This is a genomic window from Psychrobacter pulmonis, assembly GCF_904846465.1.
GTDB classification, from domain to species: Bacteria; Pseudomonadota; Gammaproteobacteria; order Pseudomonadales; family Moraxellaceae; genus Psychrobacter; species Psychrobacter faecalis.
In genome coordinates, this window is the sequence record NZ_CAJHAT010000005.1 from 1 (window position 1) to 57,671 (window position 57,671).

Annotated in this window: 45 protein-coding genes, 2 tRNA genes and 1 pseudogene (1 of these 48 running past the window's edge); 21 read left to right on the forward strand and 27 right to left on the reverse strand. The window is 43.4% G+C overall.

Going from position 1 to position 57,671, the window contains the following annotated elements:
- Positions 1-138 precede the first annotated feature (138 nt).
- Together JMX70_RS09265 and JMX70_RS09270 are read right to left on the reverse strand one after the other, a co-directional pair.
- The gene (locus JMX70_RS09265; protein ID WP_201591538.1) at positions 139-1,533 is read right to left on the reverse strand and encodes an outer membrane protein transport protein; all 1,395 of its coding nucleotides are present in this window, start codon (positions 1,531-1,533) and stop codon (positions 139-141) included.
- A gap of 234 nt (positions 1,534-1,767) precedes the next feature.
- Positions 1,768-2,049 (reverse strand): SlyX family protein, encoded by a 282-nt coding sequence (locus JMX70_RS09270; RefSeq protein WP_201591540.1) that lies wholly within the window; start codon positions 2,047-2,049, stop codon positions 1,768-1,770.
- A gap of 202 nt (positions 2,050-2,251) precedes the next feature.
- Between JMX70_RS09270 and JMX70_RS09275 the strand changes: the two genes are divergently transcribed.
- From JMX70_RS09275 to JMX70_RS09300, 6 genes are all read left to right on the forward strand, one after another.
- A complete protein-coding gene (locus tag JMX70_RS09275) occupies positions 2,252-4,201 on the forward strand; it encodes an ATP-binding cassette domain-containing protein (protein ID WP_201591543.1) in 1,950 nt (649 codons plus the stop codon).
- A gap of 448 nt (positions 4,202-4,649) precedes the next feature.
- The gene (gene petA / locus JMX70_RS09280; protein ID WP_068404407.1) at positions 4,650-5,234 is read left to right on the forward strand and encodes a ubiquinol-cytochrome c reductase iron-sulfur subunit; all 585 of its coding nucleotides are present in this window, start codon (positions 4,650-4,652) and stop codon (positions 5,232-5,234) included.
- A gap of 22 nt (positions 5,235-5,256) precedes the next feature.
- Positions 5,257-6,462 carry a cytochrome b gene (locus JMX70_RS09285; RefSeq protein ID WP_201591829.1) on the forward strand — a complete coding sequence of 402 codons (1,206 nt, stop codon included), beginning with the start codon at positions 5,257-5,259 and terminating at the stop codon, positions 6,460-6,462.
- A complete protein-coding gene (locus JMX70_RS09290; protein ID WP_183620851.1) occupies positions 6,462-7,178 on the forward strand; it encodes a cytochrome c1 in 717 nt (238 codons plus the stop codon). The genes JMX70_RS09285 and JMX70_RS09290 overlap by 1 nt, the downstream gene beginning before the upstream one ends.
- A gap of 193 nt (positions 7,179-7,371) precedes the next feature.
- Positions 7,372-7,986 carry a glutathione S-transferase N-terminal domain-containing protein gene (locus tag JMX70_RS09295; RefSeq protein ID WP_201591546.1) on the forward strand — a complete coding sequence of 205 codons (615 nt, stop codon included), beginning with the start codon at positions 7,372-7,374 and terminating at the stop codon, positions 7,984-7,986.
- A 133-nt stretch (positions 7,987-8,119) separates the two neighbouring features.
- The gene (locus tag JMX70_RS09300; protein WP_144296473.1) at positions 8,120-8,557 is read left to right on the forward strand and encodes a ClpXP protease specificity-enhancing factor; all 438 of its coding nucleotides are present in this window, start codon (positions 8,120-8,122) and stop codon (positions 8,555-8,557) included.
- 148 nt (positions 8,558-8,705) lie between these two features.
- On the opposite strand, the gene dcd is transcribed toward JMX70_RS09300, so the two are convergent.
- From dcd to JMX70_RS09335, 7 genes are all read right to left on the reverse strand, one after another.
- On the reverse strand, positions 8,706-9,281 hold the full coding sequence (dcd, locus tag JMX70_RS09305; protein ID WP_102076576.1) for a dCTP deaminase: 576 nt from the start codon (positions 9,279-9,281) through the stop codon (positions 8,706-8,708).
- A gap of 162 nt (positions 9,282-9,443) precedes the next feature.
- Complete coding sequence (locus JMX70_RS09310; protein WP_201591549.1) at positions 9,444-10,547, reverse strand: DUF2804 domain-containing protein; 1,104 nt, start codon at positions 10,545-10,547, stop codon at positions 9,444-9,446.
- A gap of 26 nt (positions 10,548-10,573) precedes the next feature.
- Positions 10,574-10,996: a hypothetical protein gene (locus JMX70_RS09315; protein ID WP_144296475.1), complete on the reverse strand. Its 423-nt coding sequence runs from the start codon at positions 10,994-10,996 to the stop codon at positions 10,574-10,576.
- Between the two features lie 91 nt (positions 10,997-11,087).
- On the reverse strand, positions 11,088-12,311 hold the full coding sequence (gene apbC, locus JMX70_RS09320) for an iron-sulfur cluster carrier protein ApbC (protein ID WP_201591552.1): 1,224 nt from the start codon (positions 12,309-12,311) through the stop codon (positions 11,088-11,090).
- Positions 12,312-12,571: 260 nt separating this feature from the next.
- A complete protein-coding gene (gene mgtE / locus JMX70_RS09325; RefSeq protein ID WP_201591555.1) occupies positions 12,572-13,924 on the reverse strand; it encodes a magnesium transporter in 1,353 nt (450 codons plus the stop codon).
- A 187-nt stretch (positions 13,925-14,111) separates the two neighbouring features.
- Positions 14,112-14,741 (reverse strand): CoA transferase subunit B, encoded by a 630-nt coding sequence (locus JMX70_RS09330; protein WP_144296478.1) that lies wholly within the window; start codon positions 14,739-14,741, stop codon positions 14,112-14,114.
- 68 nt (positions 14,742-14,809) lie between these two features.
- Positions 14,810-15,526: a CoA transferase subunit A gene (locus tag JMX70_RS09335; protein WP_191689599.1), complete on the reverse strand. Its 717-nt coding sequence runs from the start codon at positions 15,524-15,526 to the stop codon at positions 14,810-14,812.
- A gap of 406 nt (positions 15,527-15,932) precedes the next feature.
- Here JMX70_RS09335 and metG point away from each other — a divergent pair, with 406 nt between their 5' ends.
- From metG to JMX70_RS09360, 5 genes are all read left to right on the forward strand, one after another.
- Positions 15,933-18,050: a methionine--tRNA ligase gene (metG, locus tag JMX70_RS09340; RefSeq protein ID WP_201591558.1), complete on the forward strand. Its 2,118-nt coding sequence runs from the start codon at positions 15,933-15,935 to the stop codon at positions 18,048-18,050.
- Positions 18,051-18,357: 307 nt separating this feature from the next.
- Complete coding sequence (locus JMX70_RS09345; RefSeq protein ID WP_144296582.1) at positions 18,358-19,407, forward strand: ABC transporter substrate-binding protein; 1,050 nt, start codon at positions 18,358-18,360, stop codon at positions 19,405-19,407.
- A 166-nt stretch (positions 19,408-19,573) separates the two neighbouring features.
- Positions 19,574-20,602 carry an ABC transporter substrate-binding protein gene (locus JMX70_RS09350; protein WP_201591561.1) on the forward strand — a complete coding sequence of 343 codons (1,029 nt, stop codon included), beginning with the start codon at positions 19,574-19,576 and terminating at the stop codon, positions 20,600-20,602.
- Between the two features lie 339 nt (positions 20,603-20,941).
- Positions 20,942-21,841, forward strand: coding sequence for an ABC transporter permease (locus JMX70_RS09355; protein WP_144296482.1), 900 nt, complete (start codon positions 20,942-20,944; stop codon positions 21,839-21,841).
- A gap of 31 nt (positions 21,842-21,872) precedes the next feature.
- Complete coding sequence (locus tag JMX70_RS09360; protein ID WP_144296483.1) at positions 21,873-22,667, forward strand: ABC transporter ATP-binding protein; 795 nt, start codon at positions 21,873-21,875, stop codon at positions 22,665-22,667.
- Positions 22,668-22,740: 73 nt separating this feature from the next.
- Here JMX70_RS09360 and JMX70_RS09365 read toward each other — a convergent pair whose 3' ends face one another.
- Together JMX70_RS09365 and JMX70_RS09370 are read right to left on the reverse strand one after the other, a co-directional pair.
- Positions 22,741-23,397, reverse strand: coding sequence for a response regulator transcription factor (locus tag JMX70_RS09365; protein ID WP_191689603.1), 657 nt, complete (start codon positions 23,395-23,397; stop codon positions 22,741-22,743).
- A gap of 73 nt (positions 23,398-23,470) precedes the next feature.
- Complete coding sequence (locus JMX70_RS09370) at positions 23,471-25,597, reverse strand: sensor histidine kinase (protein WP_201591563.1); 2,127 nt, start codon at positions 25,595-25,597, stop codon at positions 23,471-23,473.
- Positions 25,598-25,863: 266 nt separating this feature from the next.
- Between JMX70_RS09370 and JMX70_RS09375 the strand changes: the two genes are divergently transcribed.
- The 9 genes from JMX70_RS09375 to JMX70_RS09410 all read left to right on the forward strand — a co-directional run bounded on the left by JMX70_RS09375 (position 25,864) and on the right by JMX70_RS09410 (position 35,933).
- Entirely contained in the window at positions 25,864-27,240 is a 1,377-nt protein-coding gene (locus JMX70_RS09375; RefSeq protein WP_227671231.1) for a cytochrome c, read from the forward strand.
- Positions 27,240-28,208 (forward strand): c-type cytochrome, encoded by a 969-nt coding sequence (locus tag JMX70_RS09380; RefSeq protein ID WP_265089134.1) that lies wholly within the window; start codon positions 27,240-27,242, stop codon positions 28,206-28,208. The genes JMX70_RS09375 and JMX70_RS09380 overlap by 1 nt, the downstream gene beginning before the upstream one ends.
- 200 nt (positions 28,209-28,408) lie before the next feature.
- Positions 28,409-30,805, forward strand: coding sequence for an FdhF/YdeP family oxidoreductase (locus JMX70_RS09385; protein ID WP_201591567.1), 2,397 nt, complete (start codon positions 28,409-28,411; stop codon positions 30,803-30,805).
- Positions 30,806-30,937: 132 nt separating this feature from the next.
- Positions 30,938-31,891, forward strand: a complete 954-nt coding sequence (gene fdhD, locus JMX70_RS09390; protein ID WP_201591834.1) for a formate dehydrogenase accessory sulfurtransferase FdhD — start codon at positions 30,938-30,940, stop codon at positions 31,889-31,891.
- A 902-nt stretch (positions 31,892-32,793) separates the two neighbouring features.
- Positions 32,794-34,440: a sodium:solute symporter family protein gene (locus JMX70_RS09395; protein ID WP_201591837.1), complete on the forward strand. Its 1,647-nt coding sequence runs from the start codon at positions 32,794-32,796 to the stop codon at positions 34,438-34,440.
- 102 nt (positions 34,441-34,542) lie between these two features.
- Positions 34,543-34,677, forward strand: a complete 135-nt coding sequence (locus tag JMX70_RS12510; protein WP_223808464.1) for a putative transporter small subunit — start codon at positions 34,543-34,545, stop codon at positions 34,675-34,677.
- Between the two features lie 218 nt (positions 34,678-34,895).
- Positions 34,896-34,969 (forward strand) — tRNA-Cys (locus JMX70_RS09400).
- A 122-nt stretch (positions 34,970-35,091) separates the two neighbouring features.
- Positions 35,092-35,178 (forward strand) — tRNA-Leu (locus JMX70_RS09405).
- A gap of 164 nt (positions 35,179-35,342) precedes the next feature.
- The gene (locus tag JMX70_RS09410; RefSeq protein ID WP_227671234.1) at positions 35,343-35,933 is read left to right on the forward strand and encodes an integrase arm-type DNA-binding domain-containing protein; all 591 of its coding nucleotides are present in this window, start codon (positions 35,343-35,345) and stop codon (positions 35,931-35,933) included.
- A gap of 90 nt (positions 35,934-36,023) precedes the next feature.
- Here the strand turns inward: JMX70_RS09410 and JMX70_RS09415 are convergent, their stop codons facing one another.
- The 16 genes and pseudogenes from JMX70_RS09415 to JMX70_RS09490 form a co-directional block, all read right to left on the reverse strand.
- Positions 36,024-36,866 (reverse strand): hypothetical protein, encoded by an 843-nt coding sequence (locus JMX70_RS09415; protein WP_201591569.1) that lies wholly within the window; start codon positions 36,864-36,866, stop codon positions 36,024-36,026.
- Positions 36,867-36,933: 67 nt separating this feature from the next.
- Entirely contained in the window at positions 36,934-37,668 is a 735-nt protein-coding gene (locus JMX70_RS09420; RefSeq protein WP_200662288.1) for a hypothetical protein, read from the reverse strand.
- Positions 37,669-37,690: 22 nt separating this feature from the next.
- Positions 37,691-38,676: pseudogene (locus JMX70_RS09425) on the reverse strand (IS3 family transposase); the annotation flags it as partial.
- A gap of 93 nt (positions 38,677-38,769) precedes the next feature.
- Complete coding sequence (locus tag JMX70_RS09430) at positions 38,770-39,519, reverse strand: hypothetical protein (RefSeq protein ID WP_201591571.1); 750 nt, start codon at positions 39,517-39,519, stop codon at positions 38,770-38,772.
- Positions 39,520-39,534: 15 nt separating this feature from the next.
- Complete coding sequence (locus JMX70_RS09435; RefSeq protein ID WP_201591573.1) at positions 39,535-41,331, reverse strand: hypothetical protein; 1,797 nt, start codon at positions 41,329-41,331, stop codon at positions 39,535-39,537.
- 2 nt (positions 41,332-41,333) lie between these two features.
- Positions 41,334-44,234, reverse strand: a complete 2,901-nt coding sequence (locus JMX70_RS09440; RefSeq protein WP_201591575.1) for a contractile injection system protein, VgrG/Pvc8 family — start codon at positions 44,232-44,234, stop codon at positions 41,334-41,336.
- Between the two features lie 112 nt (positions 44,235-44,346).
- Positions 44,347-45,501: a type VI secretion system protein TssA gene (gene tssA / locus JMX70_RS09445; RefSeq protein ID WP_201591577.1), complete on the reverse strand. Its 1,155-nt coding sequence runs from the start codon at positions 45,499-45,501 to the stop codon at positions 44,347-44,349.
- Positions 45,501-48,410 (reverse strand): type VI secretion system ATPase TssH, encoded by a 2,910-nt coding sequence (gene tssH / locus JMX70_RS09450; protein WP_201591579.1) that lies wholly within the window; start codon positions 48,408-48,410, stop codon positions 45,501-45,503. The genes tssA and tssH overlap by 1 nt, the downstream gene beginning before the upstream one ends.
- Before the next feature lie 107 nt (positions 48,411-48,517).
- A complete protein-coding gene (gene tssG / locus JMX70_RS09455) occupies positions 48,518-49,543 on the reverse strand; it encodes a type VI secretion system baseplate subunit TssG (RefSeq protein ID WP_201591581.1) in 1,026 nt (341 codons plus the stop codon).
- The gene (tssF, locus tag JMX70_RS09460) at positions 49,507-51,330 is read right to left on the reverse strand and encodes a type VI secretion system baseplate subunit TssF (protein WP_201591583.1); all 1,824 of its coding nucleotides are present in this window, start codon (positions 51,328-51,330) and stop codon (positions 49,507-49,509) included. Before tssF ends, tssG begins: the two co-directional genes overlap by 37 nt.
- Before the next feature lie 77 nt (positions 51,331-51,407).
- A complete protein-coding gene (gene tssE / locus JMX70_RS09465) occupies positions 51,408-51,899 on the reverse strand; it encodes a type VI secretion system baseplate subunit TssE (RefSeq protein ID WP_200662666.1) in 492 nt (163 codons plus the stop codon).
- A 103-nt stretch (positions 51,900-52,002) separates the two neighbouring features.
- Positions 52,003-52,506: an Hcp family type VI secretion system effector gene (locus tag JMX70_RS09470; protein ID WP_025651832.1), complete on the reverse strand. Its 504-nt coding sequence runs from the start codon at positions 52,504-52,506 to the stop codon at positions 52,003-52,005.
- A 53-nt stretch (positions 52,507-52,559) separates the two neighbouring features.
- Positions 52,560-54,041, reverse strand: coding sequence for a type VI secretion system contractile sheath large subunit (gene tssC / locus JMX70_RS09475; protein ID WP_200662665.1), 1,482 nt, complete (start codon positions 54,039-54,041; stop codon positions 52,560-52,562).
- Between the two features lie 3 nt (positions 54,042-54,044).
- Positions 54,045-54,554 (reverse strand): type VI secretion system contractile sheath small subunit, encoded by a 510-nt coding sequence (gene tssB / locus JMX70_RS09480; RefSeq protein WP_201591585.1) that lies wholly within the window; start codon positions 54,552-54,554, stop codon positions 54,045-54,047.
- A gap of 59 nt (positions 54,555-54,613) precedes the next feature.
- Positions 54,614-55,378, reverse strand: coding sequence for a tetratricopeptide repeat protein (locus JMX70_RS09485; RefSeq protein ID WP_201591588.1), 765 nt, complete (start codon positions 55,376-55,378; stop codon positions 54,614-54,616).
- 22 nt (positions 55,379-55,400) lie between these two features.
- Positions 55,401-55,871: a hypothetical protein gene (locus tag JMX70_RS09490; RefSeq protein ID WP_200662662.1), complete on the reverse strand. Its 471-nt coding sequence runs from the start codon at positions 55,869-55,871 to the stop codon at positions 55,401-55,403.
- A 223-nt stretch (positions 55,872-56,094) separates the two neighbouring features.
- Here JMX70_RS09490 and JMX70_RS09495 point away from each other — a divergent pair, with 223 nt between their 5' ends.
- Positions 56,095-57,671 carry the 5' portion of a contractile injection system protein, VgrG/Pvc8 family gene (locus JMX70_RS09495; RefSeq protein WP_201591591.1) on the forward strand. It continues 1,339 nt past the right edge of the window, so the window shows 1,577 of its 2,916 coding nt (coding positions 1-1,577); it begins with the start codon at positions 56,095-56,097; its stop codon lies beyond the right edge, outside the window.

Consider the following 57,671-nt stretch of genomic DNA (forward strand, 5'->3'; position numbering starts at 1 on the left):
TTATTTGAAAAATGGAAAAGTTACCTTTTATATTTCTATTTATTTTATTAAAAACATAAAAAAAAACGACCCATTAAGGATCGTTTTTTTTGTGCAAATTTATAGCCTACATTAATGATAGCAATCTTAGTTAAAATATTATTTAGCTTGATAAGATAGTTTTAAGCCAAGTGCAAAACCGTCATTATCTTCAAACTTACTGACTACTTGTTTGGTTGGAATTTGGCCATCTGCATCACCGAACCATAAATACTTACCGCCAGCAGATACTGCCCAGTTTTCAGTGATATCATATTTACCACCTAAACCAACGCTATAGTAGCCTTCGATTGGACCGAGTGAAGTAACAGGGTTGCCTGCGCCACTATCCCAACCAACAGTACCGCTTACCGCAAACTTCGGTGCTAGACGTTTTGCAAGGCCTAACTCTACTTGCCATTGATCCTTGTCGTAGCTTACCAATGCAAGACCTTTATCATCTTTTGTTGAAACCTTACTTACATCATTATATAACGAAGGTACGATAGCAAAATCGCTCCAAGGTACCCAGCGAACTTTGGCAGTTGCTAAAGTCGTTGGATTAATACCTGTTTGAAAGTCGAAGTTCACTGACTCTGGCGTATTGATTTCGATATCAGAATATCTGGTAGTCGATAGAGGTAAACCTACGGTAGCGCCTGCAGCGGTAGCTAAAGGAAAAGTCTCAAAAGCTTTTGCGTTATGCTTGATTTCTGAACGATAAGTCAAAGCAGCTTTTAAGGCGATTTCTGGCTTACTATAAGCCATGCCAGCAAGCCAGCCATAGTCTTGGTCTTTACTAATATGGGTAGTGTAGCCTTTCGCTGAGCTGTATGCATCGCCACGCAATTTCACGTCTGCTCTTACACGTTGAGCAACTGGACCGCCGTACACTTGAAATTCTTTATTAGTACCAAACTTAGCACCAAGAATACCGGTAATACTTTCTGTGCGTACTTCAACTTGTGTCGCTTCGCCTGCAACTGCTGCCAATCCTTTTGCAGCTTCTAAACCAATTAACTGACCTTGTGCAGCTTTGAGTTCTTCAGCTGACAAGCCACCTGGATTACCTGGAGCAAGAGCACCTTGCAATTGCGGTATTAAGACAGAATCTACATACGCTTCGGTCAGATTAGGATTTTTTGTAAAGTCTTGAATAATGGCATCTGCATCAGTGTTAGTGATGAAATCGTTTTTACCAGTATAGTCAGCTGCAGCACCAAATGGTTCATCATATAAGATACCAATACTAAAGGTGTCGTTGATATCCGTTTTTACACCATAACGGAAGAAGTCATAGTCTTCTGCGATGTCATCAATTTTATTACCTGAAGAGTCTTTACCACTAACATCAGCATCGATATAGGTATAAACGGTTTCGGCATAGGTACCATCTTGCAAAAACGCGGTGATATCTTGACCTGAACGATCAAGACCTGCCGCACTAGCGATACTAGCTGCAGAAAGAGCAGCCAAAGCTACCGTTAGAGTCTTTAGATTGAAATTTGCGCCCATTGTGTATCTCCAAACATCCACATTGTTTTACCGCTACACCGAACTTTGTTAGGTAGACAGTATCTAAGGTGAAGGATACTAATGTGTTTTTTACATGAAAACAACCGAAAAATACATTATTTCTGCAATATGACTGAATAGTCAGCGAACCGTATATTTATGCCAAAATTTGCATATAAATATTCAATAAATACTATGCCATTATTTATTGTCTATATTGAGAATATCTTATTGTTAATAATGTGGTGGTCTATCCGCCATAACATCAAAAGGCGCTACACCGCCATCCCCATCTTGGTTTTGTACTTGCTTATAGATAAACTGTAGTTGGCGCTGCAAGGTTTGGATATCTCTATCTTGGCGCGTAATAACCTCATCAAGCCTCTCGACGGTAACTTCAAGGTGAGAGAGGTTCATTTGCAATTCAATAACCTGTGCTTGTAAGTCTGCTTGGCTATCTGCCAGCTGAGCTTGTTGATTAGAAGCGTTTTTTTCTATCGAATTTGGTTGGTTCATATTTTTCTCAATAGTAGTTCTCAATAATAGATAGTATGGTTATTCTCTTTATTAAATCTCAGACCTAACCATTTAAAATAGACTTGATAAAATAGTGTTTATAAAGACATTTACGCATACTACAGTTAGGTGGCAGCATGTTATACTGCTAGGAATTTTGCAACAACCTCTACCTCACTATTATATAAGCTTAAGATATTCTATGGCATTGATACATTTAAAAGATATTCACTTAGCCTTTGGCGTGGCTCCTATTCTCGATGGCATCGATTTTTCAATCAATGCAGGCGAGCGCGTTTGTTTGATTGGCCGTAATGGCGAAGGCAAATCTACTTTATTTAAACTGATAAATGGCTCATTGCAGCCTGACAGCGGCGAGATTATCAAAAATAGCAGCATGCGTGTCGCGATGCTAGAACAAGACGTTCCTGAAACCAGCGGACGTATCTTGGACATCGTGATGGGCGGTAGCCGCCACACCGCTGATTTGCTCATTAACTATAATAAGCAAGTCGATATGTGTGCCAATGGCGATATGGACGCTTGCGAGCATATGGCGACCTTGCAACACGATATCGATGCGGTACATGGCTGGGATTTAGAGCGTGATGCAACCCGTCTGATTACAACCATGGGACTCGACCCTGAAGCCGACCTGTCTTCATTGTCTGGTGGTCGTAAACGCCGTGTGTTACTGGCGCGTGCACTAGTCACCAAGCCTGATGTGCTATTACTCGATGAGCCAACCAACCATTTGGACGTTGAAAGCATCGAATGGTTGGAGCGCTTTTTACTCGACTGGCAAGGTCTGACGTTATTGTTCGTGACGCACGATAGAGCATTTGTCAACAAGCTCGCCACCCGTATCGTTGAGCTTGATCGTGGTCAATTGACCAGCTATGACGTCACCCAAGGCGCTAAAGGTTATGCGCGTTATCAAGAATTAAAAGAGCAGCAGCTACTCGCTGAAGAAAAAAACAATGCTAATTTTGATAAAAAATTGGCACAAGAAGAAGTTTGGATTCGCCAAGGTATCAAAGCGCGTCGTACCCGTAACGAGGGCCGTGTCCGTGAGCTAAAAGCTCTGCGCGAAGAGCGTAAAGGCCGCCGCGAGCAAGTCGGTAACGTCAATATCACCATGGGTGAAGGCGAGAAAAGCGGCAAGCTGGTTTGTAAAGTTAAGAACCTGCATCTGGAATATGATGGCAACGTCTTGGTCGACAACTTTAGCACCATGATTATGCGCGGTGACAAAATCGGTATCGTAGGTCCCAACGGCGCGGGTAAAACCACGCTGATTAAAGCCCTACTCGATATGTCTGATGATGAAGTCACCAAAACAGGCACGGTCGAGCTTGGCACTAATTTACAAATTGCCTTTTTCGATCAGCTGCGTGACCAGTTAGATCTAGAAGCCAGCGTGGCGCAAAACGTCTCTGAAGGTTCTGACTTCGTCGAAGTTGGCGGGCGCAAAACGCACATCATGAGCTATCTGCAAGATTTCTTATTTGCTCCAGAGCGTGCGCGTACGCCTGTTAAAGCATTATCAGGTGGTGAGCGTAATCGCGTACTACTTGCCAAGCAATTATTAAAGCCTGCCAATATTTTGGTACTCGATGAGCCAACCAACGACTTGGATATGGCCACCCTTGAGCTATTAGAAGAGTCGGTTGCCAGCTTCAACGGTACTATCTTGCTGATTAGCCATGACCGCTCATTTATGGACAACGTCGTTACCTCTACTTGGGTATTTGACACGGATGAAGATGGTAATGGCATTGTCAAAGAATATGTCGGCGGCTATCAAGAATACTTGGTACAAAAAAACCGTGAAGAAGAAGCGAAAGCTAAGAATGCTAAATCGTCTAACGATAATGCTGCTAGTAGCAAAGCTAACAATAAAACTACGGTCGCAGCAAAGTCTAATACCGCTGCCAAAAAGCTTAACTATAATGAACAGCGTGAACTCGATAATTTGCCAAAAGAAATCGCTGCGTTAGAAGCTGAGCAAACGGAGCTGGAAGAAAAGCTGGCTGATGGTTCTTGGTTTACGAAAGATATGGACGCCGCTACGGCTGCCAGTGAGCGTTTATTGGCTATTGAAGATGAGATGATGACTAAGCTTGAGCGCTGGCATACACTTGAGAGTTGATATTGTCTAGCGCTATTTATCACCGCATAACCTTATATCGAAAATGGTTAAGGGTTATAAATAGCTTACGACCACTTACAACCGTGTAATGTGCGGAAAGTTAGTGAACATTGTCTTGATTTCAAGTATCATTCCCTATTGCTGAATACCCTTATTAATTATAAGGTCATTATTCATAATAGTCTTGTTGATAAAAAAGCGTACTTTAAGGTAGGTTAAATATTGATAATTAAGCAGTTTTAGACTAATTATCTTGTTTAACACTGAAGTACGCTTTCTCAAGGCTGCTTTATTTTTAACACAATAATTTATTTTATGACCGAAATAGCTTAGAATAGCAACAATTAGCAAAATTAGGCACAGCTAACGTGGCTTGATAATTGTCATTTTTCTAAGCCACAAACCCAGTGTGGGATAATCCCATTTCATTCACCTGGAGGAAGTATTAATGAGCCATGCCGAAGGCGTTAACGTACAACGTCGTAGAGTTCTTATTGCCTCGACTGCCGTCATTGGTGCAGCTGGGGTAGCTGCTGTGGCGACACCTTTTGTCCGTTCTTGGACTCCGAGCGCAAAAGCCGAGGCTGCAGGTGCTGCAGTGACCCAAGATATTGGTTCTATCGAAGCAGGACAGATGATTGTCGTCAAATATCGGGGCAAACCTATCTTTGTGGTCAAGCGCACTGAAGAGATGCTGACTACGTTAGAATCAGTGAAGCCATTACTGTCAGACCCTGATTCAGATGAGTCGCTACAACCAGAATATTGTAAAAACCCTGAGCGCTCTTTATCACCAGAAGTCTTGGTGGTAGAAGGCGTCTGTACACATTTAGGCTGTGCACCAAACTACCGTCCTGATGTGGGCGCAGCTGATTTAGGCGGTAATGACTGGTACGGTGGATTTTTCTGCCCATGTCATGGCTCTAAATACGATTTATCGGGTCGTGTTTATAGTGGTGTCCCTGCACCGCTTAACTTACCAATCCCAGAGTACAGCATGGATGGTACTATCTTGACGATTGGGGAGGCTTAATATGAGCATGGGTAAAAAGTTAATGCATTGGGTAGACGCGCGCTTTCCTGCGACTGAAACCTATGAATATCATATGTCAAAGTACTATGCACCAAAGAACTTTAACTTTTGGTACTTCTTTGGTGTGTTATCAATGGTGGTATTGGTTAACCAGCTAGTGACTGGTATTTGGCTAACGATGATGTACAACCCAAGTGCCGAAGGGGCATTTGCGTCTGTTGAATATATCATGCGTGATGTCAAAGGTGGTTGGCTCATCCGTTATATGCACTCGACGGGCGCATCTGCGTTCTTCGTCGTCGTATATTTGCATATGTTCCGCGCCTTGCTATACGGTTCATACCAAAAACCGCGTGAGCTTATTTGGCTTATCGGTATGGGTATTTACCTAGCATTAATGGCAGAAGGTTTCTTCGGTTACCTACTCCCTTGGGGCAACATGTCATTCTGGGGTGCTCAGGTTATTCTAAACTTACCTGCGGCTCTACCTGTCATTGGTGACGGTCTTGCTGAATGGGTACGTGGTGACTATATCATCTCAGGTATTACCTTAAACCGCTTCTTTGCTTTGCATGTGGTTGCTATTCCGCTTGTCCTTGTCGGCTTAGTGTTTATGCATTTAGTGGCGCTGCATCACGTTGGTTCAAACAACCCTGATGGCATCGACATTAAGAAGCTAAAAGATAAGAATGGCGTACCATTAGACGGTATTGAATTCCATCCATACTACACTGTGCATGATATGGTGGGTATTGTTGTCTTCTTTATCTTGTTCTTTGCAGTGGTGTTCTTCTTCCCAGAAGGCGGCGGTTTCTTCCTTGAGCCACCAAACTTTGAAGCAGCGAACTCGCTAAAAACACCAGAGCATATTGCGCCAGTATGGTACTACACACCTTTCTATGCCATCTTACGTGCAGTTCCTGATAAGCTTGGTGGTGTTATTGCGATGGGTGGTGCGATTGCCGTACTGTTCTTAATTCCATGGCTCGATAGATCTCCAGTACGCTCGATACGTTATAAAGGCATCTTGTCTAAGATTGCGCTTACTATCTTTGCGATTAGCTTTGTGGTACTAGGCTACTTGGGTGCAACACCTGCAACCCCAACGGCGACTATCATGTCACGTATATTCACAGTTCTATATTTCTTGTTCTTCTTATTGATGCCGTTTTACACTGCCATTGAGAAGTGTAAACAGCCACCAGAACGCGTTACCGGAGGTCACTAATGAGCACGCTAATTAAATCCCTAGCTGGTCTAGGCTTAGGCGCGGCATTAACCTTGACTGCTGGTAGCGCACTGGCAGCAGGCGGCGGTGGCTGCGGTACTTTCACCAATGCTGACGGTGTGGTAGAACACCTAGCTTGTAGCACAGCCCCTATTGATTTTACCAATAAAGGCTCGCTACAAAACGGCGCGAAAATATTTATGAACTACTGTGCCGGTTGTCACTCCGCACAGTATGTTCGCCACTCGCGCATTGCTAAAGATTTAGAGATACCACCTGAGCTGGTCGAGAAGTATTTGATGGTCACCACCGATCAAATCGGTGACCATATCAATGCTGAAATCGATCCTGAAGTCCAAGCATCATGGTTTGGTGCGGCACCTCCGGACTTGTCACTTGAAACAAGACTACGCGGTGATGACTGGGTTTATACGTATTTGCTATCATTCTATGAAGATCCAAGCCGTCCTTGGGGCGCTAATAACTTAGTGCTCGCCAACGCTGCGATGCCGCACGTCTTGCATAATATGCAAGAAGAGCTGAGTGCCGATGAGTTTGAATCTGAGGTTGGTGACTTGGTTAACTTCATGGCGTGGATGGCTGAACCTGTTCGTCATGACCGCCAAGTGATTGGTTTCTTTGTGATTTTATTCTTATTAGTACTGCTCATTCCAGTTTACTTATTGAACAAAGAGTTTTGGAAAGACGTAAAATAATAAAGCAATAAAGATCCAAAGTTAATCTAAAAAATAAGCACTACTTCGGTAGTGCTTTTTTATGTCTGCATAAATGGTTAATTATAAAATCTTCTGTTAAAAAATCCCTTATGAGCAATGTTTACGTACGCTACCTTGATAAACGCAGCGACATTGTTTACGATAATAGGCTTTACTAATACATTAGGCTTCCATGATTGATGCGAATGACATTCCAAGTAGTCAGCTGATTTTATACGCTGACGATGGCTACAACAGCCATGTGGCTCGCCTATTGCTTGAAGAAAAAAAGCTTGCCTATTATTTATCGCGGCTACATTCTGAGCGTCCGGAAGACTTGACCGAGCTCAATCCTTATCACACTTTGCCTGTTTTGCAACAGCGTGAGATTGCGCTATATGAGATTAACGTTATCTTCGAATACCTTGAGGAGCGTTATCATGCCAATAAACTACTGCCAGATACGCCGCAAGAGCGCGCCCAGTTTCGTCAATTGGCTTGGCGTATACAACATGATTGGTTGGTGCTCGGCAAACGATTGCTGTTGCATCCGGACAGTTTTAACAAAGCGCAAGCAGCCTTGGCGAAAAAGCAGCTAAGCGACTCCTTGATTACTTTGTCGCCTTTATTCGCTCATAAGCCTTACTTTATGGCCGACGAGTTTGGTTGGTGCGACGTGCTATTAGCCCCGCTGTTATGGCGATTGGAAGAGATGGGTATTGAGCTACCGTGTGCTATCAGCCGCCCTCTATTCGACTATCAAAAACGGGTCTTTGAACGTGACAGCTTTCAAAAAAGCGTGCGTTAATTAGACAACCGCTGATGACTCCCCTAAAATAGACTTTGATATAGAATAGCGATATAGTGAATGATTTTTCTATAACCACGACTTTATCGCAAACGAGATAGTATTTAATAATAATGCATAAGGAAACCGAAAAATGAGCGAAGAAACCACCTCTATTACCCCAACACGTCCCTATATGGTGCGCGCGCTATATCAATGGATAGAGGACAATGCGCTCACCCCATACCTGATGGTAGATGCTACTGCTGACAATGTACAAGTCCCTAAAGAGCATGTCCAAGACGGACGTATCGTGCTCAACATTGCTAGCCGCGCAACCGGTAATATGAGCATGGAAAATGATTATATTCATTTTAGTGCGCGCTTTGGTGGTGTCTCGCAAGAGATTTGGGTACCATTGACGGCGGTAATGGGGATTTATGCCAAAGAAAATTCGCAAGGGATGTTTTTTGACCCTAATGAATACGATGATTATGTCCCTGAAGAAGATGCAGCGACTACCTTTAAGAAAAGTGCCGCTGCCCCGAAACCTAAGCGCGATAATAAAGCCGGGTTAAAAGTTTTAAAATAATTGCGTTAAAAAATCGATTTTGAAATAGCCAAAAGAGTTAGCCATAAAAAAGCCAGTCATATTCAATATACTGGCTTTTTTTATGGTCAGTCCAAAATACTAACAGACTAAAAAACACTTAATCTCTTGGCGTTTAAGTGCTTGATGATTAGGTTCTTGGCAGCGTCACACCGCGCTGACCTTGGTATTTACCGCCACGGTCTTTATAACTGGTCTCACAAACGTCATCGGCATCACTTTGGAAAAACAGCATTTGTGCCACGCCCTCGCCCGCATAAATACGCGCAGGCAAGTTGGTGGTATTACTAAACTCTAACGTCACATGCCCTTCCCACTCAGGCTCAAGTGGTGTGACGTTGACGATAATACCGCAGCGTGCATAGGTCGATTTACCAAGACAAATTGTCAGCACATCACGCGGAATACGAAAATACTCCATTGTGCGCGCCAAAGCAAACGAATTTGGCGGAATGATGCATTCGTCACCGATGACATCAATAAAACTTTTTTCATCGAAGTTTTTTGGGTCTACAATCACTGAATGCACGTTGGTAAAAACTTTAAACTCAGGGGCACAGCGCACATCATAACCATAGCTTGAGGTGCCATAACTGACCAAACGCTCGCCTGCATCATTAAAGCGTACTTGACCTGGCTCATATGGTTCAATCATGCCATGTTCTTCGGCCATTTTACGAATCCAGCGGTCAGACTTGATAGACATTGTTGTTCCTTAAAAAATTTTCAATAGCCAATTTTTAATAGCCATTGCGATAATAGATTTTTGGTAGCGACGATTATACGGAATTGACGGCGCAATTTATAGAGCGGCAACGACTTTAAAATTAAACCTGCTATTTATAAATGCATAATAGGCGCTCATCAGTTACCATTTAGCAAAATGATCTTCCGCCAACCCCATTACCTTATCAAGCTCAATCACCTCATCTGCTAGCCGTATCTCACCACTATAAAAACCCAGCCATTGCTCAAAAATACTGGCAAGCACACCGAAGTTATCGGTCTTTTTATAAACAGTAATCGGCGTAAAGGTTAAATCAATATCAACCTTACTCCAGCCGAGGTTCTGATGATAAATACGCCAAGTATGCTGCGCGGCTGCATCCAAATCTTGACGTATAAACATCACAGGCGGCAAATACACTATCTGCCCATCAAGCCAGCAAGCATTTTCACTAGCGCCAGTTTCGTTGACGCCCATCGATAAGTTTAAGGTGAAATGACGGCCATCGGGCAAGTAGCTATTAATACAAGTCCAAAACCAATTGGTCTTGTGGCGCATATAGCCAAGCGTCCAATCTAGGTTGGCAATAGTGGTGTCAGTAAAGTCGATTTGCTTGGCTTTAGCATCAGGAACAGTAATATTAGATGTTGAATGAGATTTAATAAGTAGATGTCCAGATATTGCTGTCAGCGGCTCTTTTTGGGTAAAGGTCCAACCGCGTCTGCCCGTTGGTGTACAGATAGCTAGTGGCTGTGATTGTCTTGCTAAGGTTGCATTGAGTGCAAGGTTTTGACTATCTAGCACAACGTTAATCTGGGAAGGCGTAAAATCCAATGTTACGGTCAGCTTGTCATGAGTAAATGCCATTTGACCCTGATAACAATCGCCTTCTAATAAGGTCTGCCGCGTCAAAGGTTGCAAGGCTTCGCAAACTTCTAGCTCACTAGTTTCATCATTATAGAGATACACGAAGGCGCTGGTCGCAAGCTTAATCGTCGCCATTGCTAGGCAAACTCGATAAGGCGGCTCGATAATTTGGATAAAGCAAAATTGGTTGGCTTTAAGCGCTTTGCGCCAGTTTGGCAGCGCTTTTTGCGAGATAAGATGGCTATGATAGTCAAGATAGTTGATGCGCTTAACGTTAGCAAAAACGCCAAAGTTAGGTTGAGCGTTTTGAATAAGCTGGTCAATCTCAACTGCTTTCAAGTGATTAGTGATAGGTTGATGATTATTATTTTGCTTCATGGTTAAGGCATCCTAGCCAAAATTCATTACGAGACTACCTGTCCTTGGTAGTTGACTGTACTGCTAACTATTCTTCTTTTTGCTTGTCCTGAGGCAGCCCAAACGGCTTCACTAATAGCTTTAATCTCTATCATCGTCAAACCATCTATAAGCTCTTCTGTCACATTGACTACTGCAAAAGAACTTATTCCAAACGGATGCTTAGGAAATTTAAGCAATAAATCAGTAATTGCTTGTACTGCGGATAAAAAATCAGCAATCACCATGCGGCGATTGCTAAAAGCCGCATTAACCTGATGGCGTTTGCTACTGCCATCTTTATAGTAGCAAACAGCGCTTACTTGATTATTCGACAGCTCAATCACGTATATCGGCGGACGAAATAGCTTTAGGAGCCGATATTGCTTGGGGATATTGTCTAAATGACGTTGATAAGTCGATAAGCTCACAATACTTCCCTTTTGAAATTCAAAGTCACTTAGATTTTAATGTTTTATATGCTTAGGCTATTTTACTAACTTTAGAAGCCATTAAAAACTATTAGAAAATCCGCTTATCATCGACAGGTTTGGCAAATTTATTGATATTGGCTTCGATATTTTTCGCAATGCTTAGATAATACGGCGCAAATTCATCATCGGCCAACACGCTCGGCTCACCTTTATCCACTTGGGCGCGAATACCACTAGCAAGCGGCAACTGACCCAAGAGTGGCACATGGTATTGCTCAGCGATTTTTTCGCCGCCACCCGTACCAAAAATCGCTTCGGTGTGGTTACAGTTGCTACAGGTATGCAGCGCCATATTTTCAACCACGCCAAGTACTGGAATATTGGTTTTATTAAACATCTCGATGCCCTTTTGCGCATCAAGTAAGGCAATATGCTGCGGCGTCGTCACAATCACCGCGCCCGTTACCGGAATGCGCTGCGCCAATGTCAGCTGAATATCGCCAGTACCAGGCGGCATATCGATGACTAAGTAATCGAGCTGCGGCCAATTGGTTTGATTATAGAGCTGCATTAAGGCGCCAGTGGCTTTTGGTCCGCGCCACGCCACAGGTGTATTGTCGCTATCGAGCAAACTACCAATCGATAGCATTGCCAAACCATGCGCTTCAATAGGTACAAACTGCTCGTTTTCCAGCTCAGGTTTGACTTTGTCCACGCCCAGCATCGTCGGCATACTTGGTCCGTAAATATCAGCGTCTAGCACGCCAACCCGATTGCCTGACTTCTGTAATGCTAAGGCGATATTAACGGTAGTGGTTGATTTACCAACGCCGCCTTTACCCGAAGCGACGACGATAATATGGCGGATACGTGGATGCGCCGTTAAGGATGCTTGTGTCGGCGCTGCTTTCGTAATCGGCGGTTCGGACTGATTGCTACTATTTGTATTTGCAGAAGGTTTGGCCTGCTTTTCCATCGCGTTAGTGGTTTTTGGCATGGCTTTTGGTAGGCTTGACCCCGCGCCTTTTGCAGGTGCTGGCAGGCGCACATTCATATGAATCACTCTGATGCCATGCGGATGCAGTAGGTTGCCAAGCTCTTGCTGAATGGTCTCAGGATCGCTATCTTGCGGCAGACGCAAATCCAAAGTCAGCTCATCGCCATCGCGCTCTAGACCTGTGACCATAGTCGCAAGACTGCTATTACCTAAATGGTAATTGAGTAAAACCTGATCAACGGCGCTATCACGAGCCGCTTGTTGCTGCGGAGATTCGGATTTCGAAGATGCTCTTTTTTTTATAAAATTAAACATAGCTACCTCTACTACCTATATCGATGGTTAAATTTGGCAAAAACGATGAATCTTTTTAAACAATAGCTGTTTGAAATTGTTTAAAAGAACTCTTAGCTAAAACTTTAGCCCATAAAACTTTTGCCAAATGCTTTTATATAGATACAGTGTAGCTTAATGGGCGCTATAAAAAAACCACACTGTCAGTAGGTATGAGGGTCAAAATTGGTGTTATTTTTTTATTTAAGCGGTCTTATGTATATGACCGTTTATTAAACAAACTAACCAATCGGTAAAAATTTAGAAGCGATGAATAAATAAATCAGCACGCCCGACGCATCACTGATTGAAGTAATCAAAGGCGCACTGGCGGTTGCAGGGTCAAAACCGAGTTTATTGAGTATAAAAGGCAGACTCATACCAATGACACTACCAATCATAACGACGCACAGCATACTTAGCGCCAGAACCAAAGAGACGGTCGCGTCACCACGCACATAGCCAATAAGGGCAATGGCAACGGCCATCGTCGCCCCGAGCAGCAGGGCAACTAAGGCTTCGCGGCCAAGTAGCGAAAACCAATCACGCATCACCACATCACCCGTTGCTAAAGCACGTACCATTAAAGTCGCTGATTGCGAGCCGGCATTACCGCCACTATCAACCAGTAAAGGCAAGAAAAATACCAATACTAAGTTTGCCGCAATGACGTCTTCGAAGTTAGCGATACTTAGCCCCGACAGCAAGTTGCCAAATACTAAAAACACCAGCCAAAAAACCCGCTTACGATAGAGAACGGTAATACTGACGTCTTTTAAGCGCCCGACCATGGTTGAGACACCGCCTGACTTATGAAAGTCATCGGTGGCTTCATCGCTTGCCACGTCCATCGCATCATCATGGGTGACGATACCAACCAACGCCCCACTGGCATCGGTAATGGGTAGGGAAATTAAGTCATAACGGGCAACAGTTTTCGCAACGTCCTCTTGATCATCGTTGACATCAGAAGAGATGACCGAGCTGACCATGATGTCTTTAATCAGCTGCTCAGGCGATGATAAAATAAGCACCCTTAATGACACCACGCCCAAGAGCTTACGCGCGTCATCAATCACATAAGCGTGATAAATAGTTTCGGCATCAGGCGCTTCTAAACGTAGCGCATCCAAGGCTTCGGCGACAGTCATCTCAGCCCCTAACGTCGCATAATCGGAGCTCATCAAGGCACCAGCCGTGCCTTCTTCATAAGCGGATAGACGGCGAATATCCTCACGCTTTGCCTGCGCTAAGGCAGGTAATAGCACGTCGCGTTGGTCTTGACTCAGGCGCTTATACAAATCAGTTCGTTCATCAGATGGCATCTCGCCGACTATCTTGGCTAAAATAGCGCGCGGAAAGACATAAGCGAGTGCCACTTGACTATCAGGATCCAAATAAGCAAATATCGTCGAGCGATTGGGTAAATGCGCAAGGAGCTGCCAAGCGAGTTTGGGTTCAATTAATGCCAATAAATCGGCTATATCGATAGGACGCAGATCTTGAATCTCTTCAATCGCTTGCTCATACTGCTGCTGCTCAATAGCACGGCTTATTTTTTCGGCATAGGTCAACGCCAAGTCTTTATTATTCATCGCTTTTACTCCGTGCAGCGCAAAATGGGGCAACAGACGCTCATAAAAAAGAGCCAATATTATTGGCTCAAATTAACATAAAATCAAATGCTAAAGGATTGGTGTTTTATTAGCAAGCGAATGATGCTTAAACCAAGCAAACACTTCACAAAGTCGGATATTCATTTACTAATCGCTTTTGACGCACTCATTGCATAATGCTCACCGGCGTTTTTTCTTGTAACTCCTCAAAACTCACTCCTTCTGCCAGCTCAACCAATTTTAGACCGTTGTCAGTGACGTCTAATACGGCAAGCTCGGTGATAATACGATCGACCACCCCTTTACCCGTTAGTGGCAGCTCACAGTCGGCAAGGATTTTTGGCTCGCCATGTTTATTGACCTGTTCCATCAGCACAATCACTCGCTGCACGCCAGCCACCAAATCCATCGCGCCGCCCATGCCTTTGACCATTTTTTTCGGAATCATCCAGTTAGCCAAATCGCCGTTTTCTGACACTTCCATCGCGCCCAATATCGCCAGATTGACATGACCGCCACGAATCATCGCAAACGACTCTGAGCTACTAAAATAGCTGGCACCCGGTTCGGTGGTGACGGTTTGCTTGCCCGCATTAATCAAATCCGCATCGACATTTTCTGCCGTTGGAAACTCACCGATACCGAGTAAACCGTTTTCAGACTGAAGCCAAACATCGACGCCTTCAGGGATATAGTTGGCTACTAAGGTCGGCAATCCGATTCCTAAATTAACATAATAGCCATCTTTTAACTCTTGCGCGGCGCGCTGTGCCATCTGCTCTCTTGTCCATGCCATGATAATTTCCTTATTGTTTACAAAGCCTATTGTTATTTTTTCATTAAAACCATTAAATAATCTTTCATTTAAGCGCTTGTAGTGGCTGCTTTGGTAGTAGTTTTTTCAATACGTTTTTCGGGATTATCATTTAAGACAATACGCTGGACAAAAATACCCGGTAGATGAATCTCATCGGGGTTTAGCTGCCCTATCTCTACGATTTCTTCGACTTCCACAACTGTAACTTTACCCGCCATCGCGCAATCTGGATTAAAATTACGCGCCGTTTTATTAAAGATTAAGTTGCCGGCTCTGTCAGCCTTTTGTGCTTTAATTAGTGCCACATCTGCCCGCAAAGTATGCTCAAGTACATAGGTGCGACCATCAAACTCGCGCGTTTCCTTGCCTTCAGCTACTTGTGTGCCAACGCCAGTTGCGGTATAAAACGCTGGAATACCAGCGCCGCCTGAACGCAGTTTTTCCGCTAACGTTCCCTGCGGCGTTAGCTCAACCTCTAGCTCGCCTGACAGATATTGGCGCTCAAACTCTTTATTTTCACCGACATACGATGAAATCATTTTTTTGATTTGGCGCGTTTGTAATAGTAAGCCTAAACCAAAATCATCGACACCGGCGTTATTACTGATACAGGTTAAATCCTTGACCCCACTATCACGTAATGCTTCAATCAGCGCTTCAGGAATACCGCACAGTCCAAACCCTCCAATAGCGAGAGTTTGCCCGTCACTGACGATACCTTTTAACGCTTCTGCAGCGCTGCTGTATACTTTTGATTGACTCATGCTCATCTCCTTGCAAGTCACATTATTTTTTATATAGGTAATGTCTCATCGTTTATATAAGACAATACATTATGTATCGATATAACTAAATTACACTCTCTTTGCTAACTTAGCATATTATTATCCTAGCGACCAGATAACAATCTTAAAATACTTATATGCTAAATCCTTGAGTAACTGCGTAGCTGCCTGCGTGATTAAGCATCGATTTAATTACCAAGGTAATATCACAAAATCGGCCGAATTACGGTATCATAGGCGCACTTTTTTAATTCTTCTCTTTTTTAGAGTTATTGGACGTTTTAAGTGTTAATAATTTAGCATTGATAATACGGTGCTGACTCCTCATAAAGTGCTCGAGACGTTTGAAAATCAACCCGTTTATATAAAAATATAGGTGACAAAAGTGCGTGAGATTCTAGTAACCAGTGCTCTTCCTTATGCCAATGGCTATATCCATTTGGGGCATCTTGTAGAATATATTCAGACCGACATTTGGGTACGTGCGATGAAAGCACAAGGCCATCAGGTCACCTATGTCTGCGCTGATGATGCACACGGTACGGCGATTATGCTCAAAGCAGAAGCCAATGGCGTCACCCCAGAAGAGCAAATCGCCTCGGTAAAAGCCTCACATGAAGCCGATTTTGCCAAATTTTTGATTGACTTTGATAATTATCACAGCACCCATTCAGAAGAAAACAAGCATTTCTCTGAGCTGATTTATCGTCGCCTTAATAGCGCCGGACATATCAGTACAAAGGACGTCAAACAGCTTTTTGACCCTGAAAAGCAGCTGTTTTTAGCCGATCGTTTTGTCAAAGGAGAGTGTCCTGAATGCGGTGCGCTTGACCAATATGGCGATAACTGTGAAGCGTGCGGTACCACTTATGATGCGACCGACCTTATCAATCCGCATTCAACGCTATCTAATGCGACGCCCGTGCTTAAAACTTCTAAGCATTATTTCTTTGATTTGCCTGAGTTTGAGCAATTCTTAAAAGATTGGACGCGCAGCGAAAATCGCTTGCAAGTCTCCGTCGCCAATAAACTGCAAGAATGGTTTGACGCGGGTCTGACCAGCTGGGATATCTCGCGTGATGCGCCGTATTTTGGTTTTCAAATTCCAGATACCCCAAGCGATGAGCCAGAAAAATACTTTTATGTCTGGCTAGATGCGCCAGTCGGATATATGGCAAGCTTTAAAAACCTATGTGATAAGCGCGAAGGAAGCGATCAAGCGCTTGATTTTGACCGTTATTGGATGCAAGAAAACGAGCATAAAACCGAGGTGTATCATTTTATCGGTAAAGACATCGTCTATTTCCATGCGCTATTTTGGCCAGCGATGCTAGCCGGTAGTGAGTTCCGTACGCCGACTGGTGTCTTTGCCCACGGTTTCTTGATGGTCAATGGCGAAAAAATGAGTAAGTCACGCGGCACCTTTATCAAGGCCGAAACTTACGCGGAACACTTACATCCTGAATACTTACGTTATTATTTCGCCAGCAAACTGTCTGACAAAGTTGAGGATATCAACCTTGATTTAGAAGACTTTATGCAAAAGGTCAACTCTGACTTGGTGGGTAAAGTGGTTAATATCGCCAGTCGCAGTGCCGGTTTTATCGTGAAGAAATACGACGGTATGCTGTCGGACGTTTGCGTAGAATCAGAATTATTAGAAGATATTACCAAAACCGGTGATGAGATTGCGGCCGCTTATGAAAACCGTGAATTCTCGCGTGCGATGCGCTTAATCATGCAGTGTGCCGATAAGGCCAATGAATATATCGACGAGAAAAAACCTTGGTCGCTTGCCAAGCAAGAAGGGTCTGAGCAAGAAGTGCAAGACGTCTGCTCGGTGGCGATTAATATCTTCCGCCAATTGATGGTTTATTTGGCGCCAGTATTACCTGAGCTGACTGCCAATGCCAAAGAATTCTTAAATATTGACGATTTAAGCTTTGCTAGCCGAAATCAATGGCTACTTGGTCATAAAATCAATAAATTTAAACCTTTAATGCAGCGTATCGAAGAAAAAGACGTTGCGGCAATGGTTGAAGACTCAAAGGCCTCATTGGCGCAAGCAGAAGCCCCTACTACTAGCAGCAATAATAATTTAGATAATAAAACAGCAGTATTAAACACCCAGCCAGTACCAGCAGCTAATACTGACAGTGAAGCTGGGCAAGCGGACTATATTGGTATTGAAGACTTTGCCAAAGTTGAGATGAAAGTGGCGCACGTCTTAGCCTGTAATTATGTCGAAGGTGCGGATAAGCTTTTACAATTTACCTTGGACGTTGGCGAAGACAAACCGCGTAATGTCTTTAGCGGTATCCGTAAGTTTTATGAACCTGAGCAATTACTCGATAAAAAGGTGATTTGCGTCACCAATCTTGCGCCGCGTAAGATGAAATTTGGCATCTCAGAAGGTATGGTATTATCGACTGGCAACCCGAAAACACAGCTAACGGTGGTTACTTTACCGGACAACTGCGTGATTGGTGATGTGTTGGCTTAACTGCGGTTGTACTTATATAATAAAAAAGATGCTTTCGTGGCATCTTTTTTTGCCCAAAATTCATTGGTGACAAAATAAAAAGAGCATGGGCAAAAAATAAAAATATAGACAAAAATCCATCTTTACTAACCTTTATAAAATGAATGACAAATGCGTTTTATTTTCTTATTGCCATAAGTTACATTACTGTCATAATATGGACGTAATCATCAAGGGATTGATTACCTTTATGTTCGCCCGTTATCTCATCATGCACATAATATTGACTCGGGTAACCTGCACTCTTTAACCTATGAGCCAAAATAAAATGACCTTTGCCACTACTTTACGCCTTAGCCTGTGCGGCGCTGCTATTAGCGCGGCGCTTGGTTTAACCGCTTGCTCTAATAATGCGACCGACCCTGCCGTCAACGCTGATGATAGCGCGAATAACGACAAGCCTGCCAAAACCTTGGCCATCACGCAAATTGTCGAGCATCCTTCTTTAGATGAGATGCGCCGCGGTATTATTGATGAGCTGGCGGACAACGGCTACGCAGAAGGGCAAAACCTAACCGTTAATTTTCAAAGTGCGCAAGGGAATACCGCAACGGCTGGGCAAATTGCCAAACAGTTCGCCGGTGACAATCCAGATGCTATCGTTGCTATCTCAACACCTTCTGCGCAATCTGTAGTTGCTTCGACAAAAACTGTTCCCGTTATTTATACCGCCATTTCAGACCCTGTGGCAGCCAAGCTAATTGACGAAAATGACGTGCCTATCCAAACCAATGTGACTGGTTTGTCGAGCGAATTACCTATTGAACCGCAGTTAGACAATATTCAAAAAATTGTCCCTAATGTGAAAACCATTGGTTATGTTTATAGCCCAGGCGAAGCCAATTCAGTAGTGGTTCTTAAACAACTGGAAAAAGCAGCACCAGCACGCGGACTTAAGATATTGGGCGTTACTGCCAATCGCCCTACCGACGTTGCAATGGCGACTCGTAGTCTGGCAGGCAAGGTAGAGGTTATTTATACCTCATTGGATAACAATGTGGTTTCGGCTTTTGAAGCAATGGCAAATGCGGCTAATGAACTTGATATCCCAGTTATTGCCTCAGATGAGTTTAGCGTCAGACGCGGTGCGACGGCGGCACTTGGTGTCAATGATTATGACTTTGGCCGTACTACAGGCAAAATGGTGTACCGGGTATTAAACGGTGAAGCGACCAAAGATATCGCACCGCAAGTGATGAATACCTTAACGCTATACGTCAGCCCAAAACACGCCGCGGAACAAGGTACTAGCCTATCGGCAGACTTACTTAAAAACGCCATCAATGTCGACAAAGAAGCACAAAAGGCCAGTAAATAGTCACTAATAAATAGTTGCGTCTCAATAGTAAAGAATAAATGGATGGTAATTAATAATCAGCTATACAACGGATTACACAATCAGCTAGGATAATGGCTGGCAGCGCTACCCTTTTTTATCTTTTATATAATGTACGGACACATTATTATTTTCAGGAGTCAGACCCATGTTGTATCAAAATCGTTTTGCCAAGGCTTTATTATGGGGCGGTGTTTGCACCGCTATCTTGACCGGCTGTAACCAGCCAGCACAAGATGCCAACACCACTGACGGCGCTACAACGGGCGGCGATGCCAAAGCTGCCATGAAAACGGTCGCTATTACCGCCATCGTTGAACATCCAGCACTCGATGATGTGCGTAAAGGCGTTATCGACGAGTTAAGTGACGCCGGCTTTAAAGAAGGCGAAAATTTAACCATCAACTTCCAAAGTGCCCAAGGTAATACCGCCACTGCCGGTCAGATTGCCAAGCAATTCGTCGCTGATGCACCAGATGTCATCGTAGCGATTGCCACGCCATCGGCTCAGTCTGTAGCCGCTTCTACCAGCAGCATTCCTATGGTGTTCTCAGCGGTCACCGACCCTGTTGCAGCAAAACTGGTACCGAAACTTGATGGCTCTGGCACCAACGTTACTGGCGCCTCTGATGCCCTTCCTTATGCCCCGCAAATCGATTTGATGCGTCAAATTATTCCAAGTCTAAAAAACGTCGGTTATGTCTATAGCCCAGGTGAGGTGAACTCAACCATCGTTTTAAAAGCGCTAAAAGAGAATCTGACCCCGCTTGGTATTAACGTTCACGAAGCGCCTGCGCAGCGTAGTAACGATATTGCGATGGCCGCTCGTAGCCTTGAAGGTAAAGTCGATATGATTTATACCTCAACGGATAATAACGTGGTTTCAGCATACGAATCACTGTACCAAATCGCTAAAGAAAGTAAGATTCCACTAATTGCCTCTGATACCAGTTCGGTTGAGCGCGGTGCCGTTGCAGCCTTAGGGGTAAACTATTACGATTTGGGCCGCGAGACTGGTAAAATCGTTACGCGTATCTTAAACGGTGAAAAAGCAGGCGAAATCCCTGTTTATACGCCGCAATCGCTTGATTTACATGTCAGTCCAAAGAATGCGCAAGCCGAAGGCATCACGCTACCACAAGCCGTTATCGATAAAGCAAAAGTAGTGTTAGAATAACTGCCGCTTTTAACTCTAATTTAAACGGTAGTTTTTATCAATTATCGTCTAGGTTAATTGGATATGGCTATTTTGATATGGCTATATAGGTAGCGCAGACAAACCCAGCTCTCAGTCAGTAGGCTGGGCTTGTTTTTTCAAGGCTTTAAATAAGCAAGACTTAGGGTTATTAATAGTAATTATAAGTTTTGCTTGACCCTAACTGCAGATACCCCTATCTGTTAAATTCACCGCTTAGTCGTTTAAGCAAAGTTGGCTGATTGATAGCGCGATATGTCGCCTATCTCAATTATCTCGCCATCATTTATTAAACGCTGGGTTATGACTTACTGATCTCTTATGTCTTTAATTGCTTTTTTTGGTGCGCTTGAAAGTGGTCTGATTTATGGCCTAGTGGCGCTCGGCGTCCTTATCTCATTTCGTACCCTCGACTTTCCGGATTTGACCGCTGACGGTAGTTTTCCGTTGGGCGGCGCTGTCGCGGGTATTTCTATCATCGCTGGTGTGAATCCTTGGCTGGCTTGTGCCTTTGGTATGCTAGCGGGGTCAGTTGCGGGTATCGTCACCGCATGGCTACACGTTAAACTGGGCATTTTACAGCTGCTTGCCAGTATCCTTGTGATGGTTGCTTTATACTCTGTCAACCTACGGATTATGGGTGCGCCAAACTTACCATTATTAGGTGAAACGACAGTATTTAGCACCTTGGTCAGTGATGGCAATGGTTACTGGATGCGCTGCCTTATTATTGGTGTCGTTGTGCTACTGGCCATGTTGTTTTTAAACTGGTTTTATAGTACCGAAACGGGCTTATCGATGCGGGCGACTGGCTCAAACCTACGTATGGCACAAGCGCAAGGTATCAACACCTCATGGATGACCATCATTGGTATGGCAATCTCCAACGGTTTAATTGCGTTAGCGGGCGCATTATTTGTGCAGACGCAAGGTGGCGCTGATATCTCGATCGGTATCGGGACGATTGTTATTGGTTTGGCAGCGGTTATCATCGGCGAGACCATTATTCCAGCTAAGCGTATTTGGCTGATTACCTTTGCGGTGGTCGTTGGTGCGGTGCTTTATAAGCTCTTTATTCAAGTGGCTCTATCAAGCAATACGCTACGTAGTATCGGATTTGGTCCACAAGATTTAAACTTGATTACCGCGCTACTCGTGGTCTTGGCCTTAGTATTACCAAAAGCTAAAAATAAATTTTTAAGTCGTAAAGTTCGGGCTTAATGTCAATGTGCAACCATAAGGAATTATAATTATGATGCAAGCTACAGATTTGCGGTTGACCTTTAATCCTGGAACGCCCATTGAAAACCCTGCCCTACGCGGTATCAATCTGAATATCGCCGATGGTGAATTTGTCACCGTCATCGGTACCAATGGCGCAGGCAAATCGACCTTTTTAAATGCGGTCAGTGGCACCACGCGCGTCGATAGCGGTTCAATCTTGTTAAATGGTATCGATGTCACCAAAAAAACCGCGCACCAACGCGCTCATTGGGTCGCTCGCGTATTCCAAGACCCGATGGCGGGAACTTGTGAGGCGCTAACTATCGAAGAAAACATGGCGCTTGCCTATAAGCGCGGCGGCAAACGTGGTTTGAACTTTGCGCTTAATCAAAATAACCGTGACTTATTTCGTGAGAAATTATCAGTATTAAAGTTGGGTCTAGAAAATCGTCTGACCGACCGTATGGGACTGTTATCTGGTGGTCAACGTCAAGCGGTTAGTCTGCTGATGGCCTCATTGCAGCCGTCTAAGATTCTACTACTTGATGAGCATACGGCGGCCCTTGACCCTAAAACGGCGGCGTTTGTTTTAGAGTTGACTGATAAAATCGTTACCGACAATCAGCTGACAACGATGATGGTCACGCACTCAATGCAGCAGGCTCTAGCTCATGGTACGCGTACTGTGATGCTTCATCAAGGTCAGGTGGTATTAGACGTATCTGGCGATATCCGTAAAGGCATGAACGTGCATGATTTACTGGATATGTTTGAGCAGACACGCGGTGAAAAGGTCGAAGATGACAGTTTGATATTAAGCTAACTCATTTCGCAAAATATTTTGAATTTAAAAATAAAACGCCTTCTCATTAGGCGTTTTTTTATGGCTGTTTTATTTATTGAGAATCAAGCATGACCAACTTTTGAATCAGCTCACTAACATGCTGTGCTTGCATTTTCTTCATCACCTGTGAGCGATGTACCTCTACTGTTCGTACCGAGATATCTAAATGGTCGGCGATATTTTTATTCAGATTGCCTTGCATCAACTCATGAGCGACCTGTTTTTCTTTCTCGGTTAGCTGCGCATAGAGTTTTTTGATCCCATAAAGCTGAGCACGCTTGAGTGTTAATACTTGCGCACGCTCAAGCGCTTCTTGGAGACGGTGACTATTAATCGGTTTCTCTAAATAATCGGCGGCGCCTAGTTTGAGCATGTTAACCGCATCAGCAATCTCACCTTGACCAGTTAATGCAATAAGCGCAATGGGGCTTTCATGTTGATTAAGCTGCGCTTGTAGTGCTTGACCGCTCATTGCTGGCATCATTAAATCACTGACGATCACCGCGGGATAATAGATATCAACTTGCTGCAAAAAAGTCAGGGCACTTGACCACACTTGGGTCGGCAATCCTAAGCTGCTAATTAAAAAATTACAGGAATTACGCACGCTTTCTTCATCGTCGATGATATGAACCAGTAGAAGTTCATTATTGCTATTAATTGGCGTTTGCCATTCTGAGTGCTTAACTGAATTATGCTGAGCATTCATACGCAACCTTATGATTAAGTTTATTTGCAGATTTTATAAATACTTGGATTTACATAGCTCTGTTTTTATTATCTTATCTCTCAACATCATCTGCCAAATGCAGCGGCAGATAAAAAGACACTTGCGCACCTACCCTGTTTGCTAATGGATGAGTGTTTTCCGTTTTTATCAAGCGCACTTTACCATTTAACGACCGCTTTAAGCGTTGCTGATAACCGCCTAACGCTTGAATAGTATTAAGCTCCTGCTGCACTTCGATATTGCCAAGCTGCATCATACCGCCAAGCGGCTTGCATAGACGCTGACATATCATCAGCCCCAAGCCTAAACCATTTTCTTTGGTCGATTTGGTGGCGTATTTATTAGTCAGACGCTGTTGTGATTGACCCTCAACTAACTGCTGATTACCCTCTAACGGTTTATGGTCAAGCAACTGCGCCTCATCAAAACCGCCTGCATCATCGGTTATATGCAATACGATATAAGATTTACCATTATAATCTTTTGCCTGACAACGTAACATTATCTGTGTCGCCCCCTGCTGCTGAGCATTGAGCATACTATTCATCAATAACTGGTCAAGAACTAGGCTTGGCAATTGCAAAGACTGGTAGTCACTCGCTAACCAAAAGCCAATACTTGAGGCTTTTTCACCAAGTAGCAATATACACTGCTCATAGGTGGTGGCGATATCCAATTGAACGTTTTTCGGCTGAGAGCGCCCTGCCCAGTGCCGAATATTACTGATAACAGCCGCGACCCGCTCGGTTTCATTGACAATTTGCTGCAGCGCAGTTTCTGTCGCTTGTTTGTCAGTCAGAGACTTTTCTACCGCATGCAGACTATTTACAGAGTTGTTATCCAACCCTGTCCATTCTTGACTGTTTTGACTGCGAATCAGTAATCCTTGGGCATAATTTTGAATGGTCGCCAGCGGCTGATTGATTTCATGGGCGATTGAACCACTCATCTCACCGATGACAGCGAAGCGTTCTGATTGATGTAGCTGCTGGTCATAATCACGAATCAATCGATTTTGCAGGGTTATTTTTTGCCGCCGTCGCCATGCCAGCCAACTCATCCACGCATAATTTACTGTTGATATCAAAATAATTAAAACAATAACTGCCATCCACAATCGATGCGCCTTTACCCATTCAACCATATGCGCGCCCAGCTGCTTTTGGGCGGGATGACGGTTCATATCATAGAGGATACGCTCAGCATTACTACTCGATTCGGGTGGTAGCCAGCCCTGATTTATTCCTAACAACGCTTGCTCTGATTGACTTGTACCAAATAGATTTTGATTAATCTGTCGCACCAAAGCATTTGGCGCTTGCTCGGTCGCCGCCAATGTCCAATTTGGATATATAGGCGTTGAAGATTGACAGCTAGAAGCGGTCGCCACAGGGTGAATAAGGCGGTATTGTTTTTCGCTAACTTTCCCTTGCCGCGCCATCTCTTCCATCAAGCAAAGTGGCGCTATTGCTGCGTCTACACTGCCACTGGCCAATGCATGTAAGGTGCGCTCAATAGGATAGCCGACAAACTGGGTCTGATAACGGTTGGACGGCACGCCGTTTTGTTGTAATAAATGCGCGACCAATAGATAGCCACCAAAAGCCTCGGCATCGACGGCAGCAATTTTACGCTGCTGCAAATCTTGCAGCTGATAAATGCCGCTGTCTGCCTTTACCCAAAGTGCACTGGCCACTTCTTCCATGGCGCTAGGTTCTTTTAACGGACTACCCTGACTGAGCTTATTAAATTCATTGGCTAGATTAACCGTTGCGGAAAACTGCTTATCAGCGGTTTTACTGAAACCTTTTTCATTAAAGTTTTTACCATTGATATCAGCAGGCGCAGTTAATTTAGCTGGCGCCGTATCGGCTTGCAAGGTCGCAAGCCAGCGCCAATGGGTGGTATTCATTTTAATCAGCTGTACTTGTGGACCAAGCACCAAGGCAAACTGCTGCGCCTCAATTTCCTGCTGCCAATTCTCTAACGCCAGCGGCACCAAGACCACTGTGTCCTCTTGTAGCTGCTCGTTAAGCTGATTAAGCCAAGGTTGCCAGCGTTCTTGCGCAACCGTTTCGCCTTGCGGCGCCAGCACGCCTAAATAGTAAGTTTGCGCATTGGCACTGGCTAGCGTTAACCAAGTAAAGGACGCTACCACGACAAGAAAATAAGCGTTCAAGCTAGCTCAGACTTTAGACCTTTTAACCATAAACCTAGCCTTACAGTTGAGCTATCAAACCTTCATTTTAAATGAAAACCATAATTATAATGTGGTTTTCCACAATACCGCAATGTTACACGCTCCTTTATACTGAATGACAATCGTGTAACTTTTCATTCACTAAGCTTAAATCCTAAATGCTTCATAGGGATATCTAACAATCCTCATAGAATGTATATGACGAATGAGAAGCTTAGTAAAGATATCTTATGGAGGGCGGGCTTATGAAAAAATGGCCATTAATCATTATTATGGCAGCCATTGTCGGGCTGATTTTGGCGTTTATCATTGGGCAAATACTACCTAAGATGCGCACAACTAGTAGTGACATCGAGGTCAATATCACTGGCCCTGCGCTTATTAAACAAGGGCAATACGTCGCGCGTACTGCTGATTGTGTCGCCTGCCATACGATGCTTGAAGGTGAAACTTATGCTGGCGGCCTGCCTATGCTGACGCCGCTAGGTGCCATTTATTCAACCAATATTACCCCTGATAAAGAAACTGGTATTGGTCAATATACGTTTAGCGACTTTAAAAATGCCGTCAAGCATGGCGTGCGCCGTGATAATAAAGCGCTATATCCTGCGATGCCCTATCCGTCTTATCAGCTCATGCTAGAGGAAAATTTGGCCGCGATGTATGCCTTTTTTATGTCAGACGTCAAACACGTTAAGCAAGCCAACTTAAAAAGCGAGCTACCACCGGTGACCAATTGGCGCTGGCCGCTGGCTTATTGGCAAGCACTGTTTGACCCAAAACGTGATTTTGTGCCAGAAACTGATGATGCGCTATTGACCCTTGGACAGTATTTAATTGAAGGTCCTGGGCACTGCGGCTCTTGTCATACTGGACGCGGTATCGGTTTCCAAGAAATCGCCTTAAATAATGCCGACTCAGAAGGATATTTGAGCGGTACGGTTATCGATGGCTGGCGCGCCAAAAGTATTCGCGGTGAACATCGCGGTTTGGCTACGTGGACGGTCGCAGAATTGAATGACTTCTTTAAAACCGGTCGTACTGACAGCACAGCGGCCTTTGGCGCCATGGCCGAAGTGGTCGAGCACAGCACGCAATATATGACAGACTATGATATCAACGCCATGTCATCTTATTTAAAGACTTTAACGCCAGCGCCAAACAAAGAAACAACCTTGCCAGCGAAAAAAGACATTACCACGCAAAAACTGCTTGATGGCAACTATGATTCGCGCGGCTCAATCTTGTACGCCGAGTATTGCCAAGTTTGTCACCGTGCCGACGGTAAAGGCGTGGCGCGTATCTTCCCAGCCCCTGATGGCAATAGTGCGGTATATGCGAAAAATGCCGACTCAGTACTCCAAATTACCTTGAGTGGTGGCCACATGCCAGAAACTCCGCACGACCGCATGGCCTTTACCATGCCTGAATTTATCAACCTAAGTGATGCGGATGTGGCAGAAGTGGTCAACTATGTCCGTAATAGCTGGACCAACCAAGCACCTGAAATCGATGTCGATGATGTGGTAAAAATGCGCGCTTTTCTTGCCAAAAAACCAAAAACCAGTACCGATATCGCCCCAGACTTAAGTATTGATGCGCAAACAAAAGGAGCAAAATAATGAAAAAATCTCCACACAACCTGCCTGCTGTTGTTAGCGTTATCTCTGACAAAATAAAAATGGGCAAACTAACCACCGCTGCCCTGACTGCTTCAGCGCTTAGTATCGTCGCTATCAGTAGTGGCTGCTCACAGCCCGAGCCTGTAGAACAAAACGCGCCTAAATACGGCTTGGTCACCGCGGATGATGCCAACGAAGACATCGGTACTTATGTGCTGCCGCAAGATACGTCTATCTTGGATGAGCCAAACGCTGATGAGATATTTTATGGTAAGCGCTTATTAAACGAAACCAAGCGCTTATTGCCCGAGCACGTCGGCGCGCAAATGAACTGTAATAGCTGTCATATCTCGCAAGGTAAAATCCCGCTTGGCGACCCCTATATCAACAGTTATAACTTCTACCCGCGCGTGATGCCTCGTGCTGGTAAAGAAATTGATTTAACCAAGCGTATTAATGGCTGTTTTCAGCGTTCGATGAATGGCAAACCTTTAAAACCTGAATCACCTGAAATGCTAGCGATGTTGGCCTATATGAAATGGCTGTCACAAAATACGCCGAAAGAACAAAAGGTCGATATCCAAAACGCTGGTAAAGTGGATGAATCTTTGGTTGGCAATCCTGTACGCGGTGAAAAAATCTACCAAGTACAATGCGCGACCTGTCATGGTGATAACGGCGAAGGCATGAAAGACAGTCGCGGCGATATTGTCTTCCCGCCATTATGGGGCGATGAATCCTTTAACATTGGCGCTGGGTTGGCGCGTACTTATAAAGCCGCGGCTTTTGTTAAGTACAATATGCCAATGGGCATTCAGACCAAAGGCTTATGGGGTCATGGTAACGTGCTGAGTGACCAAGATGCTATCGATGTCGCTGAATTTTTCACCCATCAACCACGTCCCGACTTTGCTGGTAAAGTAAATGACTGGCCAAACGGTAACAAACCTAAAGATGCCCGTTATTAAATGCGCTAGCCTGACAACATATCAGTCATGCTGATTTATAAAATAGAAAAACCTCAAACGCATTCATTGCTTTGAGGTTTTTTGTTATCTATAGGTAATGAAAGTCAATATTTCTTATCAGCCATTATATAGTAGTGCTTAAGGCAATGACTTTTATTACAGTCATACTTACTTATCGCCATTCGCTTATGAGGTCTATCATGCGCAAAATCCCTGTTTATACCCATCCTGCTGCTGGTTGGCCAGCGCTGATCTCATCGACTCGTAAGCTGATGGATTACAAGGCGTTTATGCGGGGTAGTGTCAGCGTCTTACATAGCAACCAGCCCAACGGCGGCTTTGACTGTCCGGGCTGTGCATGGCCAGATCATAAGACCCATAAAAGCCTTGATGTCTGTGAAACGGGTATTAAAGTCATTGCTAGTGAAACGATGAGTAGGCGCGCCGATGCCGCATTTTTTGCCAAACATAGCGTCAAAGAACTACAAGGCTGGTCAGGCTACGAGCTTGAGCACAGCGGCCGCTTATCAGAGCCGTTGTCTTATGATGCAGGGCAAGACCGCTATGTGGCGATTTCTTGGCAGGCAGCGTATGAGCGTATTGCTGATACGTTAAAAAATCTTGCTTCGCCAGATGAAGCGTTATTTTACACCTCAGGACGCGTCACTAACGAGCCTGCTTTTATGTATCAATTGTTCGTACGCTGTTTTGGCACCAATAATTTGCCAGATTGCTCAAATATGTGTCACGAGCCAACCTCAGTGATGCTCGGTAAACAGTTAGGCGTCGGTAAAGCCACGGTGGTTTTGGAAGATTTTGAGCAAGCAAAGCTGATTATGCTGTTTGGGCAAAATCCTGCTACCAACCACCCGCGTATGCTTGAGATGCTGGCACACGCTCATAAGCAAGGCTGCAAAATTATCTCTATCAATCCGATGCGTGAGCAAGGTTTAAGCAAGTTTAGAAATCCGCAAAAACCAACCCATATGGCCGCAGGGCAAAGCGATGAAATGGTTGATGAAGTCATTCAAATTCAAATCGGTGGTGATACCGCTTTATTGACGGGCTTGGCCAAATGGCTGACCAAAAACGGCAAAATTGATAATGATTTTATTGAGCAGCACACATCAGGCTATGAAGCACTCGATACTTGGTTACGCCAGCAGTCTTGGGCAGACGTAGAGCTTGGCTGCGGTATTAGTAAAGCAGACATTATCAAACTTGCCAAACTTGTTGCTGATAGCCCAGCAACCATTTGCACCTGGGGCATGGGTATTACCCAACATGTCCAAGGCGAAGATAACGTCGCCATGATTACCAATTTGCTGCTACTCATGGGTATGATTGGGGTCGATGGCGCAGGCGCTTCACCGGTGCGCGGTCACTCCAATGTACAGGGCGATCGCACCATGGGTATCCATGAGCGCCCTAAACAGAGCTTACTTGATAGCCTTGAGCGCGTTTTTAAGCGCCCTATGCCGCAAGAAGATGGGCTTGATGTCATCGCTGGGGCAAAAGCATTGATGCAAGGTAAGCTCAAAGCCTTTATCAGCATGGGTGGGAATTATGCCGTTGCCGCACCCGATAAAAGTGCGATTCAAACGGCCTTAACCACTACCGAGCTTAATGTTTTTATTGGCACCAAACTTAATGAAACCATGCTCTATCCAGGTAAAAACAACCTTATCTTACCTTGTATCAGTCGTACCGAACGCTTAGTAACGGCGAAAGGCGAGCAGTTCGCGACGATTGAAGACTCTATGTGCCAAATTGTTCCTACGCGCGGTCGCATTGAGCCGATTAGTGATAATTTAAAATCTGAAGCGCAAATTGTGGCCGATATGGCAACCCACGTGCTTGACGCTGATTCGTCTATTCCATGGCAAACAATGAGCAGCGACTTTGATATCATCCGTAATTATATCGCTCAAGCTATTGAAGGCTTTGAGAATTTTAACGATCGTATTCGTGAAAACGAGCGCGGTTTTCATTTATACCACCCTGCCCGTCATCGCGTTTGGAATACCGATAGTGGCAAAGCGCAGTTTGAAGTCCCACAATATCCCATTACTTATGTCGCAGCACAGATGGCAGAAACCACATCGAGCTATCATAGCCATGCTAAAAATAACAATGCTAAAAGTGACCATAGCAAAAATAATGAACCCGCGATTCATCCAAGCAATAGCGATCACAATCCAACCCAAAGCGCTGAGCAAAAAGTATGGCAGCTAACCAGTGTCCGCAGTCATGATCAATTTAACACCATGATTTTTGGTCATCAAGACCGCTATCGCCAGACCAACCGCCGCGACGTGTTATTTATGCATCCCGATGAAATCAAGCGTTTAGGTTGGCAAAAAGGCGATAGTGTTATGGTATCGCGTCAAGACAGTCAAGATGAACAGCGCACCTTAGGTCCATTAATACTGACTGAGATGGATATCGCTGCCAATGCGGTGGCGACTTATTATCCTGAATGTAACGACCTTATCGACTTAGACACTCACGCGCCAGACTCAAGGACGCCTTCTTATAAATCCGTTACCGTTGTTTTGCAGCGCGTTACTGAAAACACACTAGCTGCCAGCGCTTAACAAAGATAGTTTGATAAAGGAAATGGTTAAAATATGATGGTCAGTAAACATAACGTAGTTGCAGTAGAACCTTGGTTAAATGGCTCAGCGGCCGATTTAGAAACCAATGCTGTTCATGCTGCTGCGCCAATAATGGATATGCAGACCGTGCCTTTATCGCGCCTACATTTAACACAAAAACATGCTTATTTATCTACAGCAAATGTCTCTTCTAAAAATGCAGAAATAGAGGTTGATAACAAATCAGCGCTGCTGGCAGTAGAGGCAGCGGTTGCGATTGTCATTAATGGTATCCACTATGCGATATTAATGGCAAGCCCCTATCAGCTTGAGTACCTTGCCATTGGCTTTTTATATAGCGAAGGATTGATTCATCATAGTCATGAATTATTAGATTGGGAGGTAACGCAACTGACCGATATTGCCAGTTATAGAAGGTTCACCAGTAATTTAACGGATGACTTGTTTGACGAAAAGACGGCATTTGAGCAATTTTCAGCGCAGTTGCAAGACTATGATGTATATGTAGTAGAGCTGGTACTAAATCAGCGCTGTCATCAGCGTATTCAAGCGCAGAGGCGACAGCTAGCAGGACGTACAGGCTGCGGTATGTGCGGTATCACCGGGCTTTCGCAAGCGCTTCCTGATTTAAGTCATTATTTATCATCCGGCTTGCAACAAAAACAGTCAGAATCCTCCGTGCCCAGCCTTAATTATTTACTACACATGCATCAGCAAATTGGCGCTGCGCAGCATACCCATCAACTCACTGGTGCGGTACATGCTGCCGCTACCATGCAAGGCAATGATTTGTATTTATTTGAAGACGTCGGGCGTCATAACGCACTTGATAAACTCATCGGTTGGCAATTGCGCAACAAGACCGAGCTGACCTGCGTGGTGATGACCTCGCGGTTGTCTATTGAGCTGGTACAAAAATCCATTCGTAGCCGCATTCCTTGGCTCGTTGGTATGTCGGCACCAACCAGTACTGCGGTACGCGTCGCTGAACGCTATGGTTTGGGACTGGCGGGGTTTTTACGCGATGACCGCGTCACTTACTATACAAATTATAAAGACGCTTAAAACAACAAGTTAGGGGCGACTCTTTTATTATATCCATTTAACTCTATCACTAAACCGCTAAGCAATAACTATTTTCTACTTATTTTTACTTCAACTTAACTCTCCCTGTAAGTTCGTAAAAGAGCCCCTAGCCTTTATCGTTACCTTTCCTTAATACAAGAAAATTTGTTTAAACTTCATAGTTTCTCCTAACCTCTTCTGCTTATTAGGATCATTTTAATGACGACCTATTAGTTTATCTTAATGCTGGCTGACTAAAAAGTCTGCGGTAAAATTTGAGATAGCAGACAGAATAGGTTACTCTTACCGCACAAACATGTTACGAGAATTTAACATCGCTGTAGTTTTATTTATCAATGAGAAGTAAATACTGGCAATAACTGCCGTAAAAATTTACTTATTATCACGACAGCGGATGTTCGCTCACAAGCAATAAAGGGATGAAAATCCATCCTAACTGTTGCTTAACGCAGCTACTATAAACAGCTCTATTTAGCACCGCTCAAGCAGTTTAGGCTCAGTGCTTATCCGTATTTTTGCTAGAGATGCTTAGTCAATAAGCGTCTTTTAGCGTCTCGTTACTATCGAGTAGGCATCACTTGACAGCGTAATGGTCAATCCATTAACAGACGCCTATTGAGAGTTGCCGCCGTTATTTCTAAGACAAATTTTTAGTCTATATTTTTTGTCAAATATTTGTCTAACAGGCTGTGCTAAATGAAAAAGCGGCATCACATTTAACGTGAGCGTTTGGCTTGCCTCATTGCGTGCTTGTGCGCTGTATACAAGCAGCGAATAGAACCAATGCGTCCTATTACATTCCTAACAGTTTGTGGCATGACTTTTATTGCAAACCTTTATTCTTCAAACAATTGCGAGGTATGAATTTGAAAACTGAGTCATTGTTCCAATTTTCATCAATCACCATTCTTTTACTTTTATTAGGATTTTATGGCGGTACTTACCTGCTGTCTTTATTGATTAAAAAAGATAAGGAAACCACTTCTGGATTTATGGTCGCCGGTCATGGTGTCGGTTTTGGCATGGGCGCGGCGAGTATGACTGCAACTTGGATTTGGGCAGCCTCGTTTTATGCGGCTGCAACCTCCGGTTATAAATACGGCGTTTCAGGACCGCTACATTATGGTTTTTGGGGCGCCTTGATGATTTTATTCATCTACCCTTTTGGCATGCGCTTTCGCGAACTTGCTCCTAATGGACACACCTTAGGTGAACTTATCCACGCGCGCCACGGTTCATCAAGCCAATTAATTTTAGCAATATCTAATCTTATGGGCAGCTTAATTAGCTTGATGGTCAACTTCACCGCTGCTGGTGCTTTGGTATCAGTATTATCGCCGTTATCTTTTCAGACCGGCGTCATTATCGCAGGTGTCGGAGTGCTCAGCTATACGTTAACCTCTGGATTTCGAGCGTCCGTATTTACCGATTTTGCTCAATTGGTGGCTTTGATGGCGATTGGAGTCATCATCATCCCTGCCGTGCTATTTGCCATGGGCGGGCCTTCGGTCATGGTCAGTGGCTTATCAAACTTAACCTTAGAGCAGCAAAACCTGTTTTCTTCTGAAGCCTTTTTTCAGCAAGGGGCGCCTTATTTTGTCGCGGTATTGGCTTATGCCATCGGCAACCAAACCATTACCCAGCGATTATTTGCCATTGATAAAACCAAAATCAAAGCCACTTTTGTCACTGCAACGGTCGGCTACGCGGGCATCGTCATTGGTCTTGGTATGATTGGTTTGATGGCTTTGACGATTGGTATTGAACCGCTCGATGGCAATATGAATAACTTAATCCCGCAAATGGTTAGTACTTATTTGCATCCGGTATTTATTGCCTTGTTCTTTATTTTGGTCATTGGCTCATTATCCTCAACCGCTGACTCAGATTTATCGGCGCTATCAACGATTATGATGGCGGACGTTTATGGCAAAAATATCGCTAAAGGGCGTGTAAAACCAAAAACCATGATGCTGGTTGGACGCTCAACCATGATTATTGCCACCGCTGCTGGATTGATTTTCGCTAGCTTTAAGCTTGATATATTGGTCATGCTGGTCTTCGTTGGTGCATTATGGGGCACCATTGTATTCCCTGTGATTGCCAGTGTGTTCTGGAATCGCGTGACCAATGTGGCCTTTACCTCAGCCGTCATCGTCGGGTTGTTATTATTTTGCGTCGCACGCTTTGAGCTGATTCCCATTGAAGGCTTCACCGCACTATTCTTTGAGATTTTGGCCAGTGTTGGCGCTGCTGTCGTGATTGGACTCATGGTCTTTGGCTTTTTAGGACGCAAAATCGGTATGGTCGCCGCCGCTATTACGCTAGTACTGATGCTCATTTTTGCCACCGGCTTTTTACGCCAATATATGGTCTTGTTGGCCTCCTTGACCGCTTACGGTGCCAGTACCATCGTCTGCGTGATTGTCAGCCTTATGGGTGACGAGCATTTTGATTTTGACCTCATTAAACAGCGGGTGGGCAACTACGATAAACAGCCGCAAGCAAAAACGTTACCAAAAACTTAAGCAAAATCTTATTAGGCATTGATGGTTAACCAATGCTTGGTTAGCCATTCTTACTGAAGTCTAGTAAGCAAAAAATTTGTATAAACACTATAAGGAGACATCATGGACAACGTCTTTATCTATGGATTTTATATCCTCGTCTGGCCGGCGATTACCCTTGGGGTGCTGACATTAATCTGTACCGCAACTTATCGCGATTTCAAAAAAGCAAAACGTAATAATCAAGATATTGTCTAGCAAGCGTTAAACTAGAATAGTTATATTTAACAAGTCATCACTGAATTTAGGTTTGGCGATGACTTCATTTGCACCAATTTTGCTATCCTTTTACCTTATTAAGGCTCAAATAATGCCTCATTTATGGTTAAATAGCGGCAACTTAGCAAATAAGCGCTGTTTCGTTAAAAAATGACTTGTAATTTAAATTATTTTTGCTAATATAGGCATCCTTGATTGGCTGGGTGGCAGAGTGGTCATGCAGCGGACTGCAACTCCGTTAACGCCGGTTCGATTCCGACCTCAGCCTCCAATTATTTAGCTATAAATATATAAGTATGACGTTAATTTTAGCTTGCTTTATTAATGAAAATGCTTATAATAGCGACCACTATCTAATAAGTAGAAAGCTTACTTTTAGATAAGACAAGTTTTGCCCGGGTGGTGAAATTGGTAGACACAAGGGATTTAAAATCCCTCGCTAGTAATAGCGTGCCGGTTCAAGTCCGGCTCCGGGTACCATTACATAGTCCTATACTATCTTATAGAACAGCTAAAGCCCATGATATCAGGGGCTTTGTTGTATCTGGCGTTCTATACTGTCCTATGAATCTATCCTAATCCATGCACTTTGAGTATACTGTCAAGTATACTGAGTTTTGAGTGTACTTATGGAGATATAGGGTATGGAAAGAAAAGCGATCAGTTCAGACCGAAGTATCAGCAGCCATAAGCCTGAAGATAAGAAGTACTTCGTTCCTGTCAAAAACCATCCTAAACTATTCTTAATGGTACGTCCTACTGAGACTAAGTCATGGATGTATCGATACTACCCGCCTTCAAATCCTAAGCAAAGTATTATTTCCATCGGTATATATCCAAGTATCTCGTATGCTCGTGCCTGTGAAGTTTGGCGTGAATATGAAGACCTACTAAGCAAAGGTATTGACCCAAAACTCCATCGTGAAGAAATAAAGAAAAGCTTTATTAGTAAAACTAAAAACTCTTTTAATCACTTTGCTTGGGAATACTTTGACAGTCTAAATAAGACTCAGAAGAGCAATACCCTTATTCGTAAGAAAGGTCGTCTTGATCTTATATGCAAATATATTGGTGACGAGCCAATCAGCGATATTACATCTCCTAAAATGCTTGAAGTACTATTAAGCATTCAAGCAAATTCTCTGAACAAGGCTGGTAAGCCCACAGATAAGGCTGAACGCTGTGCAGGTATCGCTCGCTTCGCCAACGGTATGTGGATAGCCCTCTGCTGCTAGCAATTCGATAATGGCTTGTTCAAGTCTGTCTTCGGTGAATTTCAATTATACGTCCCTTTTATTTATTTGATGCGTTAAATTGCAGCCCATCTATTTAACCAAATCAAACTGCTGCTTGGACGAGAGATACGCATAAGTATTGATATCCTTAGTACGTGGCGCTATCTCTTTATCAGTACGATAGTTGACTGAAGTTTTGTTTATGGTCACCGTCAGCGGATAAAAACCGCCAGTCATAGGCTTATGGCGTTCATGACTGACATCCCCCTCGCCCTTATGATAGATAGATTTGCTTGCTATCTCATTATGATAATCAACCTCTATCTCAGCCACTGGTTTTATCTTACCGTCTACAGAAGCATACATCAGCCATAGACAGCCACTTTGTCCGCCTTTGCCGCCGCAGTGCTTACCTGTCCAAGCGTATTTGTCATCGCCCACTTGAGACAGATAAAAATCATAGAGCTGGCTTCTCCCAGAACCGCCTGTAAAGATAAAGGGATCGCTGGCAGACATGACCCAAGAGCTGCCCATTTTATACAGCTCAAATAGACCACCGATACCGGGGTAAGCGTTACCTGATTTGCCATCATAGACGTAGCCTGAGGCCAGCAGATACAGCCGAGTTTCACCGTTTACGTCTTCAACTTGATATTTGATAGGAGCGATACAATAGCTGTCCTTAGATACATACTCATCATAATTAGAAGTTTCTTTACGATGATAAAGGGTACAGCCACGCAGTTTGTCATAGTCTGAGCCGTAACTGACCGCCATGACGTTATTGATGGCTTTCGCAATATCTGCTGGAATTGGCTCTTGTGGCAAAGTAGGAATTTGTGCGTTTGCGGATGTTGTAAGCATTACCGTAGATGTAGCCGTGAGTAATAGGCTTATGATAAGAGAGAGACTGGTTAAACGTTTAGTTGTCATAGTTTTAGGTCTTAATATTGAGATGAAGCATTCATCACATTATGTGAGTTAAGATAATGAGAAAAAATTACTGCTCGGCATTAACTTCATCTAAATACGTTTTAAACTGTTCTGTACCAGTAACTATTCTTTGCACCTTAACAGGATCTGCACCAACAAGTTGTTGCGCTATTTGACGGATGACAAGCGCATTTTTATAGTCATCAAGCTGAATACAAATTATCATCATCTCGGTAAGAGCAGCGATAACTTGATCCAAAACATCAAAGTCGTTACTTCTATGGTAGCGATTAACGATTCTATTAAACACAGCCAATCTATCATTAATATCCTGACTATTTACTTTAACAATATCAGCTTTTATTAATAGCATATTAGCAGTTAGATACTCTGTAATATCGTCGGTGTAAGTAATGTACTCATCCACAATTGAGTCTATAAGTACACCAGCTTTGTCATACTCTTCTAAACTGAAAAGTGCTTTTACTTTATTCCAGTTCGCCTCTCTGAGATAGCCAACTCTATATTGATTTTCTATATCGTCAATAAAAGCATCATCAGTAAATACACTTATTATTCTGTCAGAATTTAAGACAGCATCATGGTGCTTTTCAAGCATAAGCAAACTTGGTGTTTTTGCTATCAAACCAATTTTGGCGTGAATACGTTTTTGTTGATCTTCGCTGTCAGAATATAGTTCATACAGCTCATCAGCCAATTTTACGACAGCCTCGTGTTTACCACGTTTACTGAGTTTTAATATTTTTTTTAACATTCTTGTGGATTTGGAAGACTCAAACATACTTGATCCTTTTTATAGCTCATACCTGCTCTAGATTATCAAACAGCTCCTGATTTAACCAATCATATCTCATGGTTCTGTTAAAGCGCTCTACATACGCATTTTGCTGTGGATTGCCAGGTTCAATATAGCTTAAGATGATACCTTGCTGCTCAGCCCAGTCTTTGAGCGCATTGCTGATGTACTCAGGGCCGTTATCGCATCTTATCTGCACAGGTTTGCCTCGGTACTCAATAAGCTGATTAAGACTGCGTATGACCCTCCCGGCCGGTAGCGAGAAGTCGACTTCAACGGTGAGTGCCTCACGGTTGTAATCATCAATGACATTGAACAGTCTAAAGCCGCGGCCATCAGTTAAGCTGTCGTGCATAAAGTCCATGCTCCAGCTTTGGTTAATCCTATCAGGTACTGCTAATGGTATTGGTTTAGCACGTTTAATGCGACGCTTAGGCTTGATTCTAAGGTTGAGTTCAAGCTCGCAGTAGATGCGATATACCCGCTTATGGTTGTACGGCAGTCCTAGCACATTACGCAAGGTTAAAAAGCACAAGCCAAAGCCCCAGTTCTTGTTCTCATCAGTCAGTTTGATAAGTAAGTCCGCTATTTGCTGGTTCTCATCTGTTACCACCGACTTGTGATAATAACAGGTGACGCTGATGTTAAAGATACGGCAAGCACGGCGGATACTGATGCCATGCTCTTTAATATAGTGACAAGCCATCTCTTTGCGCCTTTGGGGCGCTACCACTTTTTTGACATGGCATCCTGTAGGATGTCGGACTTAAGACATTCATCAGCGTACATCTTTTTAAGGCGGGCATTTTCAACTTCAAGCTCTTTAAGACGGCTGATAAGTGTGGCGTCCATACCACCATATTTAGATCGCCAGTTGTAGAAGGTGCTTTGGCTGATGTTATGCTCACGGCAGAGCTCGGTAATAGGGACGCCTTGTTCGGCTTGTTTTAGGATGTTGACGATTTGGTTGTCGCTAAAGCGTGTCTTTTTCATAGGATTCTCCTGCTGGTGTATTTTAGCAGTTAATCTCTATTTGTAAGTGTTCTTATTTATTGGGGGGATTACCCATGAATTTGACGGCACGCTTCAATCATCTAACTGTATTAGCGCAATTACTTTAAGCAATTCTCTCACTGCAAACGTTATTAAAAAAACGCCTAAGGCAATAGAAACAAGGCACATAACAATGTAAGCCAAAAAATCTTGATTACTGTCCAAAATAATTCTTGCAGATATTAGAGGGTTGCCACCGAAGAAACCTATTATAAGTACAGGTACTGTCAAAATAAAAAGTATATATATAGAAATTCCACTGCCCAAGTTTACAGATGAATTCTTCAAAATCGCAATCCATATATCAAATGAGAAAATAGATGTTTTATCATCAACACCTGTAACTGCTTTTTTTATTAGTTGTTGATACACATTAATTTTATTTCTGAACTGATATAACTCTATACTGAATACAAAAATGTATATAATTATTGTACTTAGCACTAACATCGATATTGGTATATCAATATCTATACTTATAAAAAAAAGCCAGCCAATATAATAAAATAACAATGAACCAAAAAAAATACCAATAAAAGAACCAATAAAAAAACGATAGATATTCTGCATATACCATTTAGTGGGAATAACTGCATATATTAAAAAAACCCCTAATATCACAAGCGTCCATAGTTGACTAATGCCATTTAAATAATGAGCGAATGCTAAAAACCAAGATGCCATTATTACAATCATCGGGATAACACCTTTCCCTTTAAAATGCATATATAGCTTTTCTGGAAACGCTACTGGATCAGGTAGTTGGCATTGTATGTTTTTCAAAATAATACTCCTAATTTAGTAGCCAAGCTCATCCATATAACCTTTGGCTCTGTTAGTTATTTGAAACCTTGAATCTAGTGCTTCGAGACCAAATGAGATACCAATGACAGTAACAGCGCCTATTGCAATGACAGCAATAGCTGGAGCCGCTGATGCACTGAGGAATATGATTCCTGCTCCAATAGCCAATCCTGCTGCTGTAGCGACAACCGCTTTAATGGCACTACTACCAAGTCCTATCCACAGGTCTGACCAGTTGTTAAATGGATCATCTGAAGTGAGCCATTCCGCAATCTCAAAAGCGGCAACTATACCAAACCCAATACCGCCTAAACTTTTGCCTGCTGTAGATGCTGTCGTCTTAGCTGCTGCTCCTAAACCTACTGATGTTGCCGCTGCATAAACGCTAGATGCAGAAGCAATCATACCGACTTTCATATTATCAATACCGTATCTTGTACCTGTTAAAAAACCTCTAAGCCCAGAGTAGCCTTTAAACACAATCATATTGGCTCCAGTTTTAGACTTTTTAATGTAAAATCTTAATATATCTTGCTTATCTTTACCGACTTTGAGTTTTCTAAATGCGTCATAGATAAAACTTCTGTTGTTAGCTTTTAGTGCATTTTGCGCTTCCCCAACTGTAGGTAGTAAAACGCCATCAAAAGCTATTGAACCAAAGACAGTATTAGCAATTTTTTTTAGATCATTGGTTGAGCCTTTACTTTTTTCATCGAATTCATAGAGCCCTTCTGCTAGTGATTCTTTTGTCTGAAAATGCCACATCATAGGCTCTGTTTCATCGATACCATTTGTCGATACTTTTCGTTTTGGTATACTAGTAGACTTATTACTTAAACAGAAAATAATTGGTGCGTTTGTATCATTCGGGTCTAAGGCTTCTAATGGAAAAGTCGCAATAGTCTTACTGCCTTTTTTAAGTAGTACTTTCCCATTGTACTTCTTAGGAATATAGACAGTATGCGGTGTGCCGTCTTTAAAAACAGATTTTTTCGTTTCCGCTAATTTATTGTCGAAGAATTTTTTGTTATCTTCTCGAGTTACCGTATACGTTGCTCCCGCTGTTATATCTACATCAAGTATGATTGTTCTTCGTTGTTTTTGTTCTTGCAGTTGAACGGTGCTTTTTTCGCTATAAACCTTCGTAGTGCTCGGAGTTAGTTGAATCTGAAACTCACGATATTTTTTATCAGACCCTATAGGAATAACGCGTTTAGAGTCAGTAAACCTTTCGCCTGTAATAGGTTCAATAAATACTATTTCAACATTGGGTTGACTGCTTATAGCCAGTTCTTCAAATCTTGCTATTGCTGTATACTCGTGATTCTTAGCCATCGGCATCTTTTGTGAATCATAAATCTTAGTCTTACCTTCTTTATCTAATGTACCTTTCAATCTGATTTTTTTGTTATTGTCTCCTTGAAATACCACTTCATAACGCCAAGGTTTTTTAAAATTGACCCATTTGTTAGCCATTAGCTTAGCTTGAAAATAGCAGTTGGAAACCAAAACAGTAGCGCTTTGTCCTGATTTAGTTGGTGTGTAACCCATTTTTTTTCGAGGACTTGCAGACTCCCATGTGTTTGTAGATAAATCTCTTAACTCTATATAGATTGGTTCGCCTTTCTTTATAGTGGCTGATTCAGTCTTTCCATCTTCATTAGTTTTACCGGTTCTTAATACTCTTCCTCTTTTATCTACTATTCTATAATGTGCGTCAATAAAGTCATGTCTACCATTCGAGTTCTTATATTCAAGCTTAAAAGTACCGCTTACAGTTTGTTCACCCACGTTTAATCCCCCGACCTTGTAACTTCAACCCCACTCAATAATTCAGTAGCAAAATGCACTGCTATTTCTTCTGGGTTTTCGGTTTGAAATTGTTGAGTTTCTCCACTAGCATTAGTAATACCTGATACAACTTCCCCGTCTTCTAAAAATGCTACATACTTTATATTTGGTTGAGGTTTTTTATCTGAGTCTAATAATGTGAACTGTGTCGTATATAAAAGACTATCAGATATTTTTGCCTGCATTAGATTAACCTTACTTAACGAAAGCTCACCCCCACTGCCCAAATCCATCTTACTCGCCTTATAGCCCACCTGAGCAGGCGTAATAAAGGTCACATTGCCCCCTGATAGCTCAATACCACTCCCTGCCGCTTTTAGGGTCAACGTATCAGGCGCGATAATCTCAATACTGTCTCGACTATGGAGTCTCAGGACTTGCTCACTGTCGAGGCGCATCTCATTCTGGTGCGCTTGAATGGTCACATCACCATGAGCAGCGGTGTGGGTTTGGGCTTTGTTACTGTAATAGTGAATATCGCCTGACACCAACTTATTCATTTGGGTTTGACTATGATGATGGGTGCTATCAGTGGCGTGGCTATGGGTATTTTTAGTGCTGGTATGCTGACTGTGTTGTCCGCTGAGCATGGCAAGATGACGCTGAGAGTCGATCAGCAGATGGGCTTGTTGCCATTGTCCGGACTCGCTAAGACTACTATCGTTGGTGTCTTGGCTAAATTGGGCAAAGGGGGTTTGTGCGTCTTCTTTACTGTTACTCTTATTCTGGTTGCTCTTATTATTGCTGCCCTCTAGTCCCACTGGCTGATGGGTGTCAGCCAGCTGTGTGTAAGCTTGTTGATGCTGGTCAGCAGTTTGTAGTTTGCTATGACTGTCATGACTCATATGCTGCTTTGATTGACTGTCAGCTTGATGGCTACTGATATGAATACCCATACTACCTTGCACATTAGCGGCGGCTTGAGTTTCTATGCTGATGCCTTGTCCACGAGCTTGACCGCGAGTATGGTCGGTGTGCTGATACAGATGTCCAATGGTTAGGCTGCTTTGATAGCTACTGCTATAGACGTTAATTTGTGGACTCTCAGGATGAGCGTCAAACATCAGCTGGTTATAGCCGTTAACAAGGCTGTCTTTGGTCGCCTCGCCTGTTCGACTGCTATCAATACTTTGAGTCTTGATACCGTCTATGGGATAAGCATGGCTTTGATTAATAAACCATGCTGGACTGGTGGTATCAATCGTGTCGGTATCGCTGGCAATGCTATTGTGCTGAGCGTCAGAATTACCTTGTCCGTTATGGGTGCTACCGATGATGATGGGATGAGTGATGTCACCACCGATGAAGTCGATGAGAACATGCTGTCCATGACGTAGAGGATGAGTCTGTCCCATGTGGTCGGCGACGAGGTGACTGGCGATGGGTATCCAGTGCGCGCTGTCACTTCCATTACTGTCATCTGATTGCCAATGGTATCTGATATGGGCACGGTGGTTACGATCATGAGTAATGGCGTTACTATCGGTATCAATGATACTGGCGCTTATAAGACCTGTCAGACCCGGATGCGGTTGTCCAATTGTAGCAAGCTGTTCTCCATAAGGAATATGGTGATGATGCGGAAACGGTAGGTAGCAGGCATTGATATAATGGACGTTGTTATCATTGTCGTCATCAGTATTATGGCTCACATTGGGCTGTAGAACAATGGGATCAAAGGGTGCTGTCCCCAACCAATCTGCTGGAATATGATTATTGATATGATGGTGAATGGAGACTAGGCTTATGGGCTCAGTCACATAAGGATTGCCATCAATGTAATGAACACTTGGCAGATTCAGGTGCCGGATATTACCTTTTAAACTACCTAGATTGGCAAGCTGCTGCGCGTTCTGCTGGTAGCGGATAGCAAGCTTATCGAGACCCTCATCATCAAAACGGCTATGACTGTGTAAAAAGCGCTGATGGGTGCTACTTGATGAGTCAATAGGTTGCTCGCTACTGCTACTTCCTGTATAAGTGCCCATCAGGCGGTTATCATAGCGATATAGGTTGCTTTGTTGGGTATGCTGAGCAATACGTGGACGAATGGCAGTGATACGGTCTTGTCTATCAGCGAGATTGGCAGGGTTTTGACTTAAGATACTTTGAATATCGTTTATATCTGGACGTAAGACTGCAGCGTCGTGTGGCAATAAAACCAAAGTATGCTTATCGTTCTCATGTCGGTAGTAGCCAGTGACACCGTAGAGGGCCAAGTATTGTATTAGATAAGATAAATCAGTTTGATTATACTGAACGCTATGCTGGATATGGTAGTTACTATCATCACTAAGGCGTTCGTCAAGCTCGACGTCTATATCATACAGACCAATAATATCTTTGATAAGCTCGCTTAAACTTAGATGATGATGACGGCGATTATGACTGGATAGGCGTAATTGACTAAGGGCAGGCTCGCAAATAATGCGGTAGGCGGCCATGCCACTGTTGCTACCTAGAGCGACGGCTTCGGTAATAATACCGTGGCGAATTTGGTTTGGTAGTAGCGTGTCACCAGTGTGCCAGTGTATAGCCATACTTTGCCCTAACCATTCCTTTATATCCAGCCCCACTTGTGGATGCAATAACGTGATACTAATACGGTAGCCGCAATACAGTGCAAGCTGGCGCTGCTGATAAGACTGCGCTCGTTGATCATGATGATAGGGACTCGAGTAAGCATCAGGCGCTGGCATAAGCGCGAGCTTACTCCAAACGCTGTCGGGCAATGGCATACCGAGCAAGCTTTCAAGCAAGTCAGCCCGTTGAATGAGACTGCTGGCAATATCAGGATGGGCACTACTAATTTGCAGATGCCGATTTTTTTGTGTCCATACCATGATAAGCCCTTCTCTATTAGTTCAAAGACGCAAAGTTTAATATTAGAAGTTTAAAAATTCTGCATAGATTTCTAGTTAACCAATATCCTTGTCAATCCAACTCTAATAATCATCAATAGCTATCGTCAGACGACTGTCGTTTCGGTTGAATACCAACCATGTCAGAGATCATGGATAATTGATCTTCATTTTTGATGATATGAGTGAGCCATTGATCCAACGGCATATCAGCCCAATCAATCGCTCGACCTAGCAAAAAAGTCACTGGGCTGTGTGGCTCATTGGTCGCAAAATACTCTTGGATTTGAGCCAGCAATTTAAGCGCTTGCCGACGATTGCTTTGATGATCACGGTTGCTAGGATTAAAATCAGTTAAGATGACATTTTTTGTGCTAGCTAATGATTTATTACCGTCCAACATCGTACTTTCATTATCATCTGTACTGTTTACAGTATCGGCTATGCCCTCTGGACACATATTGTTAGTAGTATCGGCATACTCTGGTATCAACGGTCGCAAATGTTGGGTCAGGGCAACTAATAAATCCGTGACTGGTGCGAAGACTGGTGCATCCATGCCCATTAGATCATTGAGCTGATCAGTCAGGTCCTGCCACTGCTCAGTAACCTTATTAAGATTGCTCATGAGTGCTTGTTGCCAAGCTTCACTACTGTTCTTTATGGCGTGGTTGTAGTCACTTAATGTTAGTTGATTGGAGGTTTCGCTATCGGGATTTTGCTGACGCTGCTTATCATGATCACGCGCGGTGAGATAATAGTTGTAGTCGTAGCTTTCGGTTTTGGTATCAGCCAGCGATAGCTGTTTGATATCATCAGTGAGCGCTTTGACGAACCATGACAGCAGCCCCGCTCTGATATCCATACTGTCTTCTTCGCCATCTAGTGGCGGATACATGGTCAGCCAATACTCATCGTTCAGTGCCTGCAGTAGGCTCAAACCCTGACTGATACCGGCTAAATGATCGGTATGACTCAATGCATCGACATACCAAAGTGCCAGCTTCATGTCTTTACTGGTATCGCTGAGTAACTCGGCACATTGGTTTTTGACAAAATCCCAATCGGCTACTTTTAGCTCAGTAACCCAATTTCCTTGCGCCAGTAATGGATCATCCTCTTGACGAGCAGCAACGATAGCATCGATACGTGGATCAAACATCATGTCGTCACCCACCCCATGATGGCTGCCATCGATAGGCGCGATAAGGGTACCAATATTGGCTGCTAAAAAGTTATCAGTATCCATTATAATGACTCCTTCTTAATAGCCTTTTTACTGACCGTTTTTTTCACTAGCGGTCTTTTAACGGCAGGCTTTTCAGGTAAAAATGGTTTGCTTGGTAATTTCGCAACTTGATCTTCAGTTTCATCTTCGCTGTATTGCGCCATTTTATTCAGTGGGACGACGGTATCGGTATCCAGACGATAAGCAAAATTATCATCCGCATCGACGAATACGGTAATTTTCTTTAGCACACTTTGACTGTCATCATGATCCAGTAGCTGACCTGCCAGCTGCGGTAGCAAGGTGTGACTTATGATGGCATCGGCGTTACGGGCACCAGAATCAACCTCATGACAGCGTGATAAAATCAGCTCAATCACTTCAGGCTCAATGACGCAAGGGACGTCGTAATTATCACGAATACGGCCAGTAATTTTATCCAGCTTAAGCCGAATGATTTCTGCGAGCGCATCATCCGTTAATGGATAATAAGGAATAACAGTTAAACGACCTAAAAATGCAGGCTTAAAGGCTTTGTACAAATGCGGATTAATAACTTGTTTTAGGTTATCGCTGTCTGGTAAGTTAAAATTAGTGACTGCTGGATCGGTATTGATACATGCCTGCATAATCTGTGATGAACCAACATTACTGGTCAATAAAATAAGGGTGTTTTTAAAATCAATTAAACGCCCTTCACTGTCTTCCATTACCCCTTTATCAAAGACCTGATAAAACAAATCGAGTACATCTGGATGGGCTTTTTCGACTTCATCAAGTAAGAGCACGCTATAGGGACGACGGCGAATAGCTTCTGTCAATACGCCACCTTCACCATAGCCAACATAGCCTGGTGGCGAACCTTTTAAGGAGGCAACACTATGGGCTTCTTGGTACTCTGACAGATTGATGGTGATAAGATTACGCTCACCGCCATACAGTACATCAGATAGCGCCAATGCGGTTTCCGTTTTGCCCACGCCACTTGGCCCGACGAGCATAAATACCCCTTGCGGTCGGTTTGGATCATCTAGGCGCGCTTTGGCGGTATGAATCCGCTTAACGATAGCAGCCACAGAATGATCTTGGCCGATGACACGTGCTTGCAAGGTATCAGCCAAATTTAGGATATGGTCTTTTTCATTACCTGCCATATCGTTCAGTGGGATACCAGTCCAATCTGAGATGATCTGTTTGATAACCTGACGATCTAATACAGGATGGATTAGGCGATGTGTCTCTTGTATTTGTTTTAACGACTGCTCGATACTTTGATACTCAGCTTGTTTGTCTAAGCGCTCTTTTGCACTAAGTGCATCAGCGTCATCTGCTTTTCCGTTCAATTGCTGATTGATTACATCAAGCTGGTCATTAAGCTGACGTTGTTCGTGCCAGCGGGCTGTCATATCGGCAATGCTTTGTTTATTGGACTGACGCTGCTCATCAATCACCGCAATTTTTTGGCTAATCTTTTCTTTTTCGTCAATGCCGCCGATACGCTCAAGCTGTTGACTAAGGTTATTGATATGCTGCTCTAGTTGCACGCCTTTGGCTTGTAGCCTATCAAGCTGATTGGGTATGGCGGTTTTTGATAAGCTCACCCGAGCCGCTGCTGTATCTAATACGCTAACGGCTTTATCGGGTAGCTGTCGGTCACTGATATAACGTGCCGATAACTCAACCGCCGCTTGCAGCGCGTCATCATCTATCAATATGCCAAAATGCTCCTGCATCTTGACACTCAATCCCCGAATCATCGCCACTGCCGTATCGATATCAGGCTCGTCGACTTTGACGACTTGAAAGCGACGTGACAATGCCGCATCTTTTTCGAAGTATTTTTTGTACTCTGACCACGTCGTCGCGGCAATGGTTCTAAGCTCACCACGAGCCAGCGCAGGCTTTAATAAATTAGCTGCGTCGTTCTGACCCGCTTGCCCACCAGCACCAATCAAGGTATGCGCTTCATCGATAAACAGAATAATCGGCTGTAGCGACGCTTGCACTTCTTCGATGACTTGCTTTAGACGGTTTTCAAACTCGCCTTTGACACTTGCCCCTGCTTGCAGTAAGCCCATATCGAGACTGCGTATCGTCACGTCCTTGAGCTGATCAGGCACTTGACCAGCGACTATTTTTTGCGCCAATCCCTCAACTACCGCTGTCTTACCTACGCCAGCTTCACCCGTCAAAATAGGGTTGTTTTGACGGCGGCGAATCAAAATATCGATCAGCTGATGAATCTCAAACTCGCGGCCAATGACTGGATCTATTTGCTCGGCATCCGCTTTGGCCGTTAAATCATAGGTGTATTTATCTAATGCAGGGGTTGGCTTGACGTTTGCTTGAACTGCGTGTAAAGATTCATGACTTTCTGCATAGCCATCCACATCAGCGCTTTTATTAGTCATGCTTCTATTAACGTTAGCTGAGCCACTACCTTCGGTACTGCCAAGACATTGACGTTCATAATCATCTTTTAGGGTAAAACGATCTATATACTGGAGCTGCTCAGGAAGGATTTTAAGTAATGGCTGATAACGCTCATACGCCAATAGTACCAATAATATATGCCCAGAGCGGATTTCTAGAGAGTTGTTATTATCATTTTTATTATATTGGCTACTAGCAAGCTCCCAAGCATCTTCTAACAACGCCATTAGACCTTGACTAAACACTGGCGTTGAGCCTGTAGCCTCACCAAAGGTATTTAGCAGATCATTTATGTCGGCTAGCAACGTCTGCTGATTAATCTTATTTACTTTGAGTATTTGAGCCACATCATTTTGCGGCGCAGCAATCAGTTCATGTAGCAGATGGACGGTATCAACCTCACGATGGCCATTATTGATACAAAGCCTAGCAGCCTGCTGCAAACACTGTCGGCAACTTGGACTCAAGCGGGTAATTACAGCTTTTAACTGGCTCATAAACCTTTTCCTTTGGCATTCTCATTAGACTTAATATTTTTATTAAATGGTGATATAGAACGGTTCTATAGCCAGAATGATTCACTGCTAGCTATTAACTAAAGTATTCACTGAATAGGCAACGCATAACGAGTGTCATCATGATGCTTCGTCGCAGGCTGCGACACCAAAAACCCGCCCTGACCCAAACCACCAAAACTATTTTCAGATAATGACAAAGGGGTGATATATTGCTTATCTAACTCTAATTGCATCTCAACTGCCAAGCTGACCCCACACCATTTGCGAATAAAATCAATAATGATGTGATATATGTCACCCGCTGGTAACAGCCTTAAATAACGCTTGGCATCTAACTGGTGAAATACGATTCTAATTTTGCTATCAAACTGTACGACACGCGCGCCGCAAAATGCAGAGAGCCCAAGTGCGGCGTGCTGCCCACCAAGTGCTGTTTGCTCACTTGTAGGCAAGTCAAACCATTCAGGCACGAACTGCTCGACACTAACGGTACTATCCAAAAAATGCGACAACACATGTGACAACTGATCGGCAGTCAGACGCCCTGGGGCAATCATGCCAGCATAGGCAATCAAGCTATCGATTGCTGTGAGTTTCTTCGGCTGCCGAGCAAGCGCCCGCAAGCTCAGTAGATAACTGTCCTTTTTATTATTTATCTCATACTGTAATGGCAAGTTATAAAACCAACTCGCCTGCACATATAAGTCGGTTAAACGATGATTAAACAAATCTAAAAATGCCGGTGCTGCTTTATCTTTTGCATGATTGACTCGCGATGCCAGATGATCGGTATACATCGCTGGCATCGCCGCCAATGGACCTGTGAGTCCGATAACTGCTGGATAGACCTCTATCTGCCTACTCTTTACTTGATTCGCCCTTACTGAACTAGCACTGCCTTCCATATTTTCTTGAGCAATGAGCGCCATCGACTCAATTTCAGCTTGCGGATACGCCAGTGACAATGAGGCACGGTAGCGCACTTCAAGAGGCGTATGCCCCATACTGACTTCGCGCTCAATCAAACGCAGCGCTTGCAATAGCTCATAGGTTTGCGGCGCAGCGATTAGATCGGCTAAATAAGAGGACTGAGACCACTGCGTGGTTGACATCTATATATCTCCTCTTTGGTAACAGCGTCGCTTATGGACACTTCAACAAAGCTATTTAAACTGGCGTGATAACCAAAAACATGCGCCAATAAATGGGCAAACTGGCGGATACTGACCCCAGCAAAATTCTTTTGGTTAATTTGAATATCAATCACAGTACCGCGTACAAACCCCGGTTGCGGCAAACGCTGAATACGTCGAGCTTTAATACTGGTTGCAACAGAGACAATACCTTCAACCAAGAGTTTATTAGAAGCGGATTGGGTAATATCATATAGCGACAGATACTCTTTCATTAGCTCCGCATCTTGAGCAGCCAATGATAAAAAGTTTAGACTAATCAGCGATATCAAGCGCCAACGCTCCTCGCCTGTATATTCAAACCGTGCCGTTCTGGTCGGCTGCTTTAATAACGACAAACTGCTAAAACCTGTCATCCCTTCGCTAAACAAATCACCGCGGCTTTGACCAAATACTACTTGGGCTGGCAAGTCTCTATTGGTACACAATAAAGAAGCACTCATGCTCACCGCGCCGGATAAATCTTCACGGTTTTTTTCCACGAACATAATCTGATATTCAAAACCCTGCTTGAACTCAGCCATATCCTTATCACGTTTGATATGGTAATAACGACCGTCATCTTGCTGCTCATAATGATTGAGTGCATAAAATGGATGGTATTCACGCTGTATTAAACGATTGTCACTCTGTTTGGATTCTATAACTTTATTAACTTCATAGATTTCATGCTGAAACAGTGCACGGGTATCGGGCACCAAATCATAATAGATAGAACGATGAGTGACTTGAATAGGTTTGGCGGCTGCCTTGAATAAATTGACGACGGGTGTGCAAAACAGTTTGATGCTGCTGACACTAAGTTGCTGCAGATTTTTTAGCCGGATGGTGTTTTTTTTATCAAATTTAAAATAACAGCGCATCTCAAAGCCATTGCTATCGATCTTTAAATCAGGGTAAACCTTGCCAAGATTTAGACGTAAGAAATTGAATTTTTCAGGAAAATAAAAGTATTCCTTTAATAAAGCAGAGGCGGCATTACTCACTCGATGACTGGGCAGGATTTGCTGCTCAGGGTCGAAACCTATCATCTCGAACGGACTACCCGATATCTTGTTGACCTGCTTGCCATGTAGATGGGTTTGTCTCACATCACACCAAAGCAAGTCCCAAAGGCTTGTACCTTGACTGGCATCTTCATCGATATACAAGTCTAGCGAATGATTTAATAACGCTTGATAATCGAAGCTCGGATTAAGAGCTTTAAATTTAATACTGATACAACCGTTCAGTAGTCCATGCTGATTGTCGTACACTTCTTGATGAGTCTCAAAACTGACATTATCTATTTGCAGCGGCAGTAAAGTCACATCTTGAGTTGACTGGAACTGACACGGCGTCCCGTTTATTTTTTGTGTGGCAAATGGGCTTTGTTTAGGAACTAAAACCGCTTCATTCATCGCATTGCCCTGTACGCCTAAATTAAACTTCGCGATAGAAACTGATGGAAAAGGTTTGAGGTAATCAGGATAAACCACTTCTAATAAGGATTCGGTAAAGTCAGCGTAGGAGTCATCCAGTTTTTTATTGATGCGCGCGCTAATCAACGAAAAAGACTGAATAAGGCGCTCAATATGTGGATCATCTACCGTATCGTGCCCCATCAATAGCCGATTGGCTATCTTGGGATATTTCTTGGCAAATTCTTTTGACTGTTTATTAAACAGGCTAAGCTCATGCTCAAAGTAAGGAAGTAAACTGTCCATGATGCCTCAGTATATTGCTCGCTGCCAACGACATAGATTGAGCGGTAATAGTGATGATTGCATTAAATAAATAATAATTATTTTATTAAGTAACGCTGAGAGCTTGGCTCAAAGAACGCATCGAAACTGACTAACTCTTGCGCTGGATAAACTTTTAGTAAAGCTTCAATAGAAAAACATAGCTGATTGACATCGACCGCGCCAATATCTAATGAGACTCGAACGTTTTTTAATCGAGTATCTTGCTGCTCAACCGTTTGCGCAATTTGACGACAGATATAATCACAATCAACAGGATTGGCACTGCTTAATCCAACGAAGTCCAATATACCAAAGTTTAATATTGACGAGCGCACGTGTTGATAGGCTTGCAGCCTACTTGACACCACACATCGGGTATTTAATAAAGATTCCAAATCGTGGGCGACGGACGATTTCAATTCATCAATATTAAGCCTGCGAACCACGAGCTCATGCGCTAAATGCCGAGGCTGATCATCAAACAGCTGTTCAAACAAGTTTGGGCGAAAACCCATTTCTTTATTAGAGGCCTTAGCAGCGTAATTCATTGATACCATCGTCCCTGATTGAATAAATAAAAAAGAAAGGCCTAAATATAAACCTTTCTTTTTGGCAAGATGGATAAATAGATAACACCTCAAAACACCTAACTTAAGCGGTATAAGTAGCAGTGTTATTGGCAAGTGACCACTTCTTAGTCACTGCGCCTTTAGCAGTACCATCGATATCCTGCTGAGTGTATGTCCACTCAACCGCCGCATACTTAATACCGACTTTTTCGATTGGCACACCTTCTGAACGTACCGTAGGCTCAACACTTGCAATAAGTGCATGCTTCAGCTTCACTTCAAGATACTTAACTCGTTTATCACCGTTGGCACGATAAAAATCAATTTGAATTTCATCAAAAGTATAGCCAGCAGAACATGCTTCCCATAACTTAGGACTGGTCGAGTCCAAATCTTTCATAAAGGTCATATCAGCGTGTTCGCAGCGCTCAGAAGTATGACCACCAACGCTACTAGCTGTCGCTGACTTTGGCTGACGGATCAAATGATCCCAAGTATTCACTTCAAGCCAACCTTTATGCTCGCTATCACGAGACTCGCCATCAATTTTATATTTGCCACGGAACTGAATATAAATATCTTTCATATCACATACCTTGTTTGAGAAGTTTAATATTAACGTCGGATTTTAAAAAACGATCAGCTGTTGCTAGACTGCGGCAGTTGAGTAACCAGTCGCAAAGAAACAGACAATTCGTCAAGTTGAAAGTGTGGTCTCAAAAAGACCACGGACTTGTAGACACCAGGCTTACCCGGTACTTCTACAACTTGTACAGAAGCTTCGCGCAGCGGATACTGGGCTTTTGCTTCTTGAGAGGCACCGTCATCTAACAAGACGTAACGTGAAATCCAGTCATTTAAAAACGACTCAACATTACCAGGCGCTAAAAAACTACCAACTTTGTCACGCATCATGGCTTTTAAGTAGTGAGCAATGCGTGAGACCGCCATAATGTACTGCAACTGAGTGGACAACACCGCATTGGCATTGGCATCATCATTCTGATAAGTCTTGGCTTTTTGTACAGACTGCGCACCGAAAAAGGCAGCATAGTTGGTGTTTTTGCAATGCACTAACGGTATAAATCCTAAATCACTTAATTCTTTTTCACGGCGATCGGTAATAGATATCTCCGTTGGGCATTTGAGCGCCAAGTCACCTTCATCGGTTTTAAAGGTATGCACAGGCAAGCCTTCAACCAACCCACCTCCTTCGACACCGCGAATGGCAGCGCACCAGCGATAATCTGAGAAAGCGGAGGTCAGTCTTGACGCGAAAGCATAGGCGGCATTGACCCATAAATAATCATTATGATCATTACCAGAGACTTCCTCAGTGAAGTTAAAACCTTCGACCACTGTGCCATCTTTAGGGTTATAAGGTAGACGGCCTAAAAATCTAGGAACCGTAAGCGCTACATAGCGCGCATCTTCAGACTGCCTAAAAGCACGCCAGCGTATATATTCCGCCGTTTCAAATATCTTTGATAAATCACGAGGGCGGCCAATATCTGTAAAGGACTCAAGCCCAAACATCTCAGCTGAAGCCGCTGATACAAATGGCGCATGCGCAGCAGCTGCTACGTGAGACAGTTGTTCGAGCAAATACATGTCAGCATTTTGGCGCGTAAACTCAAAGTCACCGACAATAGCGGCATACGGTTCGCCACCAAAGCTACCAAATTCTTCTTCATATATCTTTTTGAACAGCGTACTTTGATCAAAGTCGATTGATGACTGGAAATCTTTTGTCAGTTCACGCTTGGTGGTATTGAGCATGCGTATTTTTAGCATGGATTCAGAAGGTGTCTGACTGCATAAATAATGCAGACCACGCCAGCTAGACTCTAGTTTTTGAAATTCAGGCGCGTGCATAACCGTTGTCAATTGCTTCGATATCAGCGCATCAATTTGGGCAATACGAGCATCAATCGATGCTGCCAAATTATCTGATAAAGTTACCGTTCCTTGCATCACCTCATTAGCAAGCTCTGCAATTTGTGACTTGGCACGGTTTTTTTCATCATCGGATTTAGCAATGTTACTTTTACTTACGATGTCTTCGAGTAAGTCATAGCTTTCTTCTATAACATCTGAACCATACTGGGCTTGAGCGCTCATACCTTACTCCCCATCGCTTAGATTTTGTTCGGCCATTTTTCTGACTTGCTCAGTGTTTTTAAGTACATCGTCCAACAAGTCTTCGAGTTTTTCATTGGCCGATATTTTGTTGCGCAAATCAGCCAAGCGATCTCGCGCTTGTACTAGCTGCTTCAATGGCTCAATTTGCGCGGCTACCGCTTCTGGACGAAAGTCATCAATGCGATTGAATGCCAAATCAACGGCAAACTCGCCGCCTTTATCACTCAAGTCATTGCTTACTCGGAACGTCGCACGCGGTGCTAAGCCTGACATCACCTCGTCAAAGGTATCCAAGTCCACTTCGACAAACTTTTTATCCTTTAGACGCGGTTGTTCAAGTACAGAGTCACCAGAGAACTCCCCTAATACTCCCACCACAAAAGGAATCTCTTTCGTCTCTATCGAGTCGCCCACTTCAACGTCATAAGTCAGATGCACCCGAGGCGCACGTACTTTTGCGAGTTTCTTTTGTACACTGTCTTGATTGGCCATATAAGTCACCTAAGCAATTGCTATTCTGGTTTTATCACAACGAATAAAACGCATCTGTTTTAACGTAAGATCTTGAATGGATCGGTGGTACTTGATTTGCCTCTATTAGAGGGCAAGCTTTTGATCGGTTGTTTAGCGGGTGGCACTTTTGGTGCAACTCGTGGTTTCTGTACTACTGTCTTTTTCTTAGCAGTTGTTTTTACTTTTTTCGGTACAGGCGCACGGTAGCGTGAACTTGATGTGTTTTTCATTTGACGCGCTTTCGGTCTTACAATGGGCGCAGGAGGTTTTGGTAAAGACTCATCATAGTTAAAGTTATATATTGAGCCGTATATCTTACTAAGAGCGTTCTGATACTCTTTTATAAAATCCTCGTTTACATCAGTCGCTAAGTAATGCTCTTTGAGCTGATTTTGAGCCACGATAGCACTGCTGTTTAGCAGGATTCTTTTTAAGGTCGGCGTACTATAACCTTTTTCAACAGCTTCACTGGCGGCATAGACAGCATTAGCATGATAACTATTGTTATAGTAAATCTGAGCCAACAGCTCCCACGCTAAGGAATCGGTAGGATTGACAGTAACTCTTCGGTTCAATTCTGCAATCAGCTGATGTAGCGGCTCAGATTTTTCGTCTGCATTTTTGAGTGCCGCATATTGATTGGCAATACTAGATTCCGGCTCTCTTTCTTGAATTGAAAGCTCACTATGGGCGGCACTCATCGCTGAACACATAATAATAAAACCAGCGATAGCCGTTTTTGTCACTTTACTGACATTACCTATCATAAGATTACTCACCGCAGACCAAATTTTTTGATTCATTGACGTACTCTGCTATCCAACTCTACTCATCTGACGTATTTAGTAATGTCGTCAAATTTTCTAAAGTTGTTTTCAGGTCCCTTTTATCACTACTACTCAGCGTCACATCATCTTGATAACTATCAATATTAGTCTCAGTGATTTTGACAGCAGACAACATCGCTAGCTGACGCGCTTCTACCGACTGCACATCAAACTCTAAAGCTTTGCTGGCTGCTCGCAATGAGCGCGCATATTTTTGTGCTTGGTAGTTTTTTTGTGCAATGAGCATCCATTGCGCAGCCGTTAGTTGACTCTCATCACCTACTGCAATGACGTCTGGCAAATAAGACCATGATGGCGGCTGAAGTTTTTTAGCGATCAGCGGCTGTGATGTACTAGGTTGTGATGTTTTTTTGGCACCGATACTACAACCTGTTATTAACACCCCAGTGCTCAACACAATAGACAATAAACTTATAGTAGAAAGCTTAGTAGCATAGATATTATTCATAAGCGAAGTGCCATCAATAAGAACGCAAAAATAAGAAAAAACCAGCAATAAAATTGATAAATTTTAACTAAAGTTTATCTTTTTCATAATTATATTTGAGCTGATTATACAGATACTTGACAATATTTCAATAAACTCTATAATTTTCTTAGCAAATAATTTAGCAGTGCTTACCTTAAGCGACCGGCTGCGTAGTATTTATGCAGTTATCGGAATATCACCTATGCCTCCTAAGACTAATAATACCCACGAAATATCTATAAACAAAGACTTTGGAGATGCACCTACTTTTAGTTTGATCGCCTTCTCATGGTCAAGTGCTATTAATGAGACATTACCCAATCAGTTACTGGCTTATAGCTACACCTTTATAAATTCAAACGAATGTTTATCTCTATTAAATACATCTGTTTGCTTGTCTAGTTTCTTGCCTGATTCAGGCATAACCTACCGTACAGGTGTTATTCAGGCAATTCACTATCAGCACTCCGATGGTAGCTTGCATTTTTATACGTTAGATATTGTCACGCCTGATTGGCAATTGACCCAATCAATATATAGTCGTACATTCATACAGCAGTCTACGCTTAGTATTATCACTAGCATTCTTACGGATTATGACTTTGATTGGCAGGTTTCTGATGCGCTATTGGCCTCAGAGCGCTTGCACGCTTCGCTTCCGATGCGCACTCAATTTAACCTGAGTGACTGGGACTTTATAAAAGGTATATTGACGGATATTGGGGCTTTTGCCCTCTGGCAACCGGGTGATTCGGTAGACAATCTCGGTACTTGGTATTTGACCAGTCGCTTAGATGAGCTTGAGCAGTCAGGGATGCACTATCGTTATGCCCAGTCTTCTGTTCAATCAGGACAAGATACAATTAATACGCTACAAATGAGTGTCAAACAGTTAGGTAATGCTACTGTTCAGGTAAAAGCTGATGGATTGGAGGCGGATATTATTTATGAAGGTCAAGCTTCTGATGAGTCGCCCTTAGCATTAGAGGACAGCACTGTATTATTTGGCTCGCCCTCTCGTATTAATAGCGATGAAGCAGCAGCGCAGCTCGCGGCTCAATGGGTTGCTGCTAATAATTGTCAGCGCGAAACTTACCGAGCTACGGGTACTATGCAAGGAGTTTATACGGGATCTCTGGTGAATATCAGTCACTTACCTGCGATAGGTGGTCTGTCTGCTTATTGTTTAGAATCCCATGTGATGGGTATCGAGCCGGACAGTGATAGCGTCTCTTATAACCATCGCACTTTTATTCAAGATTGGCTACGTAAGGTTACCCAGCATCGTTTAAACAGTATTCCTGAGCACGGTTATGAGATTTTATTTGAAACTGGCATGTGGGCATCTGCAACCCTTTTACGTGTGACCATCCCTTACACCCCTTATCCCAGCAGCTTATCGTTAGTAAGCAATAGCTATACAGGTCTCACCCAAGCACGGACTGGTGACGCAAGCTTATCCGCCTCTCCTAGCTATGACTCTAGTGTCAGCACTGACAATGGTTTACAGCAAACTATCACCACGCCCGTCTGGTCAGGCATCAGCCCTCATGATGACGGTACTACCCCGCCATTACGTTCATTACAACTGTCATCGGGTGCGTCACATGGTTGGCAGTTTGCGCCAAGACTTAGACAATCGGTGCTCCTTAACTATTGGTATGCTGATATGGACAGCCCTGTTATTACCCGCTCTATTTATGACGGTATCGGTATGGGCGATGTCGATGACAAAGACATCACTTGTTTGAATGCAGGGCGGTCTAATCGCCATAATTT

Coding starts and splice junctions, on each gene's coding strand:
- JMX70_RS09265 (WP_201591538.1), bottom strand. CDS start 1,533: ATGGGCGCAAATTTCAATCTAAAGACTCTAACGGTAGCTTTGGCTGCT.
- JMX70_RS09270 (WP_201591540.1), bottom strand. CDS start 2,049: ATGAACCAACCAAATTCGATAGAAAAAAACGCTTCTAATCAACAAGCT.
- JMX70_RS09275 (WP_201591543.1), top strand. CDS start 2,252: ATGGCATTGATACATTTAAAAGATATTCACTTAGCCTTTGGCGTGGCT.
- petA (WP_068404407.1), top strand. CDS start 4,650: ATGAGCCATGCCGAAGGCGTTAACGTACAACGTCGTAGAGTTCTTATT.
- JMX70_RS09285 (WP_201591829.1), top strand. CDS start 5,257: ATGCATTGGGTAGACGCGCGCTTTCCTGCGACTGAAACCTATGAATAT.
- JMX70_RS09290 (WP_183620851.1), top strand. CDS start 6,462: ATGAGCACGCTAATTAAATCCCTAGCTGGTCTAGGCTTAGGCGCGGCA.
- JMX70_RS09295 (WP_201591546.1), top strand. CDS start 7,372: ATGATTGATGCGAATGACATTCCAAGTAGTCAGCTGATTTTATACGCT.
- JMX70_RS09300 (WP_144296473.1), top strand. CDS start 8,120: ATGAGCGAAGAAACCACCTCTATTACCCCAACACGTCCCTATATGGTG.
- dcd (WP_102076576.1), bottom strand. CDS start 9,281: ATGTCTATCAAGTCTGACCGCTGGATTCGTAAAATGGCCGAAGAACAT.
- JMX70_RS09310 (WP_201591549.1), bottom strand. CDS start 10,547: ATGAAGCAAAATAATAATCATCAACCTATCACTAATCACTTGAAAGCA.
- apbC (WP_201591552.1), bottom strand. CDS start 12,311: ATGTTTAATTTTATAAAAAAAAGAGCATCTTCGAAATCCGAATCTCCG.
- mgtE (WP_201591555.1), bottom strand. CDS start 13,924: ATGAATAATAAAGACTTGGCGTTGACCTATGCCGAAAAAATAAGCCGT.
- JMX70_RS09330 (WP_144296478.1), bottom strand. CDS start 14,741: ATGGCATGGACAAGAGAGCAGATGGCACAGCGCGCCGCGCAAGAGTTA.
- JMX70_RS09335 (WP_191689599.1), bottom strand. CDS start 15,526: ATGAGTCAATCAAAAGTATACAGCAGCGCTGCAGAAGCGTTAAAAGGT.
- JMX70_RS09345 (WP_144296582.1), top strand. CDS start 18,358: ATGACCTTTGCCACTACTTTACGCCTTAGCCTGTGCGGCGCTGCTATT.
- JMX70_RS09350 (WP_201591561.1), top strand. CDS start 19,574: ATGTTGTATCAAAATCGTTTTGCCAAGGCTTTATTATGGGGCGGTGTT.
- JMX70_RS09355 (WP_144296482.1), top strand. CDS start 20,942: ATGTCTTTAATTGCTTTTTTTGGTGCGCTTGAAAGTGGTCTGATTTAT.
- JMX70_RS09360 (WP_144296483.1), top strand. CDS start 21,873: ATGATGCAAGCTACAGATTTGCGGTTGACCTTTAATCCTGGAACGCCC.
- JMX70_RS09365 (WP_191689603.1), bottom strand. CDS start 23,397: ATGAATGCTCAGCATAATTCAGTTAAGCACTCAGAATGGCAAACGCCA.
- JMX70_RS09375 (WP_227671231.1), top strand. CDS start 25,864: ATGAAAAAATGGCCATTAATCATTATTATGGCAGCCATTGTCGGGCTG.
- JMX70_RS09380 (WP_265089134.1), top strand. CDS start 27,240: ATGAAAAAATCTCCACACAACCTGCCTGCTGTTGTTAGCGTTATCTCT.
- JMX70_RS09385 (WP_201591567.1), top strand. CDS start 28,409: ATGCGCAAAATCCCTGTTTATACCCATCCTGCTGCTGGTTGGCCAGCG.
- fdhD (WP_201591834.1), top strand. CDS start 30,938: ATGGATATGCAGACCGTGCCTTTATCGCGCCTACATTTAACACAAAAA.
- JMX70_RS12510 (WP_223808464.1), top strand. CDS start 34,543: ATGGACAACGTCTTTATCTATGGATTTTATATCCTCGTCTGGCCGGCG.
- JMX70_RS09410 (WP_227671234.1), top strand. CDS start 35,343: ATGGAAAGAAAAGCGATCAGTTCAGACCGAAGTATCAGCAGCCATAAG.
- JMX70_RS09415 (WP_201591569.1), bottom strand. CDS start 36,866: ATGACAACTAAACGTTTAACCAGTCTCTCTCTTATCATAAGCCTATTA.
- JMX70_RS09420 (WP_200662288.1), bottom strand. CDS start 37,668: ATGTTTGAGTCTTCCAAATCCACAAGAATGTTAAAAAAAATATTAAAA.
- JMX70_RS09440 (WP_201591575.1), bottom strand. CDS start 44,234: ATGGTATGGACACAAAAAAATCGGCATCTGCAAATTAGTAGTGCCCAT.
- tssA (WP_201591577.1), bottom strand. CDS start 45,501: ATGGATACTGATAACTTTTTAGCAGCCAATATTGGTACCCTTATCGCG.
- tssH (WP_201591579.1), bottom strand. CDS start 48,410: ATGAGCCAGTTAAAAGCTGTAATTACCCGCTTGAGTCCAAGTTGCCGA.
- tssG (WP_201591581.1), bottom strand. CDS start 49,543: ATGTCAACCACGCAGTGGTCTCAGTCCTCTTATTTAGCCGATCTAATC.
- tssF (WP_201591583.1), bottom strand. CDS start 51,330: ATGGACAGTTTACTTCCTTACTTTGAGCATGAGCTTAGCCTGTTTAAT.
- tssE (WP_200662666.1), bottom strand. CDS start 51,899: ATGAATTACGCTGCTAAGGCCTCTAATAAAGAAATGGGTTTTCGCCCA.
- JMX70_RS09470 (WP_025651832.1), bottom strand. CDS start 52,506: ATGAAAGATATTTATATTCAGTTCCGTGGCAAATATAAAATTGATGGC.
- tssC (WP_200662665.1), bottom strand. CDS start 54,041: ATGAGCGCTCAAGCCCAGTATGGTTCAGATGTTATAGAAGAAAGCTAT.
- tssB (WP_201591585.1), bottom strand. CDS start 54,554: ATGGCCAATCAAGACAGTGTACAAAAGAAACTCGCAAAAGTACGTGCG.
- JMX70_RS09485 (WP_201591588.1), bottom strand. CDS start 55,378: ATGAATCAAAAAATTTGGTCTGCGGTGAGTAATCTTATGATAGGTAAT.
- JMX70_RS09490 (WP_200662662.1), bottom strand. CDS start 55,871: ATGAATAATATCTATGCTACTAAGCTTTCTACTATAAGTTTATTGTCT.